Origin of the sequence: Streptomyces sp. AN091965 (assembly GCF_022698285.1) — a bacterium.
Lineage (GTDB): Bacteria > Actinomycetota > Actinomycetes > Streptomycetales > Streptomycetaceae > Streptomyces.
Genome location: NZ_JALDMY010000001.1, coordinates 2,097,672 through 2,153,685, shown reverse-complemented (window position 1 = coordinate 2,153,685; position 56,014 = coordinate 2,097,672). Strand labels below are relative to the sequence as shown.

Sequence of the window (56,014 nt, the reverse complement as noted above, 5' to 3'; positions counted from 1 at the left end):
GCGCCCCCGGCCTGTGGGAGCGGGCCAGCACGCACTGGTGGCACCAGCTCATCGGCGACCTGGGCGCCGCGTACGAGCGGGCCCGCGCGCTGGAGCGTGACTGCCGGGCCGGGGACGCGATCGGCCTCATGCCCGCCGCGCTGTTCCACCTCGCGCGGGCCCAGCTGCTCATGGGCCGCCTCCGGGACGCCACGGCGTCCGCCGCCGAGGGCGCCCGGATCGCGGAGGACACCGCGCAGGGCCTGTTCGCGGGGAATCTGCGCGGCGTCCTCGCGCACATCGCCGCGGCCGAGGGCGACGAGGACCGCTGCCGGGCGCTCACCAGGGAGCTCTCCGCGCAGGGCCTGCCCATCGCGGGCGCCTGGTCGGGCGGCGCGCTCGCCCTGCTCGACCTCGGCCACGGCCGCCACGACGAGGCCCTGCACCGTCTGGAGGACCTGTGGGCCGGGCCGCACGGGCACTCCGGCTTCGCCCTGTACGCCCTGCCCGACCTGGTGGAGAGCGCGGTGCGCGTGGGCAGGCCCGAGCGCGCCGAGGCGGCGGCCGCCGCGTTCGGGAAGTGGGCGGACGCCACCGGGCAGCCCTGGGCGCGGGCCGTCGCGCTGCGCTGCCGCGCGCTGCTCGCCACGGTGGGGGCCGCCGCCGGAGCCGTGGAGGGCGCGGAGGCCACCGGGGCTGCCGGGGTCACCGGGGCTGCCGGGGACGGCGGGGCCGCCGCGCGGACCGACCCCGCCGACGCCCTCTTCGCCGAGGCCGTCCGGGTCCATCTGCACGACCAGCGCCCCTTCGAGCGGGCCCGCACCGAGCTCCTGTACGGGGAGTGGCTGCGGCGCAGGCTGCGCAGGTCCGACGCCCGGCCCCGGCTGCGCGCCGCCCTGGAGCTGTTCGACGCGGTCGGCGCCCCGCTGTGGGCGGAGCGCGCCCGCGCCGAGCTGCGGGCCACCGGCGAGACCACGCCGGTCCGCGACCGCGAGCCGGGCCTGCTCGACCGGCTGACGCCGCAGGAGCTCCAGATCGTGCGGCTCGCGGCGACCGGCCTGAGCAACCGGGACATCGCGGCCCAGCTGTTCCTCAGCCCGCGCACCGTCGGCTACCACCTCTACAAGGCGTATCCGAAGCTGGGCGTCGCCTCGCGCGGCGAGCTGGCCCGCATGGATCTGGGGGAGTAGGGCCGTCGCACGGCCGGGGCGGGGCGGGCGCCGCGGGTGACGGGACCGGGCGCAGGACCGACGGCGGACGCACACCAGTCATGTGACTGATTCGCGCCCCGGCGCCGCTTCCTAGCGTGTTCCTCGCGGCCTTCACCCGCCGCGCACAGCCCCAAGCGAACCGCTCGGAACGGGAGTTCAGCCATGTCCGGCCCCAGCAAGTCAGCCACCTCCGCCACACCCGCCGCTCCCGTCGCCCCCACCACGCCCGCGCCGCCGCCGGACCGGGTCTCCGTCAAGACCTGGCTGGCCGTCGTGGCCATGGCGCTCGGCACCTTCGCCATGATCACCGTCGAGGCCCTCCCGGTCGGCCTGATGACCTCGATCAGCGGCGGGCTCGACGTCTCCGAGGGCGCGGTCGGCCTCCTGGTGACCGTGCCGGGGCTCGTGGCCGCGGTGACCGCGCCCGTCCTGCCCGTCCTCATCGGCCGCCTCGACCGGCGGCTCGTCCTGCTCGCCCTGCTCACGCTGATGGTCGCGGCCAACGCCCTCTCGGCCGCCGCGTCCGGCTTCGCCCTGCTGCTCGTCGCGCGGTTCGTCGCGGGTGTCAGCATCGGCGGGTTCTGGGCCCTCGCGGCAGGCATCGCCGTGCGGCTCGTGCCCGAGCGGCACATCCCGCGGGCCACCGCGCTCGTCTTCGGCGGCGCGACCGCGGCCAACGTGATCGGCGTGCCCGCGGCGACGTTCGTCGGTGAGCTCTCCGACTGGCGGGTCGCGTTCCTCGCCGTCGCCGGGCTCGGTCTGCTCGTGGTCGCGGGCCTGGTGTTCCTGCTCCCGAGCCTGCCCGCCACCGAGCCGGTGCGCCTGTCCGAGCTGCCCCGGCAGTTCCGCAACCGCACGGTCCGCGCGGGCGTCATCGCCACCGGCCTGCTCGTGGGCGGCCACTACGCGGCCTTCACCTTCATCAGCCCGATCCTCCAGGAGACCTCCGGCGTCAGCGAGAGCCTGATCGGTCCGCTGCTCCTCGTCTACGGCCTCGCGGGCATCGGCGGCACGGTCCTGGCGGGCATCACCGCGACCCGTGACGTGCGCGCCACCATCATCGCCATGAGCGTGCTGCTCGCCGCCGTGCTCGCGCTGTTCCCGCTGGTCGGCCGGAGCCCGGCGACCGGGATCGTGCTCCTGGTCCTGTGGGGCCTCGCCTTCGGCGGCATCCCGGTGGCCGTGCAGACCTGGGTGCTCAAGGCCGCGCCCGGCTCGACCGAGGCGGCGACCGCCCTGAACACCTCGATGTTCAACCTGGCCATCGCCTCGGGCGCGGCGCTCGGAGGCGTGGTGGTGAGCGCGGTGTCGCTCACCGCGGTGCTCGGATTCGGCGCGGCCTTGAGCGCACTCACCTCGCTGGCCGTGTGGCGCACCCGGAAGATCTAGACGCAGCGCAGGCCCGCGGCAGCGGACGGTGGCGCCCTTGGAGGATCTGACCAGGGGGTTCCCGCGCCGCCTGGGTGATCGTCCCAGGCGGCGCAATCGGTTGGGCATGGGACAATGAAGTACGTGCTTTTCCCCCGGCTGTCCGGTTCGGGGGCCACCTCTGATCGACTGGGATGAGCAGCACGTGCGTTTCCTCAATGACATCCAGCCTGCGTACGACCTGACGTACGACGACGTCTTCATGGTCCCGAGGCGCTCCGCCGTCGGTTCCCGCCAGGGTGTCGACCTCGCCTCGCCCGACGGCACCGGCACCACGATCCCGCTGGTCGTCGCCAACATGACGGCGATCGCGGGCCGCCGCATGGCCGAGACCGTCGCCCGTCGCGGCGGGCTCGTCGTCATCCCGCAGGACATCCCGATCGAGGTCGTCACCGAGGTCATCTCCTGGGTGAAGACGCGCCACCACGTCCTGGACACCCCGATCGTCCTCTCGCCGGCGCAGACCGTCGCGGACGCGCTGGCGCTGCTGCCCAAGCGCGCGCACAACGCGGGCGTCGTCGTGGACGCCGACCACCGTCCGGTCGGCGTGGTCACGGACGCGGACCTGAGCGGCGTCGACCGCTTCACGCAGCTCGCCGAGGTCATGTCCAAGGACCTGGTGCTGCTCGACGCGGACATCGACCCGCGCGACGCGTTCAACAAGCTGGACGGCGCCAACCGCCGCTACGCGCCCGCCGTCGACAAGGACGGCCGCCTCGCGGGCATCCTCACCCGCACCGGCGCCCTGCGCGCGACCCTCTACAAGCCCGCCCTGGACGCGGACGGCAAGCTGCGCATCGCCGCCGCCGTCGGCATCAACGGCGACGTGGCGGGCAAGGCCAAGCAGCTTCTCGACGCCGGTGTCGACACGCTCGTCGTGGACACCGCGCACGGCCACCAGGAGTCGATGATCGCCGCGGTCAAGGCCGTGCGCGCGCTCGACCCGCGGGTGCCGATCGTGGCGGGCAACATCGTCGCCGCCGAGGGCGTCCGCGACCTGATCGAGGCCGGCGCCGACATCATCAAGGTCGGCGTGGGCCCCGGCGCCATGTGCACCACGCGCATGATGACCGGCGTCGGCCGCCCGCAGTTCTCCGCCGTCCTGGAGTGCGCCGCCGAGGCCAAGAAGTTCGGCAAGCACGTCTGGGCCGACGGCGGTGTCCGCCACCCGCGCGACGTCGCCATGGCGCTCGCCGCGGGCGCGTCGAACGTCATGATCGGCTCCTGGTTCGCGGGTACGTACGAGTCCCCGGGCGACCTCCAGCAGGACGCGAACGGCCGTCTCTACAAGGAGTCGTTCGGCATGGCCTCGGCCCGCGCGGTGCGCAACCGCACGTCCGAGGAGTCCGCGTACGACCGCGCCCGCAAGGCGCTGTTCGAGGAGGGCATCTCGCACTCCCGCATGTTCCTCGACCCGGCGCGTCCGGGCGTCGAGGACCTGATCGACTCGATCATCGCGGGCGTCCGCTCGTCCTGCACCTACGCGGGCGCGGGCTCCCTGGAGGAGTTCGCCGACCGGGCCACCGTCGGCATCCAGAGCGCCGCCGGATACGCCGAGGGCAAGCCGCTGCACGCCAGCTGGAGCTGATCCACCGGCCCCTCGGGCCAACTCATCGACGGCCCCCGCGAGTTCGCTCGCGGGGGCCGTCGGCGTTTCACCAGCACTTCGGGAAGATCACAAACGGAATACGGATCGGTCGACGGGCGGGGTACGGGGGCCGATCCGGCGGCGGCCGGAGCGGAAACAAACGGAATCCCGATCGACGGACAAATCGGGCGTCACGCAACGGACGAAAGGGACGGCGCAATAAAGGTCCATACAATCGACGCTCACGCAACGATCTTGTGTGGGTGCGCAACGTTGCTGCATTTCGGCTGGGAAGCGGAACCGCTTAGAGTCTGGCGCTGTACGTGGCGTGGCGGGGACTGCCTGCTCGGTGGTTCCCGTGGTGATGCCCGGGCTGCCGTGGGTCCCGGCCATTTCGACCGGCAGCGATTAAGGAGCCACCCGTGCTCGACCAGGGCGCCCCCCCGAAGACCCGCCCACGCCCCCAGGGCGACAGCGGTTTCGGCAGCCGAATAACGCGGCGCAAGCCGGTGGACCGCCTGGTCGCCGAGGGCGGCCAGGGCGAGGGCGGCACGCTCCGCCGGACCCTCGGCATGTGGCAGCTGACCATGATCAGCATCGGCGCCACGCTCGGCACCGGCATCTTCGTGGTGCTCGGCGAGAGCGTGCCCAAGGCGGGCCCGGCCGTGACGGTCTCCTTCGTCATCGCCGGACTCACCGCCCTGTTCTCGGCCCTGTCCTACGCCGAGCTCGCGGGCACCATCCCGGTCGCCGGATCCTCGTACTCGTACGCCTACGCGACGATGGGCGAGCTCGTCGCCTGGGTCTGCGGCTGGTGCCTGGTCCTGGAGTACGGCGTGTCCGTCGCGGCCGTCGCCGTCGGCTGGGGCCAGTACCTGAACGAGCTGCTCGACGGCACCATCGGCGTCACCATCCCGGACGCGCTCTCCGCGGCGCCCGGCGAGGTCGACGGCGCGATCATCAACCTGCCCGGCCTGATCGTCGTGCTGCTCGCCATGGTGTTCCTGCTCGGCGGCGCCAAGGAGTCCGCCCGCGCGAACACGATCATGGTCATCGTGAAGATCGCGGCCCTCGTGCTGTTCTGCGCGGTCGGCTTCACGGGCTTCAAGTCCGGCAACTACGCCGACTTCATGCCGCTCGGCGTCGCCGGGGTCAGCGCGGCCGGAGCGAGCCTGTTCTTCTCCTACATCGGCTTCGACGCCGCCTCCACCGCCGGTGAGGAGGCCAAGAACCCGCAGCGCGACCTGCCCCGCGCGATCATGCTGTCGCTGATCATCGTGACCGCCCTGTACGTCCTGGTCGCCGCCGTCGCCGTCGGCGCCTGGAACTGGAAGGACTTCGAGGGCTCCGAGGCGTCGCTCACTGCGATCATGAACGACGTGACCGGCCAGACCGTCTGGGGCACCGTGCTCGCCGCCGGTGCCGTCATCTCGATCGCCAGCGTCGTCCTGACCGTCCTCTACGGCCAGACCCGCGTGCTGTTCGCGATGTCCCGCGACGGCCTCGTGCCGAAGACGTTCGCCAAGGTCAGCGGCAAGACCGGCACGCCCCGCGTGAACACCGTCATCGTGTCCCTGTTCTGCGGCGTCCTCGCCTCGGTGATCCCGCTCGGCAAGCTCGTCGACGCCACCAGCATCGGCACGCTCTTCGCCTTCGGCCTGGTCAACATCGCCGTGGTCATCCTGCGCCGCACCCGCCCCGACATGCCCCGCACCTTCCGGGTGCCGCTCGGCTGGCTCTTCCCGGTGCTCGGCTTCGGCTTCTGCGCGTACAACATGTACAACCTCGACGCGGCGACCTGGAAGGTCTTCGGTGTCTGGATGGTCGTCGGGCTCGTGTTCTACTTCCTGTACGGGATGCGCCGCTCCCGTCTGGAGACCGAGCCGCCCGCCGCGGAGGCCTCCGCAGTGAAGTGACACGCAGAGAAGTGAACGACCCCCAGTGCGACTGAACGATCTCGACGAACGCATCGTGCACGCCCTCGCCGAGGACGCCCGCCGCTCCTACGCCGACATCGGCCAGCTCGTCGGCCTGTCCGCGCCCGCCGTGAAGCGGCGCGTGGACCGGCTGCGGGCCACCGGAGCGATCACCGGGTTCACCGTCCGCGTCGACCCGGCCGCGCTCGGCTGGGAGACCGAGGGGTTCATCGAGATCTACTGTCGCCGCAACACCTCGCCGGAGGCGATCCAGCGCGGTCTGGAGCGCTATCCGGAGGTCGCGTCCGCCTCCACCGTCACGGGGGAGGCGGACGCGCTCGTGCAGGTCTTCGCCGCGGACATGCGCCACTTCGAGCGCGTGCTCGAGCGGATCGCGGGGGAGCCGTTCGTGGAGCGCACCAAGTCGGTGCTGGTGCTTTCGCCGCTGATGCGGCGCTTCTCCTCCGGGTCGCCTGCTTAGTCTTTCGGCTGCGGGCGCGTCGTGGCTGGTCGCGCCCACGCGGCGGAGCCGCATATCGAAACAGCCCCGCGCCCCTTCGGGACGCTGCCTCTGAGGGGCGCGGGCCGCCCGACCCCCGTGCGGGCTGCCCGCGCCCCGGCTCAGTTGCCCTCGGGGTACGGCGGGTTCCACGGGGTCACGTGGAAGTCACCCGTGCCCTTCTTGACGATCTCGAACGGGGCGGCGCTGTTGCACTTGGGCAGCTTCTTGTCGCCGGTGGGGCCCCCGGTCGCGCCCCAGCTGTAGCCGAGGCGGTCCAGCTTGCCCGGGCCCTTGTCGTGGACGCTGAAGCCGACGCGGCCGCCCTTGATCTCCTTGAGGTTGGTCTCGGTGATGATGCCGGTCGCCGTCGCCACCTTGCCGCCCGTCACCAGGCAGTCGATCCGGCCCTTGGCCCAGCCGCCCTTGCCGCCCGGCTTCTCCAGGTGCACGAACTTGAAGGTGCCGGTGGCCTTGTCCGGACGCTTGACGTTCTTGGTGGCCAGGTGCGCGTCGAAGGTGAAGGTGACGTCCTCCGTCGTCTTGCGGAACATCTTCGCCGAGCCGGTGAGCGCCGCCGCCTCACGGGGCTTCGCCTGCTTCTCGGCGGCCGGTGCGGGGCGCGTGACGTCCTCGCCGGACGCGGCGGCCACGCCCGCCGCCCCCGCGGTGACCAGGAGCGCCGCGCTCACGGCGAGAGCGCGGGTGCTGTTGCGGGTGAAGGTGATGCGGCTCACGGGAAGCCCTCCGTCGGTCGAAGTGACCCGGTCGTTCCGGGTGACTTCACGATCTCCCGGGGAGGGGTCCCGGCACGTCGGGCCCGAGGCTGCTCTCCGCTTCCCCCGCGCGGGGGAGCCCCCGGGCGGCCGGCTGCGCCCCAGGTCGGACCTCTCGTAGCCCCCGTAGCACACGGGCCGCCGTCCGTACGCGCTCCGTACGCCGTCCCTACGCCACCCGTACGCCGCCCCGCAACGAATCTCCGCCCCGGCCCCCGGACGCGCAACGGATCGCGGGGGCAGGCGCAACGGTCGTGTCTTGTCCCGTCACACCCGCGAAACGTACGGTCTATCCGACTCACCCCGCCCCCGCCCGTGCCCCTTCCGCTCCCCCGAGGTCCGCCATGCCGCCGCTGCGCACCGCCCTGCTCCAGAGCTCGGGGCGTCCCGGCTCCGTCGCCGCCAACCTCAAGGTCCTGGACGAGGCCGCCGCCCGCGCCGCGGCCGCCGGGGCGCGGCTCCTGGTGACGCCGGAGATGTTCCTGACGGGCTACGCCATCGGCGACGACGTGCCGCGCCTGGCCGAGCCCGCGGACGGCGAGGCGGCCGACGCCGTCGCCGAGACCGCGGTGCGCCACGGCGTGGCCATCGCCTACGCCTACCCCGAGCGGGACGGCGAGCGGGTCCACAACGCCGTCCAGCTCATCGGCGCCGACGGCACCCGGCTCGCCAACTACCGCAAGACCCACCTCTTCGGCTGCTTCGAGCGCGACCACTTCACACCCGGGGAGCAGCCGGTCGTCCAGGCCGAGCTCGACGGCGTCCGGATCGGCCTGATGATCTGCTACGACGTGGAGTTCCCCGAGAACGTCCGCGCGCACGCCCTCGCGGGCACCGACCTGCTGCTCGTGCCGACGGCCCAGATGCACCCCTTCCAGTTCGTCGCCGAGTCGGTCGTGCCCGTGCGCGCCTTCGAGAACCAGATGTACGTCGCGTACGTCAACCGCGTCGGCCACGAGGGCGAGTTCGAGTTCGTCGGCCTCTCGACGCTCGCGGGCCCCGACGGCGTGGCCCGCGCCCGTGCCGGGCGCGGCGACGAGCTGGTGTTCGCCGACGCCGACCCGGAGTTCCTGGCCGCCTCCCGCGAGGCCAACCCCTATCTGCGCGACCGCCGCCCCGGCCTGTACGCGTCCCTCGGCTGAGCCCGAGCCCCCACCCGCACCACCGTTCCGTACTGTGCAAGGAGTCCGTACCCCATGACGTCCACGGTGCCCACCGCCGTCCAGCACACCGACGCGCAGCCGCCCATCACCATGTTCGGGCCGGACTTCCCGTACGCGTACGACGACTTCCTCGCCCACCCGGCGGGGCTCGGGCAGATACCCGCGACCGAGCTCGGCACCGAGGTCGCCGTCATCGGCGGCGGTCTGTCCGGCATCGTGGCGGCGTACGAGCTGATGAAGATGGGCCTCAAGCCCGTCGTGTACGAGGCCGACCAGATCGGCGGACGGCTGCGCACCGTCGGCTTCGAGGGCTGCGACCCGTCGCTGACCGCCGAGATGGGCGCGATGCGCTTCCCGCCGTCCTCGACGGCGCTCCAGCACTACATCGACCTGGTGGGCCTTCAGACGCGGCCGTTCCCCAACCCCCTGGCGGAGACGACGCCCTCGACCGTCGTCGACCTCAAGGGCGAGTCGCACTACGCCGAGACCGTCGCCGACCTGCCGCAGGTCTACCGCGACGTGGCGAAGGCCTGGAACGACTGCCTGGAGGAGGGCGCGGACTTCTCCGACATGAACCGCGCGCTGCGCGAGCGCGACGTGCCGCGCATCCGCGAGATCTGGGCGAAGCTCGTCGAGAAGCTCGACAACCAGACCTTCTACGGCTTCCTCTGCGAGTCCGAGGCCTTCAAGTCCTTCCGCCACCGCGAGATCTTCGGCCAGGTCGGCTTCGGCACCGGCGGCTGGGACACCGACTTCCCCAACTCCATCCTGGAGATCCTGCGCGTCGTCTACACCGAGGCGGACGACCACCACCGCGGCATCGTCGGCGGCTCCCAGCAGCTGCCGCTGCGCCTGTGGGAGCGCGAGCCGCAGAAGATCACGCACTGGCCGCTCGGCACCTCCCTGGCCGAGCTGCACGAGGGCCGCGCGCCGAAGCCCGCCGTGACCCGCCTGCACCGCACCGCGGGCAACAACATCACGGTGACCGACGCGAACGGCGACATCCGCACCTACCGGGCGGCGATCTTCACCGCCCAGTCCTGGATGCTGCTCTCCAAGATCGAGTGCGACGACTCGCTGTTCCCCATCGACCACTGGACGGCGATGGAGCGCACCCACTACATGGAGTCGTCCAAGCTCTTCGTGCCCGTCGACCGGCCGTTCTGGCTGGACAAGGACGAGGAAACGGGCCGGGACGTCATGTCGATGACGCTCACCGACCGGATGACGCGCGGCACCTACCTGCTCGACGACGGCCCGGACAAGCCCGCCGTCATCTGCCTGTCCTACACCTGGTGCGACGACAGCCTGAAGTGGCTGCCCCTGTCGGCGAACGAGCGCATGGACGTCATGCTCAAGTCGCTCGGCGAGATCTACCCGAAGGTCGACATCCGCAAGCACATCATCGGCAACCCGGTGACCGTGTCCTGGGAGAACGAGCCCTACTTCATGGGCGCGTTCAAGGCCAACCTGCCGGGCCACTACCGCTACCAGCGGCGCCTGTTCACGCACTTCATGCAGGACGGCCTCCCCGAGGACAAGCGCGGCATCTTCCTCGCGGGCGACGACATCTCCTGGACGGCGGGCTGGGCCGAGGGCGCCGTGACGACCGCCCTGAACGCCGTGTGGGGCGTCATGCACCACCTCGGCGGCACCACGGACGCGACGAACCCCGGCCCCGGCGACCTCTACGAGGACATCGCGCCGGTCGAGCTGCCGGAGGACTGAGGCCGACCGGGGCCCCGCGCCCGAGCGCGGGGCCCCGGGGTCGCGCTACACCCCCGCGGCCCGCGCCGCCGCGTACAGCTCGGCGGCGACGTCCTTGAGCTCCTGCGCGTCGCGCACACTGGTCTGGACGTCGATGAAGATCTCGTCGAGGCCCACCGCGGCGTGCGCGGCCAGGTCCTCGGCGATCTGCTCGACGCTGCCCCGGAACGGCGCGCGGTCGTCGCCGTCGTAGGCCTTGGGCGTGTACCGGGGGTTCACGCGCAGGACGGACCGGACGGGCTCGGCGCGGCCGCGCTCGGCGGCCGCCTCGCGGACCCGTCGCCACTGCCCGGCGAGCTTGTCGGCGCCCGCGCCGATCGGCATCCAGCCGTCCGCCCGGTCCACCAGGCGGCGCAGCGCGCGCGGGCTGTTCGCGGGCAGCAGGATCGGGATGGGCCGCGCGGGCTTCGGGCCCACCTCCGACGGCACGATCCGCGACAGCGCGCCCTCGTGTGCCACCGGGTCGGGGCCCCACACCGCGCGGCACACGTCGATGACCTCGTCGAGGACCGCGCCGCGCCGCTCGAAGGGCGCGACCGCGGCGGCCGCGTACTCGTCCACGGACCAGCCGGTGCCGAGGCCCGCGACGACCCGGCCGCCGCTGGCCGCGTCGAGCGAGGCCAGCGAGCGGGCCAGCTGGAGGGGAACGTGCAGCGGGGCCACCAGGACGCTGGTGCCGAGCCGGGCCCGCTCGGTGGCCGTCGCCGCGAGGGCCAGCGTGACCAGCGGGTCGGCGACCGAGCGGTAGTCGTCGGGCCAGGCCAGGCCCGGGACGCCGTACAGGCCGTGCGACGGGGGGTCGGGGAACAGGACGCGCTCGAAGACCCACAGGCTGTCGAAGCCGGTCCGCTCGGCGAAGCGCGCCACGTCGGGGACGTCGCGCCCGAGGTCCGCCCACTTCAGCTGCGGCAGGCCGAGGCCGAGTCGGGTCGTCATCGTTGTCCTCCTGCGGGGGAGAGCGCCGTGGCCGGTTCAACGTACAACGAGCGCACGGGAGTTCCGGCGTGCCCGCTCAGGGCCTGGCCGGAACGGCCCGGCGTCAGTCGGGCAGCGGCGTGAGCAGCATCCGCCCCACCAGGCCGACCGCCCCGTCGAGGCGCTCGCGCAACTCTCCGGCGACGGCGGGGAGTTGGCGCAGGGCCCACAGGGCGCGCGCCGTCGACCAGGCGCTGTCCCGGGCCCGCTCCAGGCTCCAGGAGCCCAGCAGATGGGTCAGCGGGTCGGCGACCTGGAACACGTCGGGGCCCGGCATCAGCTCTTCGCGGACGCGCTCCTCCAGCGACACGAGGATGTCGCCCACGCGGTCGAACTCGTCCTCCAGGTCGGCTGGTTCGCAGCCGAGGGCACGGCAGGTGTCGACGACGGCGAGCGCCAGGTCGTGCCCGATGTGCGCGTTGACGCCCGCGAGGGCGAACTGCAGCGGCCGTACGCCCGGATGCCGCCGGAGCTGGAACAGCGGACGCCAGCAGGCGGGCGGGCACCGGTCGGCGGCCACCGCGTCCACGGCCGCCAGATAGCGCTCGGCGAAGCGGACGTCCAGCGTGACGGCGGCCTCGACGTCCGGGAACGCGCCCGCGCCGACGTGCCGGCCGACCTCCTGGGTGACGGCGAGGTACACGCGGTTGAAGACCGCGACGCCGTCCCGGCGCGGCCACGTCCTGTCAAGGGCGCGCATGCGCGCCACCACCGCGTCCACGTCGCGCGCCACCACGTCCACTCCGTGCGCCGGGTGAGTGCACTCGGCCAACCGCTCCAACCGCGCCATGGGGGCAGGGTCCCAGCCCTAGCCTTGCGCACGGGTCCGCCGGGCGGGCGCTTCCCCAGAACGGGGGAACGGCCCGCGACGGACCCCGGGGGAGCGGTACGAGGGGGGAGCGGGACGTGGGGGAGACACGTGCGCGCGGCCGGGGCGGGCGGTGGCGCGGGCTCGGCGGGATCGCGACGGCGGCAGCCCTGGTGGTGGCGGCCACCGGGGTGCTGGCCGGGGCGGTGACCGTGGCCGGGGACGACGGGCCGGGCCGGACCGAGGCCGTGGAGGGGCCGCGGTCGGGTCCGGCGCCGTCGGGGCACGCGGTGTCGGCGCGGCCGGCGCGCCCGGGAGGGGGCGCGGCGGCCGGTGCCGGGCGTCTGTACCGGGACGAGGGCGCGCAGGTCGTCGCGTGGGTGCGGGCGCACCGGGACGACCCGAGAAGCCCGCTGATCGCGTCCCGGATCGCCGCCCGGCCCGCCGCCGTCTGGTTCACCGACCCCCGGCCGTGGGCCGTCACGGCGCAGGTGCGGGCGGTGACGGACCGGGCGGGCGACCGGGTGCCGGTCCTCGTCGCGTACGCGATCCCGAACCGCGACTGCGGCGGCCCCTCGCGGGGCGGCGCGCCGCGCCTCGCCGCGTACGCCCGGTGGATCGAGCGGTTCGCGGCGGGCCTCGGCTCCGGTGAGGTCGTCGTCATCCTGGAGCCGGACGCCGTCGCGCTCGCGGACTGCCTGTCTCCGGGCGAGCGGTCGCGGCGGTTCGCGGCGCTGGCCCGCGCGGGTGCCGTCCTGAAGCGGGCGAACCCCGCGGCGCGCGTCTACTACGACGGCGGACACTCGGGCTGGCACCGGGCCGAGCGGCAGGCGGCCGCGCTGCGCCGGGCGGGCGCGGCGTCCCCCGCCTCGTCGGACGGCGTGTTCACGAACGTGTCCAACTTCCACCGCACCGCCGCCGAAGTGGCGTACGCGCGCCGGGTCCTCACCGCCCTGGGCGGGCCGCGCGGCCTCGGCGCCGTCATCGACACCAGCCGCAACGGCAACGGCGCCCCGGCGGACGGCCGGTGGTGCGACCCCGCCGGGCGCCGCGTCGGCCGCCCGCCCACGCTGCGCACCGGCGCGGCCCGCATCGACGCCTATCTCTGGGTCAAGCTGCCCGGGGAGTCGGACGGCTGCCGGGGCAGGCCCGGCACCTTCTCGCCCGGGTACGCCTACGACTTGGCGCGCGGCTGACCGGTGGCGCCGCCGGTGCCCCGCTCGTCCTCCTGCTCGTCGTACGACGACGTCCCCGAGTCGAGCAGCGGCTCCTGGGACTTGAGGTGGGCGGGGGCGAAGGCGCGCAGCACGTGGTAGCCGGTGATCACCACGATGGTGCCGAGGGCGATGCCGCTCAGGGAGAAGGTGTCGGTGAACTTCAGCGAGACGTTGCCGACGCCGATGATGATGCCCGCGGCGGCCGGGACCAGGTTCAGCGGATTGCGCAGGTCGACGTCGGCGTTGATCCAGATCTGGGCACCGAGCAGGCCGATCATGCCGTACAGGATGACGGTGATGCCGCCGAGCACCCCGCCGGGGATCGCGGCGACGACCGCGCCGAACTTCGGGCACAGGCCGAAGAGCAGCGCGAACGCGGCGGCCGCCCAGTACGCGGCCGTGGAGTAGACGCGGGTCGCGGCCATCACGCCGATGTTCTCGGAGTACGTGGTGTTGGGCGGGCCGCCGACCGCCGTGGACAGCATCGACGCCGCGCCGTCCGCGGAGATCGCGGTGCCGAGCTTGTCGTCGAGGGAGTCGCCGGTCATCTCGCCGACCGCCTTGACGTGGCCCGCGTTCTCGGCGACCAGGGCGATCACGACGGGCAGCGCGACGAGGATCGCCGACCACTCGAAGCTCGGGCCGTGGAAGGTGGGCAGGCCGATCCAGTCCGCGTTGCCGACCGCCGACAGGTCAAGGCGCCAGTGGTCGGTGACCTTGCCGGACCCGTCCGCCGAGTGGATCTTGCCGAAGACCGAGTCGAGGGCCCAGGACAGCGCGTAGCCGAAGAGCAGACCGAGGAAGATCGCGACCCGGGACCAGAAACCCCGCAGGCACACCACGGCCAATCCGGTGAACAGCATGACGCACAGGGCCGTCCACTGGTCCTGCGGCCAGTAGGTCGCGGCCGTCACCGGGGCGAGGTTGAAGCCGATCAGCATGACGACCGCGCCGGTGACGATCGGGGGCATCGCCGTGTGGATGATCCGCGCGCCGAACCGCTGCACCGCGAGCCCCACCACGAACAGCGCCGCGCCCACGACGAACACCGCGCCCGTCACCGTGGCGCTGGAGCCGCCCTGGGCGCGGATCACGGCCGCCACGCCCACGAAGGACAGCGAGCAGCCGAGGTAGCTGGGCACCCGGCCGCGCGTGGCGAGCAGGAAGATGACGGTCGCGACGCCCGACATCATGATGGCGAGGTTCGGGTCGAGGCCCATGAGGACCGGGGCGACGAACGACGCCCCGAACATCGCCACCACGTGCTGGGCGCCGAGCCCGAACGTCCGGGGCCACGAGAGCCGTTCGTCGGGTCGGACGACGGCCCCGGGCGCGGGGGTGCGCCCGTCGCCGTGCAGCCGCCAGCGCACGCCGAGATCCATGGTGAGTTCGCTTTCTGTGCGCGGGACGAGCTGTGCCGTCGCGGGGGACGGGCCGGGTCGTCGCGGGGGGACGAGCTGTGTCGTCATGTCGACGATCAGCGTCGACATGTTAGTGCGACGTAAGTGCGACTTCTTTCCGGTGGCTTCCGGTGCGGCTTCTGTTGCGGTCGGCGAGGCCCGGCGGGTGGGGCTCCCCGGCTCCTTCCGGTACGGTGGCGCGGCCAGGTCGGTGAACTCTGTTCATGTATCTGATTGGAGTGCCATGGCAGCCCGCTCCTTCACAGGTGCCCTGCTCGCGGCGGTGGTCCTCGCCGCAGTGCCCCTGACCGCTCCCGCCCCCGCCACGGCCGCCCCGCGGCCCGAGGTCCCCGACACCGTCGTCCTCGACGGTCACCGGCTCGCCGAGGCCAAGCGCCGCCTCGACCGGGGCGACCCGCGGCTGCGCCGCGCCCTGCGGGACCTCACGGCCCGCGCGGACCGCTGGCTGGGCCAGGGCCCCTGGACCGTCGTCGACAAGCCGAGGCCCGCGCCCGGCGGCGACCCGCACGACTATCTGAGCCAGGCCCCCTACTGGTGGCCGACCGCGCCGAGGACCCCCGAGAACCCCTGGGGCTGCCCGTACGAGCAGCGCGACGGCGAGCGCAACCCCGAGGTCGACACCGGCACCGACCGCCGGGACGCGGAGAACGTCTTCGACTCCGGTTACGAGCTGTCCCTCGCCTGGTACTACACGGGCGAGCGCAAGTACGCCGAGCACGCCGCGACCGTCCTGCGCACCTGGTTCCTCGACCCGGCGACCCGGATGAACCCGCGCCTCGACCACGGGCAGTTCATCCCCTGCAAGTACGACGGCCGGGCCATCGGCATCATCGACTTCTCGCAGTCGTACACGAGCGTCCTGGACGCCCAGGCGATCCTTGCCGCCGGTGCCCCCGGCTGGACCCGGGCCGACCGGGCGCGGATGACGGCCTGGAACAAGGACTTCCGCGACTGGCTGGCGCACAGCGACTTCGGCAAGCAGGAGGGTGCCGCGAAGAACAACCACGGCACCTTCTACGACCTGCAGCTCGCCGCCCTCGCCCGGGCCACCGGCGACGACGCCCTCGCCCGCAGGACCGTCCGCGAGGCGCGGGCCCGGCGCGTCGACCCGCAGATCGCCGCCGACGGCAGCCAGCCGCAGGAGCTCACCCGCACCCGCAGCTGGCACTACTCGACCTTCGACCTGGTCGCCTACGCGCGCCTCGCCGACATCGGCCGGCACGTGGGCGTGGACCTCTGGGCGCACCGGGGCCCCGCCGGGCAGAGCCTGGGCGGGGCCGTCCGCTATCTGCTGCCCGCCGCCACCGGCGAGCGGCCGTGGCCGCACCCCGAGCTGGACTTCCGCCGGTACGCGGCGGCCGACGTCGTGCACGCGGCCGCCGACGCGGGCGAGAAGGCGGCGCGGGCTGCGGTGCCGAAGCTCCAGGCCCCGCCCGGCGGCGACCTGTGGGAGCTGCGGCCTGCGGCGGAGCAGCTGGACTCCCTCACCGGGTGAGGGCGCCTCAGCCCTTGCGGTCCACCGCCTCGGTCTGCGGGGCGGGCGCTTGCACGGGCGTCCGCCCGGCCGTGCGCAGCACCCCGGCGAACACCATCAGCCCGCACGCGAGCACGGTGACCAGGGTGAAGGAAGCGACCAGGCTCGTCGCGTCGGCGAGCGTGCCGATCGCCGACGGCGCGATCAGGCTGGAGGTGTAGGTGATGGTGGCGACGCCCGCGATGGCCTGGCTGGGGTTCGGGCCGCTGCGCCCGGCCGCGGCGAACGCCAGCGGCACGACGACGGCGATGCCGAGGCCCATCAGCGCGAAGCCGGTCATGGCGAGGGCCGCGTGCGGCGCCGTCACCACGCACAGGCCGCCGACCGCGGCGAGCAGCCCGCCGACCCGCACCGTGCGCACCGAGCCGTACCGGTCGACCACCTTGTCGCCCACGAGGCGGGCGACGGCCATCGTCAGCGTGAAGCCGGTCGTGCACGCGGCGGCGAGCCCGGCCGACGAGTCGAGCACGTCCTTGAGGTACACCGCCGACCAGTCGAGGCTGGCGCCCTCGGCGAACACCGCACAGAACCCGACCGCGCCGATGAGCAGCGCCGACTTCGGCGGCAGGGCGAAGCGCGGCGGCGGATCGTCGTCCGGGGCCGCGCCCAGTTCGAGCACGCCCTGACAGGCGATCAGGCCGGCCGTGGTGAGCACGGCCGCCGCGAGGGCGTGGTGCACCCGGGCGTCCGCGCCCAGGTGCGCCGCGACCGTGCCGCCCGCCGAGCCGATCAGGGCGCCGACGCTCCACATGCCGTGCAGGCCCGACATGATGGACTTCTCCATGCGGTTCTCGATCTCGACGCCGAGCGCGTTCATCGCGACGTCCGCCATGCCCGACGTCGCGCCGTACACGAAGAGCGCCGCGCACAGCGTGGGCAGGTTCGGCGCGAGCGCGGGGAGCGTGAGCGCCAGCGTCCACAGCGCGAGCAGCGCGCGCAGTGCCGTCCGCACGCCGAAGCGATGGCTCAGCCAGCCCGCGAGGGGCATCGCGAGGGACGCGCCGATCGCCGGGAAGGCCAGCGCGAGGCCGAGCATGCCCGCGCTGACGTCCGCGTGGTCCTGGATCCACGGCACCCGGGTCGCGAACGACCCGGCGACCGAGCCGTGCACACAGAAGATGACCGCGACCGCGAGCCGCGCCCGGCTCAACTGGCGCTTGCTGTAAACCACTTGGCCCTGCCCCTCACTCATCCGCTCCACCCCTCCACGGTCCCCTCCGGGACCGCCGCAGTAAACTATCAGGAACCCTGCCTGATAGAAGAGGGCCAGGGAACCGAATATCGCGCGCATCGCGGCCGCCGCCCCGGCGGACCGGCGCGGGCGCTGTGGAAGGATCCGGCCATGCCCGCATCACCGAGCACCGCTCGGGCCATCAACGACCGGCTCGCGCTGCGCCTCCTGCAAAGCGAAGGCCCCTTGACGGCAGGGCAGTTGAAGCAGCTCACGGGGTTGTCCCGGCCCTCCGTCGCCGACCTCGTGGAGCGGCTCCGCGACTCCGGCCTGATCGCGGTCGTCGGCGAGGCGGGGGAGCGGCGCCGGGGCCCGAACGCGCGGCTGTACGGCATCGTCGCCGACCGCGCCCAGCTGGCCGCGCTGGACGTCCGTACCGAGAGCGTCACCGTCGTCGTCGCCGATCTGCTCGGCACCTCGCTCGCCGAAGCCTCGCTCCCCATGGACGGCGGCACGGACACCGGGCCCGCCGTCGAGCGGGCCGTCGCCCTCGTCGAGCGCACCGCGGCCACGGCAGGAGCCACCCGGCTGCACACCGTCGGCGTGGGCGCCCCGGGCCTGATCGACCCGGCGACCGGCGACCTGCGCGACTCGGCGGGCCTGCCCGCCTGGCACCGCCGCCTGGTGACGGCCCTGACGGACCGGCTCCCCGCGCGCGTCCTGGTGGAGAACGAGACCAACCTCGCCGCCCGCGCCGAGCAGCGCGACGGCGCCGCGCACGACCGGGACACCTTCGTGCTCCTGTGGCTCGGCGCGGGCACGGGCGCGGCCGTCGTCCTGGACGGGGCGCTGCGCAGGGGCGCGTCCGGCGGCACCGGGGAGATCGGCTTCCTGCCGGTGCCCGGCACCGGCGGGCTGCCCTCGGCGACCGCCTGCGACGGCGGCTTCCACACGCTCGCCGGGTCCGGGGCGGTGGCGGACCTGGCGGCGGACCACGGTCTGAAGGCGGAGCCGGAGCCGGGCGAACTGCCCGCCGCCGCGCTCGTGCGGCACGCCGTGGAGACGGACCACGCGCCGTTCCTCACCGCGCTCGCCGACCGCGTGGCCATCGGCGCGGCCTCCGTCGCGGCCGTGCTCGACCCGGGCTGCGTGGTGCTCGGCGGGGAGCTGGGGCGGGCGGGCGGCCCGGCGCTCGCCGACCGCGTCGCGCGGCGCGTGGCGGCGATGTCGCCGCTGCGCACGGAGGTCAGGGCGAGCGCCCTCGGCGGTGCCGCGGTGCTGCGCGGCGCGCTGCTGACCGCCCGGGACGCCGCGCAGGACGAGCTGTTCTCGACCGGGGCGTGACGCAGGGCACCCCGGCCCGCGGGGAGGCGTGCGGGCCGGGGTGAGGTGGTGGCCCGGCGGCGGGGCAAGGGCGTTTCTTCCCGCCGCCGGGCGTCAGGGGTGGGGCACCGGGTGCCCCGGTCGGGCCGTCAGCAGGCTCCCAGGTCCTGCCAGACGCCCCACTGGCCGGTGGTGCCGGGCTCCTCGCCCTTCGTCCACCACTTGGCCTTCCAGGTGTGCGACTTGTGGGACACGGTGGTCCCGGAGCCGTAGTCCGACGTCGCGCTCCACGCGGGCGGGGTGCACTTGCCGGGCGGGTCCGTCGGCCCGGGCGGGTCCGTCGGGCCCGGGCCCGTGCCGGGCTCGACCACCGTCGTGCCGCGCGCCAGGTCACCGGCGAGCGCGTAGGTCGTACCGCCGATGTTCACGGTCCAGTTCGACGGCGTCGACACCGGCAGGTAGTAGTTGAACGACAGGTCCACGGACGCGCCGGGCGCCAGGGTCTGCCAGGCGGGCAGCTTCAGCGAGACGCGGTGGAAGTCGCCCTTCAGGCCGCCCACGTTGTTCCCGGAGTGGCCGGTGCTGATCACCTTCGTGCCGAAGCCGGACTGGTCGGAGGCGTTGGCGGGGGCCGAGGTGGAGTAGTCGAACTGGAACTCCGTGCCGCCGGGCAGGGTCGTCTTCGTGTTGTTGGTGATCTTCAGCTTGGGCGTGATCGGGTAGTTGGAGTCGCCGAGCTTGAAGTCGCCGAACTCCACGCCGATGTCCACGGCCTTGGCGGGCAGGTCCTTGCCCGCGACCTTCGCGCCGTAGGGGGCCGCCGACTTGAACTTGTCGTACATCGCCGTGGTGAGCGTGTCGCCGATCTCGTACTGGCCCTTGGCGGCGTTGTACGCGTAGTCGCCCGCGAGCTCCCACACCATGGTGCCGCCGATGCCCTTGTCGACCACGTAGTCGGCCTTGGCCTTCACGGACTGCTCGTCCTCGGTGGACAGGAACACCTTCTTGTCGGCGTTCCACAGCCAGGGCGCGACCAGCTTCGCGTCGTACTTGCGGGCGTAGGTGCCGGTGAGCTTGGTGTCGGCGGAGAAGCCGTACTTGGTCACGTAGTCCCCGACGACGCCCTTCTCCAGGTTCTTGGCGTGCCACATCGGGTTCGACCCGGCCGGGGACTCCTTGCCGTTGTCGTCCTTGTCGTGCCACAGGTTGTCGATGCCGACCGCGCCGTCACCGCACTTGGTGAGCCCGGAGCCGGCCGGGCAGTTCGTCGTGGCCGCCTTGCCCCACAGACCGTCCGTGCCGCCCTGCACGTTCTTGAAGCCGCGCGTGTAGTACGGGAGGCCGATGTTGATGCGCCCCGCGGGCATCGAGCCGCGGAAGTAGTGGTACGCCCAGTCGGTGTTGAGGTAGCCGATGCCGCCGTACTGCTGGCTGCCGTACACGCCCGCCGCGGCCAGTTCGCTGTCCTTGCCGTCGTCGTAGAGCGAGGCGTTCGGACCGACGTGCTCGTTCCAGGCGCCGTGCAGGTCGTACGACATGATGTTGACGTAGTCCAGGTACTTCTGGACCTGGAAGGTCTCCATGCCGCGCAGCAGATAGCCGGAGGAGGGCGCGGCGACGGTCAGCAGGTAGTGCTTGCCGTCGCCGGCCCCGGCCTTGTCGAGCTTCTCGCGCAGCGTCTTCATGAGCACCGCGTAGCCCTTGACCAGGCCCGCGCGGCGGCCGTTGGCGAGCTGCCAGTCGAGCGGGTTGCCCGCGTCCTTCATCGTCGTCGGGTACTCGTAGTCGATGTCGACGCCGTTGAAGCCGTACTTCCGGATGAAGTCGACGGTCGACTCGGCGAAGGTGTTGATGCCCGCCTGGTTCACCGAGCCGTCGGCGTTGGTGGCCATCGAGTAGAAGCCGCCGGAGTTCACGCGCTTGCCGTCGTCGCCGAAGTAGCCGCCGGTCTCGGCCCAACCGCCCACGGAGACGAGGGTCTTGACGTTCGGGTGCTTCTTCTTGAACTTGTTCAAGAGGTTGAAGTGGCCCTTGTAGGAGAACCCGGGGTCCATCTCGGCGCCCGCGACGCCCGGCCACGTCATGCCGGTGGCGGCGTTCTTCTCGCCGTCGGAGCCGACGGAGATCTTGTTGTCCTTGTCGACGTGCGCGAAGGCGTAGTTGAGGTGGGTGACCTTGTCCCAGGGGATGTCGGAGGCGAGATAGGCGGGCTCGCCGTTCTTGCCGGTGCGCCAGCCGGTGAAGTAGCCGATGACGCGGCGCTGGTGGTCGGCGCCCATCTTCTCGCGGCCGTCGGCGTCGTAGACGGAACAGTAGGGGACGTCGACGCCGGGGGTCTTGTAGAGGCCGTCGGGTCTGCACGACTCGTTGGCCACGGGGTCCGCGGCCTGGGACGTCGTCGCGGCGAGCGTGCTCAGGAGGAGACCGGCGACGGCGGCGCCGGTGGCCAGGAGCGTGGTTCTCGCGCGAGTGGGGGTGGGCACGTTGTTCCTCCTGGGGAGGCTCGGTGTCGCACAACGGACGGGGACGTCGGCCCACGATGTGCGCACACCGGGCGGGCCTTTCCGCAGAGTGACGCAGACGTTAAAAGGACTAGACCAGAGCGTCAATAGGTATGGACCAACCCCGTTGCGGAGGGGGATTCGCCATTTCCGGACCGGCGGTCGGCGGAATCCGGTCAGAACGGGGCGACATGATCCGGCCGGGCCGGATCGCGGCCACCGCGGCGTCCGCTGTGAGCCAGCCCACAGAAGGCGGCCCGCACGGTCGCTACCGGGCGTGGCACACTGGCTGCGTACCAAAAGCAGCGCACTCCGGGGTCGGTGTAATTCCGAACCGGCGGTTACAGTCCGCGACCCGGTCACCTCCAGTGGCCGGTTGACCAGGTGAAACTCCTGGACCGACGGTGAAAGTCCGGATGGGAGGCAGTGCGCGGCGAGCAGGCACACCCTGGTGTGCCGTGCCGCCGTAGTGGCTTGTTCCTGACAGGGGACAGGTCTCTTCCGGCGTCCGCGGCCCCGTGCGTTCCCGGTGTTCCCGCTCGTTCGTTGTCGTCGTCATCGACGCGCCCCGGAGTCCGTGCCCGAAGAGGCAGGAGGACCCGGTGGCCACCCAGGCCGAAGCAGCCGCCATGCGGCACGCGCTCGCACTCGCCGTGCGCGGACTCGGCTTCACCAGCCCCAACCCGGTCGTCGGCTGCGTCATCATCGACGCCGCGGGACGCACCGTCGGCGAGGGCTACCACCAGCGCGCGGGCGGACCGCACGCCGAGGTCCACGCCCTGCGCGCGGCGGGTGAGAAGGCCCGCGGCGCCACCGCCGTCGTCACCCTCGAACCCTGTAACCACACCGGCCGCACCGGCCCCTGCGCCCAGGCCCTCGTCGACGCCGGGATCACCCGCGTCGTCTACGCGGTCGGCGACCCGAACCCGCAGGCCACCGGCGGCGCCACCACCCTGCGCGCGGCCGGGGTGGACGTCGAGGCGGGCCTGCTCACCGCCGAGGGCGAGGCCGCCAACGCCGCCTGGCTCACCTCCGTGCGCCGCGGCCGCCCCCACGTCACCTGGAAGTACGCCGCCACGCTCGACGGCCGCACCGCCGCCGCCGACGGCACCAGCCGCTGGCTCACCTCCGCCGCGTCCCGCGCCGACGTGCACCGCCTGCGCGCCGAGTGCGACGCCGTCGTGGTCGGCGCGGGCACCCAGCGCGCCGACGACCCGCACCTCGCCGTCCGCGGCATCGAGGGCGCCCGGCAGCCCCTGCGGGTCGTCGTCGACACCCACGGCACCGCCGTGCGCCCCGGCGCCCGCGTCCTGGACGACGCGGCCCCCACCCTGATCGCGATGGCCGACGACACCGACGCCGCGCGCCACCCGTCCGGCGCCGACACGGTGCGCCTGCCGCGCGCCGAGGGCGGCCTGGACATCACGGCGCTGCTCGCCGCGCTGCACGCCCGCGACGTGCGCTCCGTCCTGCTCGAAGGCGGCGCGACGCTCGCGGGCGCCTTCGTCGCCGCGGGCGCCGTCGACCGCGTCATCGGCTATCTCGCGCCCGCCCTGCTCGGCGCGGGCCCCGCCGCCCTCACCGGCGGCGGAATCACCACCGTCACCGAAGCGTTGCGGCTCGACATGAGCGAGGCCGTCCGTATCGGACCCGATCTGCGGATCACCGCCACCCCCGCACCGAAGGAGCGCTGAGCGTGTTCACCGGAATCGTCGAAGAGCTGGGCGAAGTCACCGCCGTCGAGACCCTGGCCGACGCGTCCCGCTTCCGCCTGCGCGGTCCCGTCGTCACCGACGGCGCGAAGCACGGCGACTCCATCGCCGTCAACGGCGTGTGTCTGACCGTCGTCGACCACGACGGCGACGAGTTCACCGCCGACGTGATGGCCGAGACGCTGAACCGCTCCAGCCTCGGCGCCCTCGCGCCCGGTTCGAAGGTCAACCTGGAGCGCCCCACCGCCGTGGGCGCCCGCCTCGGCGGCCACATCGTGCAGGGCCACGTGGACGGCACGGGCACCGTCCTCGACCGCGAGGCCTCCGAGAACTGGGAGATCGTCAAGGTCTCCCTGCCCGCGGACCTCGCCCGCTACGTGGTCGAGAAGGGCTCCATCACCGTCGACGGCGTCAGCCTGACCGTCGTCGACGCCGGACCCGACTACTTCACCGTCAGCCTCATCCCCACGACGCTCGCGCTCACCACGCTCGGCGTCAAGCAGCCCGGCGACCCCGTCAACCTCGAGGTCGACGTCATCGCCAAGTACGTGGAGCGCCTGCTCGGCACCCGCTCCCAGAGTGAGGAGCCCACGCGATGAACCGCTTCGACTGGCTCAACGCGGAGGCCTTCACCGCCTTCGGCCAGCACATCATGTGGTCCGACATGGTCGGCAACAGCGTCGGCCTGATCGCCCTCGCCCTCGGCTGGCGCCGCTCGATATGGACCTGGCCCGCCCAGTTCCTGTCCGGCGTGATCCTCGTCGCCGCGTACGCCTCCGCCCAGCTGTCCGGCGGCGTCGGCAAGCAGCTCCTGGTCATCGGCGTCGCGGTGTGGGGCTGGCGGCAGTGGACCCGCGGCAGCCAGAAGGCGCAGGACGGCTCCATCGCCGTCCGCTTCGCCACCTGGAAGGAGCGCGGACTGCTCCTCGGCGGCACCGCCGTCGGCACCCTCGCGGTCGGCGCGCTGTTCTCCGCCGTGCCCGACCTCTCCTGGAACCCCTGGCCGGACGCCTACATCTTCGTCGGCACGCTCGCCGCGATGGTCGCCCAGGCGCGCGGCCTGGTCGAGTTCTGGTTCGCGTGGCTGCTCGTCGACGTCGTCGGGGTGCCGCTCGCGTTCTCCAGCGGGCTCGCCTTCTCCGGCCTCGTGTACGTCGTCTACCTCGCCCTCGTGCTGTGGGGCCTGCGCGACTGGTGGCTGCGCTCCCGCCGCGCCACCGCCGCTCCGCAGCCGCAGCCCGTCATCGAAGGAGTCCCGGCATGACCACCCACACGCCTCCCGCCGCCCCTGATGACGCCGGGCCGGTGCACCCCTTCTACTACACGACCGACAACTCCGAGGACCTCTGCCTCGACCCCGTCGAGCTGGCCGTCCGGGACATCGCCGCGGGCCGCCCCGTCGTGGTCGTCGACGACGAGAACAGGGAGAACGAGGGCGACCTCGTCGTCGCCGCCGAAAAGGCGACCCCCGAGATCGTCGCCTTCATGATGACCGAGTGCCGCGGCCTGATCTGCGCCCCCATGGAGGGCGACGAGCTCGACCGGCTCGCGCTGCCGCAGATGGTCACGGAGAACACCGAGTCGATGAGCACGGCCTTCACCGTGACCGTCGACGCCGGTCCCGCGCACGGCGTGACCACCGGCATCTCCGCCGCCGACCGCGCCACCACCCTGCAGATGCTCGCCAGTGGCAAGGCCAAGGCCGACGACTTCGTCCGCCCCGGCCACATCTTCCCGCTGCGCGCCAAGGAGGGCGGCGTCCTCGCCCGCAACGGCCACACCGAGGCCGCCATCGACCTGGCCCGGCTCGCGGGCCTGCGCCCGGCCGGAGCGATCTGCGAGATCGCCGGCGAGGACGGGCGCATGCTGCGCCTGCCTCAGCTGATCCCCTTCGCACGGAAGCACGGACTGACCATCATCTCCATCGAGGACCTGATCGACTACCGGCGCTCCGCGGAGCCCACCGTGCGCCGCGAGGCCGAGGTCCACCTGCCCACGGCCTTCGGCGAGTTCACCGCGTACGGCTACCGCTCCACGGCCGACGGCGTCGAGCACGTGGCGCTCGTCCACGGCGACATCCAGGACGGCGAGGACGTTCTGGTGCGCGTCCACTCCGAGTGCCTGACCGGCGACGTCTTCCACTCGCTGCGCTGCGACTGCGGCCCGCAGCTCCAGGAGTCCATGCGGCGCATCGCCACCGCGGGGCGCGGTGTCGTGGTCTATCTGCGCGGCCACGAGGGCCGCGGCATCGGCCTGATGTCCAAGCTGCGCGCGTACGAGCTCCAGGAGCGCGGCAGCGACACCCTGGACGCCAACCTGGAACTGGGCCTGCCCGCCGACGCCCGGGACTACGGCGCGGGCGCGCAGATCCTCGACGACCTCGGCGTGCGCAGCCTGCGCCTGCTCACCAACAACCCCGACAAGACCGAGGCGCTCGCCCGCCACGGCCTCAAGGTCATCGCCCGCGAGCCCATGCCGGTCACCGCGGGCGAGCACAACCTGCGCTATCTGCGCACCAAGCGCGACCGCATGGGCCACGACCTGCCCTGGCTCGACGCCACGGACATGTCCGCCTGCGGCAACCAGTGACCTACCTCCACCACCGTCCACCCCACCACCCCTAGGAGAAGCGCGTGAGCGGCAAGGGTGCCCCCGAACTGAGCGTGAAGAACTGCGGTGACCTGCGCGTCGCCGTCATCGCCGCCCTCTGGCACGAGAAGGTCATGGACGGCCTCGTCGACGGCGCGCTGCGCGCCCTGCACGAGCTCGGCATCGACGAGCCGACCCTGCTGCGCGTGCCCGGCAGCTTCGAGCTGCCCGTCGTCGCCAAGGTCCTCGCGGGCCGCGGCTACGACGCGATCGTGGCCCTCGGCGTCGTGATCCGCGGGGGCACCCCGCACTTCGACTACGTGTGCCAGGGCGTCACCCAGGGCCTCACCCAGGTGTCCGTCGACACCGGTGTGCCGATCGGCTTCGGCGTACTGACCTGTGACACCGAGGAGCAGGCGCTGGACCGCGCGGGCATCGAGGGCTCCAGCGAGGACAAGGGCCACGAGGCGGTCACGGCGGCCGTCGCGACGGCCGCCACCCTGCGCACGGTCTCCGAGCCCTGGCGCTGAGCGGGCCACCGCGGGCGCGTAGAGTAAGCGACATCATGTCCAAGAAGACTTTCGAGGAGCTCTTCACCGAGCTCCAGCACAAGGCAGCCCACGGCGACCCCGCCACCTCCCGCACCGCGGAACTGGTGGACAAGGGCGTCCATGCCATCGGCAAGAAGGTCGTCGAGGAGGCCGCCGAGGTGTGGATGGCCGCCGAGTACGAGGGCAAGGAAGCCGCCGCCGAGGAGATCTCGCAGCTCCTGTACCACGTGCAGGTGATGATGGTCGCCCGCGGGATCTCCCTCAGCGACGTGTACGCCCACCTCTAGGACGAACGTTCTATCCGGTGCGCGGTCAGTACGCCGCCCGCACCTCCGTACCCGCACCTTCACGCAAAGGAATCCGACCTCATGCTGCGCATCGCCGTCCCCAACAAGGGTTCACTGTCCGGACCTGCGTCGGCGATGCTGCATGAGGCCGGATACCAGCAGCGCCGCGAGTCCAAGGAACTCGTCATCGTCGACCCCGACAACGAGGTCGAGTTCTTCTACCTGCGCCCGCGCGACATCGCCATCTACGTCTCCTCGGGCAAGCTCGACATCGGCATCACCGGCCGCGACCTGCTGATCGACTCCGGTGCCGGCGCCGAGGAGATCCTTCCGCTCGGCTTCGCCCGCTCCACCTTCCGCTTCGCCGCCAAGCCGGGCACCGCCCACGGCCTCGCGGACCTCGCGGGCCGCACCGTCGCCACCTCCTACGAGGGCATCGTCGGCAAGCACCTGGCCGACAGCGGCGTCGACGCCTCCGTCATCCACCTCGACGGCGCCGTCGAGACCGCCATCGAGCTGGGCGTCGCCCAGGTGATCGCGGACGTCGTGGAGACCGGCACCAGCCTGCGCAACGCGGGCCTCGAAGTGTTCGGCGAGCCGATCATGAAGTCCGAGGCCGTGGTCATCCGGCGCACCGGCGCCGAGGCCGACGACCCCAAGGTGCAGCAGTTCCTGCGCCGCCTCCAGGGCGTCCTGGTCGCCCGTACGTACGTGATGATGGACTACGACTGCCGCGCCGAGCACCTGGAGCAGGCCGTGGCCCTCACGCCGGGCCTGGAGTCGCCGACCATCTCCCCGCTGCACAACGAGGGCTGGGTCGCCGTCCGCTCCATGGTGCCCACCAAGGACGCCCAGCGGGTCATGGACGACCTGTACGCCATCGGCGCGCGCGCCATCCTGACCACGGCGATCCACGCCTGCCGCCTGTGACCGGACAGGAAAGCACCGTCATGACTGAGTCCTCCGCCCCGCCCGCGCTCCCGGTCACCTTCCGGCCCGGGCGCACCCGGGCCGTGCTGCTCACCGCCGCCGCCGCGATCTTCGCGGTCCTGGTGGTGATCGCGGTGATCCTGCCCGACCTCAACCCGGGCGAGCGCATCAGCTTCGTCTTCACCGGAGCGCTGCTCTCCGGCGCTCTCGTGCTGCTCAGCAGGCCCAAGGTGATCGCCGACGAGTCCGGCGTCACCGTGGTCAACATCGCCACCCGGCGCCGGCTCGCCTGGGCCGAGATCGTCCAGGTCAACCTGCGCCCCGGCGACCCGTGGGTGTTCCTCAACCTCACCGACGGCACCAGCCTGCCCGCCCTCGGCATCCAGCCGGGCATCGCCAAGCAGCAGGCCATCAGCGACGCCCGGGCACTGCGTTCCCTGGCCGACGCGCGTTCGGGCAGCGAGCACGGCTGACCTCAGCGGGGGGTCCCGATTAACCTGGTGGCGGGGTAGGCCCGGTGTGCCGCCCCGCCCCTGCCGGGCCCGCGGCCCCCAGGGGCTCCTGCTATCCGAGGAGTGACTCCCTCCGGCGATGGACGGATCGTCCTGTAGTACCTGCGCCGCCCCCTCCCGACATACCGGGACCCGCGCACCGGGCGAGGCGGCGGCATCATGACCATCCCCCTGCTGCTCCTCGGAGCGGCCTTCCTGTTGATCCTCGCCAACGGCTTCTTCGTGGCGGCCGAGTTCGGCCTCGTCACCGTCGAGCGGCCCGACGCCGAGCAGGCGGCGGCCGACGGCGACCGCCGCGCCCGCAGGGTCGTGAGCTCCCTCAAGGAGCTGTCCTTCCAGCTGTCGGGCACCCAGCTCGGCATCACCCTCACCTCCCTCGTCGTCGGCATGCTCGCCGAACCGGCCCTCGCGCACCTGCTCGCGGGCCCGTTCACCGCCGCGGGCCTGCCCGAAGCGGCGGTTCCGGGGGTCTCCGTGGCCGTCGGCATGCTCCTGGCGTCCGCCGTGCAGATGGTGATCGGCGAGCTCGTGCCGAAGAACTGGGCGGTGTCCAAGCCGCTCCAGGTGGCCCGGTTCGTCGCGGGCCCGCAGCACGCCTTCGCGCGCCTGTTCCGCCCGGTGATCGCCGCGCTGAACGCCGTCGCCAACCGGCTCGTGCGCGCCCTCGGGGTCGAGCCCACCGAGGAGCTGGCCTCCGCCCGCACCCCCGGCGAACTGGTGTCGCTCGCCCGGCACTCGGCCCGCGCCGGTGCCCTGGAGCAGGACACCGCCGACCTGTTCGTCCGCACCCTGTCCCTCGGCGAGCTGACCGCGCAGCACGTGCTGACGCCGCGCGTGAAGGTCAGCGCGCTCCAGTCGTCCGCCACCGCCGAGGACGTGGTCAACCTGACCCGCGCCACCGGCCTGTCCCGCTTCCCGGTCTACCGCGAGCGGATCGACGAGGTCGTCGGCGTGGTCCACCTCAAGGACGCCCTGGCCGTGCCCGGCCACGCGCGGCTGCGCACACCCGTCAGCCGCATCGCCAAGCCGCCGCTGCTCGTCCCCGAGACGCTGCCCGTGCAGCCCCTCCTGGAGCGGCTGCGCAGCGAGCAGCCCATGGCCGTCGTCGTCGACGAGTACGGCGGCACGGCGGGCGTCGTCACCTTGGAGGACATCGTCGAGGAACTCGTCGGCGAGGTCCGCGACGAGCACGACCGCCAGGACCTGCCCGAACTCGCCGCGGCCCCGCCCGAGGACGGCCGCCCCGCCTGGGACGCCGACGGCGGCTGCCGCGTCGACACGCTCCAGCGCATAGGCCTCGACGTCCCCGAGGGCCCGTACGAGACGGTGGCCGGGCTCGTCGCCGACCTCCTCGGGCGCATCCCCGCGCCCGGCGACCGGGCCGAACTACCGGGCTGGCGGCTCGCGGTGCGCCAGGTCGGGCACTACCGTGCCGAGCGCGTGCGGCTCGTGCGGACCGCGGGGGCGCGGCCCGCCGGGGACAGGGCCGTCGCGGAGGCGGTGCGATGAGCGCCCTCCAACTCCTCCTGGCCCTCCTGCTCGTGCTCGCCAACGGCTTCTTCGTGGGGGCCGAGTTCGCGCTCGTCTCCGTGCGCCGCAGCCAGATCGAGCCGCTCGGCACGTCCCGGGCCCGGCAGGTCCTGTACGGTCTCGAGCACCTGCCGCAGATGATGGCCGCCGCCCAGTTCGGCATCACCGTCTGCTCGTTGACGCTCGGCGCGGTCGCCGAGCCGACCGTGGCGCACCTCCTGGAGCCGCTGTTCGAGGCGGCCCACCTGCCGGACGGCGTGATCCACCCCCTCGGGTACGTGATCGCGCTCGCGGTGGTCGTCTTCCTGCACCTCGTCATCGGCGAGATGGTCCCCAAGAACCTCGCGATGGCGGCGCCGGAGCGGACCGCGCTCTGGCTCAGCCCGGGTCTGGTCGCCTTCGCCCGGCTCTGCCGCCCGGTCACGGCCGCGCTCGGGGCCTGCGCCCGGGTGATCCTGCGGCTGTTCGGGGTCGAGCCCAAGGACGAGGTCGAGGCGGTCTTCACCAGCGTGCAGCTGGGCCGCCTGGTCGAGGACGCGGGCCAGGCCGGGCTGCTCGACCCGCAGGAGCAGGAGCGCCTGGAGGACGCCCTGGAGCTGGGCTCGCGCCCGGTCACCGACGTTCTGCTCGACAGCGCGTCCCTGGTCACCGTCGGCCCGTCGGTCACCCCCGACCAGGTGGTCGACCTCACCGCCCGCACCGGCTACTCCCGCTTCCCGGTCCGCGCGGAGAGCGGCGCCTTCATGGGCTATCTGCACGTCAAGGACGTCCTCGACCTGGAGGACACCGACCGTGCGGTGCCCCAGCACGTCTGGCACCAGATGACGACGCTGCGGGCCGAACTGCCCCTGGACGACGCCCTGTCGGTGATGCGACACGCCGCGACCCATCTGGCGCAGGTCGCCGACCCCTGCGGCCGGATCCTCGGCCTCGTGGCCCTGGAGGACGTCCTGGAACTCCTGGTGGGCGAGGTCAGGGACCCGGCCCACCGGGTGACGGTGCCACGGGCGACGAGAGGGACGGCACTGGTGGGCTGACCGACGCGCGGGCCGCACTCCTCAAGCGCCGGACGAGCGGCAACCAGCCCGTCCGGCGTTCGAGGACGAGCGCGCAGCGCGAAAACCCGTTCAGGCACCCTGCCCAAGGCCCGCGTCGCGGGCCCGCACGATGGCCGTGGCGCGGTCGGCGACCTGGAGCTTCACGAAGATCGCCGAGACGTGGTTGCTGATGGTCTTCGGCGCCAGCTGGAGCCTGCGGGCGATCGCCGGATTGGCCATGCCCGCGGCGATCAGGTCGAGGACCTCCAGCTCGCGCGCCGTCAGCTCCGGGAACGGCGAGCGCGCCGCGGCGTCCCGCGGCCGGGCCATCCACTCGGCCACGCGGCGGGCGATGCGCGGCCCGAAGATGGCCTCCCCGGCGGCCACGCAGCGGACCGCGCGGACGATCTCGTCCTGCGCCGCGCCCTTGAGGATGTAGCCGCGGGCGCCCGCCCGCATCGCCGCGAACACCGACTCGTCGTCCTCGAACATCGTCAGGACCAGCACCGCCGTGTCCGGCGCGGACGCGAGCACCTCCCGGGTCGCGCCGACCCCGTCGAGGTCCGGCATCTCCAGGTCGATGACGAGCACCCGGGGCCGGTGGAGGAGCGTCTCGCGCACGGCGTCGCGGCCGCCCGCCGCCTCGCCGACCACTCTGATGCCGTCGATGGACCCGAGCAGCGCCCGCAGGCCCCCGCGGACCACGGGGTGGTCGTCGGCCAGGACCACGGTCAGCTCACTGGACTCGGCGGGCGTCGTCAAGGCGCGGCTCCCAACGGCGGCGGTGCGTCCTGCCATGTCTACCCATCGTTCCGGACGCCGGACCCTCTGTCCTGGGCGCGGGCACCCGAATCGGCCGGGAGGACTTCCCGGTACGGCAAGGAGCACGGGCCCTGACCCGAAGGACCCGCACCGGACCATGCTGAGCCTGGAAACGGGGGGCTGTGCCGGGCCCGTGCCAGCGGGCCCGGCCGGCAAACGAAGCCCCGCAAAGCCGATGACCAGGCCCCGGAACGGAGGCACACCCGATGCGCCGGACACCTCCTCGCGGGGCACCGCCCTTGAGCCCGCCGGTCTGCATGTGCGCGGCCCGGCACGTGCTCGTTCCCACGAGCCCGCACCCCAAGGACAAGGAGAACGGCAATGCGCGACACACTCAAGGCAGTTGGCGTGGCGACCCTTGCCGCGGCGGCCCTCTGCGCCGGTTTCGCCGGGACAGCGGCGGCCGCGACGGGGGGAGGTGGTGCGGTCACGAGGGTGGTGGCCGCGGGTGAGTACGTCCACCACGCGTGGACACGGATCCTGTACGGCTGACGGAATCAGGGGCCTCAGCCGCACAGTGCCGCGCTGGTGCTAGCGGGACCGCAACGGCAGGACGGCGCTCACCTCCCCGCCCTCCGGACCGGACCGGCACCGGCACCAGCCGGCGAGCTCGGCGGCCCGCTCCGCCATCGTGGACATGCCCACCCCGGGCTGCCACGGCAGGGCGGACGGGCCGCCGTTGTCGGTGACCCGGATGCGCAGCGCGTCGTCGACGCGCAGCCGGACCAGGGCGTGGTCGGCCCGCGAGTGCCGGGCGGCGTTCGTCAGCGCCTCGGTCGCGATCCGGTAGGCCGCCACCTCGACCGCGGCCGGCAGCCGGGGGAGCCTGCCGGGCGCGTCGATGGTGATGGCGAGCGGCGCGCCGCCGACGCGGTGGCTGAGCCGCTCGGCCTGCCGGGCGAGGGCGGCCACCAGGCCCAGCTCGTCCAGGGCGGGCGGCCGCAGCCCCTCGACGAGACGGCGGATCTCGTCGATGGCGCCGCTCGCGTGCCCGCGCAACTGGTCGAGCAGGAGCTCGGCCGTGGCGGGGTCGGAGCGGATCAGATTGCGCACCGCGTCGGCGGTGAAGGCGAGTCCGGTGAGGGTGGGGCCGAGCCCGTCGTGCAGATCGCGGCGCAGCCGCCGGCGCTCCTCCTCGCGGGCCGACACCAGGCGTTCGCGCGAGGACTGGAGCTCCTCGGACAGGACGGTGGCCCGCACCGCCACCCCCAGCGGCACCACCAGGACCTGGAGGGTGCGCAGGTCCTCCGCGTCGAGCCGGGCCTGCCCCCGGCGGGTGCCCACGACCAGCTCGGCCTCCTTGGTGCCGGGCGCGGGCAGCGGCACCATCGCGCAGCCGGGCGGCGGGGTGCCGGAGGCCGCCACCGGGCGCCCTTCGAGGTGGAAGGCGGCGTACGGCAGGCGCAGCGCGTCGCGGACCGCGAGGAGCAGTCCGTCCAGGCCGGTCTCGGCGGTCAGCCGGGCGCCCAGCCGGTTGAGCGCGCGCACGGGGTCGGCCCGGTCGCCGTAGAGGAGCCGGTCGATGCCGTGCTGGAGCACGCCGCGCACGGGGTGGAAGGCGATCGCGACGGCGATGGCGACCAGCGCGGCCCCGCCGATGTGGAAGGTCTCGCGCAGCACCCGGTCTAGGAACAGGACCGCTGCCGTGTACACGCCGAGCACCCCGAGGGACAGCGCCATGTACAGCAGGGCGCGGGAGACCACCCACTGGATGTCCAGGACCTGCGGGCACAGGATCGCGACGGCGATCGCGATGGGCTGGGCGGTGATGAGGACCTGGAGCGCCTCCGCGTTCATGCCGAGCGGCCACCAGGGCACGGCGCAGAGCACGGCGAGCATCAGCCACAGCATCTGGCGGCGCAGCCGCTCGTCGCCCCAGCGGTAGCGCACTATCAGGGCGGCGAGGTCGATGAGCATGGGCACGAAGATGCCCAGGAGGTCGGTCTGCGCCCGGTACGGCTCCAGCGGCGGCCAGCTCAGGACCCGCAGATAGCCGGAGGGGCCGCCGAGCGCGTACGGCTCCGGCGTCGTCACGCTCCACAGCCAGAACAGGCCCCCGAGGGCGGCGGTGCCCCAGAGCACCGGCCGCCAGCGCGGGCCCGGGAGCTCCCCGGTGGGGAACAGCAGGAGCGCGAGCGGCACGAAGAGCCGCAGGCCCAGCGGCCAGGCGGCGAGGGCGAGGGTCACCAGGAGGCGGAGCGTCGCCGGGGCCCAGTCCTCGCGCAGGCCGAGGGCGAGGAGGCCGAGGCTCAGGACGGTCACGGCGTGCGCCGCGCCGCCGCCGAGCAGGAGCCAGCCGATGGGGTTGCGGGGGCGGCGCCAGGCCACGGCGACCCCGCAGGCGGCGAAGACGAGGGACAGCGTGGTGTCCGTGACGACGAAGCTGTCGGCGGCGAGCTGGAAGCTGAGCCCGCAGGCGATCCACAGGGCCACACCGGTTCCGGTGGCCGTCGTGACGGCGGCGAAGGATCCCCATGCCAGCCAGGTGGTCATCGTCGCGCACCCCCACCGTGTCCGCGCCCTTGTGGTCAGGGTCGCGGACTTCTGGCCAGGACCTGGACGCTTGGGCGGCAAATGCCCCTAAGGGGTGACAGGCGGGGCCGTTCCGCCCGGGTGCGCTCAGCCCGCTGTGGAGGGTCCCGTGGGGCCCCGGCCCGAGAGGACCTCGCCGTACGCCTGCATCAGGTCGGGCAGCCGCAGCGTCGCCAGGTCGGTGCGGGTCGGCTCGCCCGGATAGCCGGAGAGTCGCAGGTCGCGATAGGCGCAGCTCTTCTCGTAGAGGGTGCGCAGGAACCTTCCGTTGCCCAGTTCGTCGATCCAGGCCTGGTCGACGACGTGGCCGCTGATGGACCGCAGCTCGTCGAGGGCCTCCTCGTCCCACACGTCGCCGTTCTCACCGGCGAGCACCTCGCCGATCGCGGTGAGTTCGAGCGGGCGGTACGAGGGGAAGTCGACGCGGGTGGTGAAGCGCGAGGACAGGCCGGGGTTCGCGGCGAGCAGGCGGTCCATGCCCTCCGGGTAGCCGGCGAGGATCACCACGAGGTGGTCGCGGTTGTCCTCGGCCCGCTTCAGGAGCACTTGGAGCGCCTCGTCGCCGTACGCGTCGCCCTTGCCGTAGCCGGAGTTGGACAGGGCGTAGGCCTCGTCGACGAAGAGGACGCCGCCGATGGCGGAGTCGATGAGCTCGTTGGCCTTGACGGCGGTCTGTCCCAGGTACTCGCCGACCAGGTCGGCGCGCTGGGCCTCCACCAGGTGGTCGCCGCCGAGCAGGCCGAGCGCGTAGAAGACCCGGCCGAGGATGCGGGCCACGGTGGTCTTGCCGGTGCCGGAGGGGCCGGAGAAGACGAAGTGTCGTTTCGGCGGTTGCACGGGCAGGCCCTGGGCCGCCCGGAGCCGGGCCATGTTGAGCTGTGCCGACAGCGCCTTGACCTGCCGCTTGACGGGTTCGAGTCCGACCATGCGCTCCAGCTCGGCGATGGCCTGGGCGAGCAGTGCCGGGTCCGTGGGGCCGGGCGGCAGCTGCGGCGGCGGGGGCTTGACGGGGATGATCGCCTTCTCCCGCACGGTGTCGGCGGCGGGCGGGTCGGCGGGACCGGTGCCCGGCGGCAGATCGGGCTCGGTGACCTTCAGGTCGCGGCCCTCGGCGCCGAACAGGGCGTCCACGCCGTCGGGCGCGTCGAGCACGTCCTGGCCGAGGCCGGTGAGGGGGACGGCGGCGAGGTCGGTGCCGTCGTCGAAGCCGTCGCCCTCGGCGATGGCCGCGAGCCGCGCGGAGGTGTCCATGAAGGCGGGGTCGACGCGGTGCACCGCGCGGTACAGCGGCAGGGCGGCGGCGGACCTGCCGGTGCCCTCGTGCGCACGGGCCAGCCAGTAGCGCAGCTCCTTGCGCTGCGGCTGCTCGCTGCGGCAGCGCATCAGGGCGGCGGAGAGCAGCGGCTCCGCCTGGCCGTACATGTCGAGCCGGACCCGGGCCATGCCGCCGAACAGGCCCGCCTCGATGCCGAGCATCGGGTCGTCGATCAGCGGGTCGGTGTGTCGCACCAGCTGCTCCCAGTCCTTGACCAGGTAGGCGCGGCAGGCGTGCAGGAAGCGCACCTGGCTGTCGGTGTCGACGGGCGGCAGGCCCGCGAGCGCCCGGTCGAGCTCCGGGACGTGGCGGCCGTCCAGCCAGTGCGAGGCGTGCGCGAGCAGCAGGTCGCGGACGGACTCCAGGACGGGCTGGACCCACCAGCCGAGCCAGTACCAGGAGTTGAGGGTGCGGCCGTGCCGGGCGCGCTGCTCGCCGAAGCGGTCCCGGTGCTGGTACATGCGCAGGAGCGCCGTCGTCGTGTCGACGCGCAGCGCGTGCAGCCCGAGCCAGCCGTCCGCCATGCCCGGGTCGATGCGCACCGCGGCCCGGAACTCCTCCTCCGCCTGCGGATAGGCGCCCATCGTGTAGGCGTCGACCCCCCGCAGCCAGGCGAGGTCGGCCGGGGCGGCCCGGCCCTGCGTGCCGAAGTCCATCACGTCCCCCACAAGCCGTGCCCCCGTGTGTGTGCCACCGGGCCGCTGCCCGTCGGCGACCGATCTGAACCGCCTTGCTGCGGACGGGAGTTGACTCGGTGCGCGAAGCCGCCGTCCGTTTGGTCGCACCGAGAGGCATCGTACCTGCGGAGAGGTGCCCGGCCGTAGGGTGCGGGGGGCGCGGGATCGGGCGCGGAGGGAGCGGCAGCCGCCCTGGTGGGAGCGGGCGCGATGGTCACCCAGGGTGAGCGAATGGCGGCTCGTGGCGCCCGGCGGACGGGGTGTGCGGGCAGAACGAAGCCCCCGATCACGGGGGAACAACCGGGGGCTTCGCGTAGAGGGGCGACCCGAAAGGGCGCTCCTTGAGAACGTAAGTCCTGTAAGGCCCCCGGGTCAAGCAGAGTTGAGCCACTCACGGAAACTGGCCATGTGGTCGGAAACGGACTTCCCGAAGTTTCAGCGCGCTGCCGACGGGCCTTCACTCTGAGTCACTATTTTGGCGTCCGCTGCCGTCCCGGCGGGCCCCGTCAGCACCTCGTACCCCTGGGGCAACTGGCGTACCAGAAGCTCCGCGTACGGCCGCGACGGGTCTTCGGCGAAATGACGCCGCTCGGCGCCTTCCCAGCCGTCCCAGAAGTCGCGTTGTTCCGGTCCGTCCCGGTGGCGCCCGCGGGCCCAGGACTCGGCGTGCGGCAGCTCCATCCACAGCAGCCGCGCCAGGAACGGGCGTAGCACGCGGCGGCCCGCGCCGACACCCTCGACGAGGACGACGGGGGCGGCCGGCAGGGGGCGACTTGCAGGGCCGAAGCGGCGCGCGTGCCAGTCGTACGCCTCGTAATGCGCTGTTTCGCCCCGGGACAGCGGGTCGATGACCTGCTCCCGCAGCCGGTCCGTCCAGCCGAACAGGGCCTCGTGGCTCGCGATGTCGTCGAGCCGGAGCACCGGCGCGCCCCCGAGGGCGTCGGCGAGCCGCGAGGCGAACGTCGACTTGCCGGAGCCCGCGTGCCCGTCGACGGCGACGAGACGGACGGGACCGCAGGACGGGGGGAGCGCGCACAGCACACGGGCGAGGCGCGGGAGGGGGGTGGGGCGCCGGGTCATGGTCATCACCCGCCAGCCTAGGCCCCCGCCCCGATTTCCGAACAGTTGCGCGGTTCGGCGCGGCGTCGCAGGTCATACCAGTGGTGGAGGCCAATGTCGGTGGGTTTCGCCGCGGTTCGCTCCCTGGTGGAACCCGCCGTCGAGCGGCCATAGTTGGCGCACTGTCGTGCACCTGACGAGTCTGGTCCGGGCCGCGTCCCGGCGGGCCTCGTCCCCACGGGCTCCGCTCCGGGGCCCGTCACCGAAGCGTCCGGCTGGTGCCGGAACCCAATGCCGACTGGGGGCCCGATCATGGACAGCATGTCCCGCAGAACCATCCTCGTCGCCACGGCGGGCGCCGTGGCCGCGGCGGCGGCGGACCCCGCCGCCGCCCGCCCCCGTCCCCCGCGCGCCGACCGTCCGGTGGACAACCGCTTCTGGACCTCCCGCAAGGACTGGTCCGCCGGGGCGGCGGACGGCGTGCGCACCGTCGCCAAGCCCCGCGCCGGTGTCGAGCTGGCCAGGCCGGTCGGTACCGTCGCCTACGCCGACCCGCACACCGGCAGGACCACCACCTGGGAGTACGCCCGCTGGACCGGCCCCGTGCACCGCTCCGCCGTGCCCGGCACGGAGGTCATCGCCTCCTGGAACGCCCGCACGCCCCGCGGCACCTGGATCCAGGTCGAGGTGGAGGCCACCTACTCCGACGGCGCGAGGACGCCCTGGTACGTCCTCGGCCGCTGGACCTCCGGCGACGACCGGCAGGACCCGGCGGCCCCGGTCATCCGGCGCACCTCGGTCGACGGCCAGGAGGACGGCAGGTCGACCGTGTGGACGGACACCCTGTCCCTCGACGACACCACGACCGGCCTGCGCCTCGTCTCGTACCGGCTGCGCCTGACCCTGTACCGCGAGCCCGGGACCACGCTCACCCCCACGGTGTGGCGGCTCGGCGCGATGACGTCGGACGTGCCCGACCGCTTCACGGTGCCCGCGTCCGAGCCGGGCCACGCCGGGGAGCTCGCGGTGCCGCGCTACTCGCAGGAGATCCACAAGGGCCAGTACCCGGAGTACGACAACGGCGGCGAGGCCTGGTGCAGCCCCACCTCGTCCCAGATGATCCTGGAGTACTGGGGCCGCGGGCCCACGGCCGCGGACCTCGCCTGGGTCGACCCCTCCCTCGCCGACCCGCAGGTGTGCCACGCGGCCCGCTTCACCTACGACTACCAGTACGGCGGCTGCGGCAACTGGCCGTTCAACGCCGCCTACGCCGCGACGTACCGGGACATGCAGGGCGTCGTGACCCGGCTCGGGTCGCTCACCGACCTGGAGACGCTGATCGCCGCGGGCATCCCCGCCATCACGTCGCAGTCGTTCCTGAAGGAGGAGCTGACCGGCGCGGGCTACGGCACGGCGGGCCATCTGATGACGGTCGTCGGCTTCACCGCCGCCGGTGACGTGATCGCCAACGACCCGGCGTCGCCGAGCAACGCCGCGGTGCGGCGCGTGTACCGGCGGCGCGAGTGGGAGACGATCTGGCTGCGGACCAAGCGCAAGAACGCGCAGGGCAAGGTCGTCTCCGGCACCGGCGGCGTGTGCTACCTGTACTTCCCGCTGCGTCCTTCCAAGGCCCAGCTGGCCGCGCTCGCCGCGGTCGGCGTGCGCTGACGCGAAGGGCCCCGCCTCCGGGTACGTCCCGGAGGCGGGGCCCGCGGTCACGGCGCTCAGGTCGCCGGATCCACCACCCAGTCCGGGTGCCCGGGCATCGGCGGCGTCTTCGCCCCGTACAGCCACGGCTTGAGGAAGCCCTCCAGGTCCTCGCCCGCGACCCGCGAGGCCAGGTCGACGTAGTCCTGCGTGCTCGCGGCCTTTCCGCGGTACTGCGTGACCCAGGCCCGCTCGATCTTCTGGAAGGTCCGCTCGCCCACCTGCTCGCGCAGCGCGTACAGGACGAGCGCCGAGCCGTCGTAGCGCATGCGCTTGAAGAGGTTGGGCTCGGTGGGCTCGGCGGGCGCGCCGTAGTCCTTGCGCCACTGGTCGTGCGCCTTGTACGCGGCCTTCATGGCTTCCTCGAAGCTGGTGCCCCCGTGCTGCTCGGAGTACAGGCGCTCGTAGAAGCGGGCGTGGCCCTCGCTGACCCACAGATCGGACCAGCCCTTGAGCGCGACGCTGTCGCCGAACCACTGGTGGGTCAGCTCGTGGACCAGATTGCGCTCCGCGTCCACCTGGGTGCCGAGCAGATCGGCCTTGGGGACGAGCGAGAGGGTCTGGGTCTCCAGGGCGACGCCGAGGTCGGTGTCGCCGACGAGGATCCCGTAGCGGTTGAAGGGGTAGGGGCCGAGCTTCTCCTGGAGCCAGGCCAGGTGGTCCTCGGTGAGCTTGCGGTACTTCGCGGTCGGCTCGACGAGGGCGTCCGGCACCACGTCGCGGATCGGCAGCCCGCCCGGGCCCGTCCGCTCGTCGAGGGTGAACCTGCCGACGGCCAGCTGCACCAGCTGCGTGGACAGCGGCTGCTCGGAGTCGTACGTCCACTGCACCCGGTCGCCCGGCTTGGCGGTCTTGCCGACCAGCTTGCCGTTGGCGACGGCTGTCAGGTCCTTCGGCGTGGTGATGCGGAAGGTGATGGGGGCGTGCCGGCTGGGGTGGTCGTTGGCGGGGAAGATCAGCCGGGCGCCGTTGGGCTGGGGGTAGACCACCGTGCCGTCGGGCGTGGGGATCCAGCCGTAGTCCTCGATGGCGTCGTCGCGGTGGCGGACCTGGGTGGGGTCGGCGGTGTAGGTCACCTTCACGGTGAAGGAGCGGCCCTTGGCCAGCGGCGCCTTGGGCGTGACGGTCAGCTCGTCGCCCGCGCGCGAGGTGCCCGCGGCCCTGCCGTCGACGGTGACCGCGTGCAGGGTGTTGCCGCCGAAGTCGAGGTTGAAGCGGGAAAGGGACTGGGTGGCGGTGGCCTTGATGGTCGCGGTCGCCGCGAACGGCGTCTTGGGCGCCTGCCAGTCGAAGTCAAGGAGGTAGCGGTCGACCTGGTAGCCGCCGTTGCCGTCGAGCGGGAACATCGGGTCGCCGAGGCCCGGGGCGCCGGGCGACGGCTTGGCCTCGGGGGCCGAGGCGGAGGTGGCGTACGAGACCGGTCCGGTGAGGGCGGCCGCCACGGTCACGGCCGCCGCCAGGGCGAGCCGCGCTCTGCGGCGGGGCGTCGGGAACGTACTCATCGGAAACCCTTCGGTCGATGGTGCGTGGACGTACGAGTACGACCGGTGGCGCGCGGACGTACGCCGACTTAGACGCACGGCGCGGGGTCCGAGTTGTGGGGTGACCAACGTCTCGCCCGATACGAGTGATTTCGCTGGCATGGTGGAGGGGGCAGTGGGAGGGGCCACTGTCGGCCAGTGGGGGGACACCACTGCCGGACGACGTATCGAGAGTTGCCATGACCGCGAGCTCCGCCACCGCCACCGTTCTCCAGGCCCACGAGGGGCTCCAGGCCCGTGCGGGGCTCAGGGCCCGCACCGGCGGCCCCAAGGAGGACGGGCCCAAGCTCCTGGAGCACCTCCTCGGCTGGACGCTCGTCGTCGTGCTCGCGATGCTCGTCACCCGGACCGGTCTGATGTGACCCCGGCCACGCCCGTGGCGGCGCTCGCGTCGAGGTCCGCCCGCCAGTGCCGGTGGACCACGCCCACCAGGCCGTAGAGCCGCCGTACGGGCGAACGCCGCGGCAGCAGGACGACGCCCGCGAGCACCGCGAACAGCGGCAGGCCCAGGAGGGCCCCGAGCAGCCGCACCAGCGCGCTCGCGGCCACGGCGCCGAGGAACGGCAGGCCGTGGACCCCCGCCGCCGCGATCGCCACGGCCAGGACGCGGTGCACCTTGCGGTCCTCGTCCGCGCCGGGCAGCGACCAGCCTTCGAGCAGCCAGCCGATCTCAGTGAGCAGCATGGTGCCGATGACGGCCGCGCCGAAGACGAGCAGGGCGAGGAACGTGCCGGAGGTCAGGAAGTCCAGGGCGTTGTTCACCACGCTGTCCTGCGGCCAGTCGGCCCAGTCGCGGGCCCCGGGGGAGAGGAACCGCTCGTACCCGGTGCCGTCCCAGCCGTGCACCAGCGTGCCGAACAGCAGGAAGTAGCCGCCCACGCACTGGAGGTAGGCCCAGTAGCCCGCGCCCACCAGGACCAGGACCTGCGCCGCGAGGAACCCGAGGACCGCCGCCACCGGGATGCCGCCCGCGTAGAGCAGGACGAAGCCCGCCCACACCCCGCCGTGCCCGTCGGCGACGTGCATGGTCGCCCAGGACGGGTTCTGCCACAGCACGAAGAGCCCCGTCGGCACCATGAGCACGGCCGCGAAGAGCAGGGTGAGCGCCAGATAGGGGTTGGCGGCACGGCTGCGGGTGCGCGGGCCCTCGCCGGCGTTGAGCCGCTCCCACACCTGGAGCTGGCGCCCCGCGGCGAGCGCGAAGGTCGCGCCCACCGCGTACGCCCAGAACAGCGCTGCCTGGATCTGGATCACGATGACCTCCCAGGTGGCCTCTCAGGGGTGCGCCCGCAGGCTGAGCCCGCCCGCGGTGATCACGTCCGAGGTGACCAGGGCCTGCTCGGCGCTCACGTCGGTCATGAAGACGAACGGCGGCACCAGCGGCGGCACCGGAAGCCGGTCGGGCGTGAACGTCAGGCAGAGCAGGCCCTCGATGCAGCCCTTGAACTTGGTCAGATACAGGGTGACCTTGCCGCTCAGGTCCAAGGTGTCGGCGCCCAGCGCGAGTTCGCGGCCGCCGTCGCGGGTGCGCAGCCGGTAGTCGGTGAGGGAGGCCGCGTTCATGTGCAGCACCATCACCTTCAACGGCCCGTCGGCGGTGGGGATGTCGCGCACGCCCGCGACGATGAAGCCCTTCGGCGCGAAGAGCGTCGTCGTGATGGTCGGCGGCGTCCGCGCCGCCACCACGGGCCCGTCGCCGGGCGCCCGCGGGGCCGCCTGCGCCCCGCCCGCGGCCCCGCTGACGGGGACGGCCTTCGCCGGGGCGGCGCCCCACAACGCCGCCCCGGCGAGGACCACCGGAAGCAGCACGGCGAGGGTCCGCGTGCCCTGCCCGTCACGGAGCCCGGGGCGCCGCGCCTCCTCCTGGCCGTCCTCGGGCACCGGCGTCCACCCGAAGCCCATCGCGCTGCCCACGATGCCGAGCAGCATGCCGACCAGGAAGCCGCCGAGGTTGGTCGCCGCGAACGACAGGACCGACAGGATCAGCGCGTTGACGGACACGTAGTGGTGCGCCTGCGGCAGCAGCCACAGGAAAAGACCGGCGACCATCAGCGCGATCCCGATGCCGATCGCGGCGATCCCGCCGAGCCCGAGGCTCACCAGGACCGTCAGCGGCGACAGCGGCACGACCAGGAGCTCCGCGCCGCCCAGGACGAGCAGCAGGCCGCCCCAGAACGGGCGGGTGCGCCGCCATCCGCGGACCGCCCGGCGCACCTCCCGCAGCGGCAGCCGTTCGTCGAGCCAGCCGCCCTCGCGCGGCGCGCCCGGCCCGCTCAGAAGCACTTCTTGCCGTCCAGGCTGACGTCCACGCGCATGCCCTTGAGGCGGAAGTTGCCGCCGGTGGCCGACCAGGCGTGCGACCTGACCCCGGACACCTCGATGTCCCCCGCCTGGAGGCCGAACTTGCCCTTGTCGCCCTTGACCCCGGGCACCTCGTCGAGCGTGGAGGCGTCCCGGCCGATCTGGGCGGTGCCGAAGCGGGCGTCGCCGACGAGGTCCTCGGCGTCGATGATCAGATTGCTCGCGGTGACCTTGCCCGCGTCGCCGCCCGCCGTCAGTTTGAACACCACCGTGCCCAGCGGCGTCTTGACCGAGGCGGACTGACAGATGTCGGACAGGGTGGCGTCGCCGATGCCGAGCAGCGCCACCGGGTGGCCCTTGCCGTCGACGCTCCGGTCGGTCTCCACATAGCTGGCCAGGCCCTGGCTCGACAGCTTGCCGGACGAGACCTGGAAGCTGGTGCCGGAGACCGCGAAGGACGCGGCGAGCGCGCCCTCCGCCATGATCGACGCCATCGCGCCGACCGCGACGAACGCGGGCAGCGCGATGACGGCCGTCTTCTTCCAGTTGGTTCTGCCCTCGGGGGCGGCCCCCGCTGTGGGCCGCTTGGATGCGCTCACTGTCTTCCTCCCGTACGAGTCAGCCGTACCGCGGGTGCGTCAGGGGGAGTGCGTTACAGGGCGCCGTCGGGAGGGCCGCGCCGTTCCGGGCAGGCGGCGAGGGTCTGCCATACTGCGGCCCATCCCAAGGCAGTTGGAGACTAGGGCCGAAATTGAATAATAGTCAACAGCGCGGTAGCGACCGTTCCACCGACGCTGACCGCCCGCAGGCACGCGGCACCGACCGCTCCATGGCGCGCCGCGCCGAACTCATCACCATCGGCCGGAAGCTGTTCGCCGACACGTCCTACGACGCGCTCTCGATGGACGACATCGCGAGACAGGCGCGGGTCGCCAAGGGGCTGATCTACTACTACTTCAAGTCCAAACGCGGGTACTACCTGGCGATCATCGAGGACTCGGTGGCCGACCTCGTGCAGCGGGCGGCCGGGGACACCGAACTCCCGCCCGTGGAGCGGGTGCACCGCACCATCGACGGCTATCTGCGCTACGCCGAGCACCACCAGGCGGCCTACCGCACGATCGTCAGCGGCGGCGTGGGCTTCGACGCCGAGGTGCACGCCATCCGCGACGGTGTGCGCGAGGCGATGGTCGGCACGATCGCCGAGGGCGCGTACGGCCGCAGCGCGGTCCCGGCGCTCGCGCGCACGGCGCTGCTCGGCTGGCTGTGCAGCGTCGAGGGAATCACCCTCGACTGGATCGGCCGCGGCGGCGGGGCGGACGAGCGGGAGCTGCCCCGGGACACGGTGCGCGAGCTGCTGGTGCGCACGCTCCGTGAAACCCTGAACGTCATCGAGGAGTTCGAGCCCGAGTGCCCGGCACCGCCGCCGTGAGATGAGGTCCGCGACCCTGTCGCCGTGACACGACGAAGGGGCGGGAGCCCGCCGGCTCCCGCCCCGATCACCCGCTGTGGACGGCTAGTTGATGGCCTTGATCAGCTCGCCGTTCGAGGTGTCACCGCTGAGCTCCCAGAAGAAGGTGCCTCCCAGGCCCTGCTGGTTCTTGTAGCTCATCTTCCCGGCGATGGTGGCCGGGGTGTCGTAGCTCCACCAGTTGGTGCCGCAGTGCGCGTACGCGGTCCCGCCGACCGTGCCGTTGGCCGGGCACTTGGTCTTGAGCACCTTGTAGTCGTCGATGCCCTGCTCGTACGTGCCCTGCGCGGGCCCCGTCGCGGTGCCGCCCGGCGCCTTCTGGGTGACGCCGGTCCAGCCGCGGCCGTAGAAGCCGATGCCGAGCAGCAGCTTGTCCGCCGGGATGCCGAGGCCCTTGAGCTTGGCGATCGTCGCCTGAGAGTTCCAGTCGGCCTTGGGGATGCCGGGGTAGGAGGTCAGCGGCGAGTGGGGTGCCGTCGGCCCCTTGGCCTCCCAGGCGCCGAAGAAGTCGTACGTCATCGGGTTGTACCAGTCGACGTACTGAGCGGCGCCCGCGTAGTCCGCGGCGTCGATCTTGCCGCCGGACGAGGCGTCGGCCGGGATGGCGGCCGTGACCAGGTTCTTCGAGCCGAACTTGGCGCGCACCGCGGACATCAGGTTCTTGTACGCGGCCCGGCCGCTGGTGTCACAGCTCAGACCGCAGGCGTTGGGGTACTCCCAGTCGATGTCGATGCCGTCGAAGACATCGGCCCACTTGGAGTTCTCGACCAGGTCGTAGCAGGACTGGGCGAAGGCCTGCGGGTTCTTGGCGGCCTCGGTGAAGCCGCCGGACCAGGTCCAGCCGCCGAAGGACCACAGGATCTTGAGGTCGGGATGCTTCTTCTTCAGCTTGCGCAGCTGGTTGAAGTTGCCGCGCAGCGGCTGGTCCCAGGTGTCGGCCACGCCGTCGACGCTCTGGTCGGCGGAGTAGGCCTTGTCGGTCGCGGCGTAGGCGTCGCCCATCGTGCACTTGCCGCCCTGGACGTTGCCGAAGGCGTAGTTGATGTGCGTGAGCTTGTTGGCGGAGCCCGACGTCTCGACGTTCTTGACGTGGTAGTTCCGGCCGTAGACGCCCCATTCGGTGAAGTAGCCGACGACGCGTGAGCCCGCCTGGGCCTCGGCGGCCCTGGGGGCGGAGCTCTGGTCGGCCGTGGCGGTGCCCGCACCGGCGAGCAGGCCCGCGCCCAGGACGGCGGTACAGGCGGTGGCCACGAGCGCCCTGAGGCGGGCGCGGGGACGGTGTGGTCTTGGCATCGCTGTCTCCTCGTGGGGGAAGAGGGGAGCTAGGGGGATGGTGCTGTTGACCAAAGAACAGTCGCGCTTTGAATTGGCATGAACGCGAAGGATTCCGTGCCGCTGGACTCTAGGGAGGACTAGACCATTGCGTCAATGGTTCGGACCAATTCCCGTTCTCCTCGGCCCTCGTGGCGGGTGCCCGCGCGCCCCGTGGCGTGGCTGATTCGAAGATCGGAAAGCGGCCGGGAGAACCCGTGACGCCATGCCGCCGATCGGGCATACTCGACGCGCCACAGTCGCTGGTCAGCAGCTTCCGCGATCCGGAAGGGCAGCATCGGCGTGGCAGTGTCCCGGCGGCGTCGTCACACCCTGTGCGTGCGCCCGTTGCAAGCCCCCGACAGGGGAACAGGGGAGAGGAGAGCGGGATGCCCGACGGAGCCGTGCAGCCGGTGGAGCGCCAACTGCCCACGGAGGAGGCCCAGGACCTGCTGGCACTGGTCCGCGAGCTGGTCCAGCGGGAGATCGCCCCGCACGCGGCCGACGAGGAGGCCGCGGGACGCTTCCCGCGCGAACTCTTCGCGCTGCTCTCGGAGTCGGGCCTGCTCGGACTCCCCTACGACTCCGCGTTCGGCGGCGGCGACCAGCCCTACGAGGTGTACCTCCAGGTCCTCGAGGAACTGGCCGCGGCCCGCCTCACGGTCGGCCTCGGCGTCAGCGTGCACTCCCTGTCCTGCCACGCCCTCGCGGGCTACGGCACCAAGGAGCAGCGGGCCGAGCACCTGCCGCGGATGCTGGGCGGCAAACTCCTCGGCGCCTACTGCCTGTCGGAGCCGTCCTCCGGCTCCGACGCGGCCTCGCTGCGCACCAAGGCGGTGCGCGACGGCGACGACTGGGTCCTCACCGGCACGAAGGCCTGGATCACGCACGGCGGCGTCGCCGACTTCTACACCGTGCTCGCCCGCACCGGCGGCGAGGGCGCCAAGGGCGTCACGGCCTTCCTGGTGCCCGGCGACGCGCCGGGCCTCTCGGCGGCCGTCCCGGAGAAGAAGATGGGCATGAACGGCTCGCCCACGGCGCAGCTCCACTTCGACGGGGTCCGCGTGCCCGACGCCCGCCGCCTCGGCGACGAGGGGCAGGGCTTCGCGATCGCGCTGTCCGCGCTGGACTCGGGGCGGCTCGGGATCGCGGCGTGCGCGATCGGCGTGGCCCAGGCGGCGCTGGACGAGGCCCTGACGTACGCGACCGAGCGCCGGCAGTTCGGGCGGCCCATCGCCGACTTCCAGGGCCTGCGCTTCATGCTCGCCGACATGGCGACGCAGATCGAGGCGGGCCGGGCGCTGTATCTGGCCGCGGCCCGGCTGCGGGACGCGGGCAAGCCGTTCTCCAAGCAGGCCGCGATGGCCAAACTCCTGTGCACCGACGCCGCGATGAAGGTCACGACGGACGCCGTGCAGGTCCTGGGCGGCTACGGCTACACCGCCGACTTCCCGGTCGAGCGCTATATGCGCGAGGCCAAGGTGCTCCAGATCGTGGAGGGCACCAACCAGATCCAGCGCATGGTCATCGCCCGCCACCTCGCGGGCCCCGACTCACGCTGATCCGGGCCGCAGGCCGAAGGAGCTCTGCGGGGCGGGACTGATCAGCAGCCGGGGGTCCGGCCCTGCCGGGCGGGCGTCCCGCTCCGCGTCCGGCTCCGGGCCGGGATCCGGGGGGACCGGCGGGACCTGCGGGCGCCGGGCCCGGCCGTAGGGCTCGTGGCCACCGATGGGCAGGGTGTCGTCACCGGCGCCGCGCGCGCCGTACGGGGAGCCCCGGCCCGTCTCGTAGCGCGTGCCGGGCGCCAGGTCGTAGGAGGAGCCGAAGGCCGTGTCCTGGCCCGTCCCGAAGTGGTCCGTGAACTGGCCGCTCGGCGCGGGCGGGGCCGCGAGCCGCACCCACTCGGGGTCGTGGCGCCCCGGCAGCGTCCGGCCGCGGTCGGCCCACTGGCGGAGCAGCGTCCGGTAGATCGGCGGGTCCTGGGGCGGCGCGGGCTGCGGCGGGGGAGGGGACGGCTGGTGCTGCGGGGAGTAGCCGGATGGTGCGTACGAGGTCTGGGGGGAGTACGGGGCCTGGTGTGAGTACGGCTGCTGCTGTGCGTAGGGGGATCGGTGAGGAACCGATTCTGCGATGGGGGGATGCGACGCCGGCGTGCGGCGGTGCTGGCCTGCCGGAGCATGTGTGGGGGTCATGTCCGGCCAACGCGCGGCCCCGTGGCCAGGTCACCATCGGGTCGAATCGAGAGTGCGTTCAGGGTCCGCCGCCGCGCGGCGCGCGCGTCGCACCGCACCAGCGCCGCCGTACGCGGCGGCACGCCGTCGCAGTCGCACGCGCCGACGGCGCCTCGCACGCCCGCCACCCGGGTCGCGCGCGCCCGGTGCTGACACGTGTATGGCCCCCGCACGGCATCTGACGTACCGTCAACTCCGGTCCGGGCGCGCGCCGCCCGCGCCTTCCGAGCACCCTGTCCCCCAGGGAGGCACTCCGTGCCGGACGACCGTCCCGTGCCCCTCGACGAGTACCCCGTCCACCAGGTCCCGCTGTCCATGAAGCACGTGGCCACCGGCGACCGCAACGCCTATGACCGGTGCATCTTCCACCTCTTCGACCACCGGGGCCGGGCCCTGCTGATCCTCGGCCTCGGCGTCTATCCGAACACGGGCGTCATCGACGCGTACGCCACCCTGCGCACCGGAGATACGCTGCACGCCGTACGCGCCTCCGACGCGCTCGGCGACGACCGTATGGAACTCTCCGTCGGTCCCCTCCGCATCGTGGTCGAGGAGCCCTTGCGCAGGCTCCGTCTGACGTGCGCCGCCGACCCCGACGACGCGGGCTCGCTCGGCTACGACCTCACCTGGCACGCCGACTTCCCGGCCCTGTGGGAGCCGCACCACCTCCAGCGGCGCGGCGACCGGCTCACCCTCGAAGGCCGCAGGTTCGTCCAGGCGGGCCACTGTGCCGGAACGATACGCCTCGGCGGCGAGGAGATCCCGGTGACGGCCGGGGAGTGGACGGCGACCCGGGACCGCAGCTGGGGCGTGCGGCCCATCCCCGGCGAGGAGGGCGGCCGCCTCGCCGAGGAGCACCCCACGGACGGCTTCCACTGGATCTGGTGCCCGGTGCGCTTCGACGACCGCTTCCTGATGGTCGTCACCCAGGAGGACGCCGACGGCTACCGCACCCTCAACGACGCGACCCTGGTCCGCCCCGGCGACCGGGACCGCCAGCTCGGCTGGCCCCGGGCCGACGTCGCCTACCGCTCCGGCACCCGGCATCCGGAGTCCGCGGTCATCCACCTGACCGACCCGCTGACCCACAAGCCGCTGGAGCTCGGCGTCGAGGTCCTCACCTCGCTGCCGCTCGCCGTCGGCGCGGGATACCCGCCCGCCGACGACTGGCAGCACGGCACCTGGCGCGGCCGCTCCTGGTGCGAGCGCCGCTCCTACGACCTGTCGGACCCCGCGGCCCACCCCCTCGCCGCGTACGGCGTCATCGACCACGCGGCCCGCTGCACCCTCGACGGCCGGGTCGGCCACGGGATCTTCGAGCACGGCACCTTCGGCCGCCACGACCCCAGCGGCTTCACCGGCTTCGGCTCCGTCGCGCCCTGAACGGCGCCCACGGGCCGCCCCCTGAGAGGAGCGCCGACATGGCCACGGCACCCCGGCCCCGCACCAGCACGCGCGACCCCGAGGCGCTCGCCCGCCGTCTGACCGACTGGCTCGGGGCGCGGCTGCCCGGCGCCAGGGCCGTCGACGTGAGCGTGCCCGAGTCCAACGGCATGTCGAGCGAGACGCTCCTGTTCACCCTCGACCACTCCCAGCCGCCCGTGCGCGCCTGCGCGGCCCGGCTCGCGGCGGACCCGGCCGCGTACACGGTCTTCCCGGTGTACGACATGCCGCGCCAGTACCGCACCCTGCGGCTCGTGGCCGAGCGCACCGACGTGCCGGTGCCGCGGGTGCTGTGGCTGGAGGAGGACCCGGCTCCGCTCGGCGCGCCGTTCTTCGTGATGGAGCGCGTCACGGGCCGGGTGCCGCCCGACGTCATGCCGTACACGTACGAGGGCAACTGGCTGCACGCGGCGAGCGACGCCGAGCGCGCGCACCTGGAAGACGCCACGATCCGCGTCCTGGCCCGGCTGCACGACCAGGCCCCGGCCGGGGAAGCGGCGTTCCTCGCGCTGCCCGGCGACGGCGATCCGCTGCGCCGCCACGTGCGGGCGCAGCGCGCGTACTACGCGTGGGTGGTGCGGGGCCTGCCCCGCTCGCCCCTCGTCGAAAGCGCCTTCGCGCGCCTGGAGGAGCTGTGGCCGGCCGACCCCGGCGAGACGGTCCTCAACTGGGGCGACGCCCGCATCGGCAACATCGTCTACGAGGGCTTCGACCCGGCCGCTGTGCTCGACTGGGAGATGGCCTGCCTGGGTCCGCGCGAGGTCGACCTCGGCTGGACCGTGTATCTGCACCGGTTCTTCCAGGACCTGACGGTCGGCTTCGGGCAGCCCGGACTGCCCGGCTTCCTGCGCCGCGACCGCGTCGAGGACCGCTATGCGGAGCTGACCGGCCACCGGCCGCGCGACATGGACTTCTACACGCTGTACGCGGCGCTGCGGCACGCCGTCGTCATGCTGCGCGTCGCCCACCGGCAGGTGCACTTCGGGGAGGCGGTGGTGCCGGACGACCCCGACAAGCTGATCCTGCACCACGAGAGCCTCGCGGCGATGGTGCGCGGCGACTACTGGTGACGGCCCGCCGGTGGTCGACGGGCCGTCACGGGTGTCCGCCGGAGCGGCCGGTCAGGCCGCGCGGCCGAGCTGCCGCTGCCGGGGCACCCGGATCGGGCGCGAGCCGGGCCCGCCCACGTGCGAGAACGGCTGCGTGCGCCAGTCCAGGCCCTGGGGGAGCGTCAGGAGCCGGGCGGTGTCCTGCTCCTGGGGCTCGGGCGACTCGTCCGCGGACTCGGCCTCGGCCGCGGGACGGCCCGTGCCCGCGCAGACGGTGAGCCCGAAGGGGTTCCACGGCGTGGGGCACAGGGCGTGCTCGGGCAGGACGTCCTCGTCCGCCAGGAGCGCGATGGGCTGCCCGCAGTCCGGGCAGGTCACGTGGTACATCTCCAGGGTGTCGTAGGCGTCGAACTCCTCGTCCTCGGCGTCGGCGGGTTCGACGCCCTCCGGTGCGGGTTCGAGCAGTTCTACGGTCTGCTGCTTACGGCGCGCGGTACGACCGGGGCGCTTCAGGTTATGCATGGGAATCTCCCCCTCGGGTGGGCCGACAAGGCACTGCGGCCTCGACCACAGCAAGCACTTCCCGTCCCGTCCTGGCGGTAATCGCGGCACTTCCGCGGACCCGCCCCCTGATGTGTGGTGTTCGTCACATGCCGGATGAAGATGCCGCTGTGCGCGGGGCGGCTCCCGAGGCGTGCGCAGGTATGCGGACGTGCGAGGAGTCATGCGGAGCGATCCCCTCCCGCGGCCCTGCCCGCCGCCGCGTGCGTGGCACCGGGAGCCAGGGCCGCGGGCGCCCTGCTCGCGCCGCCCCGGCGCCCGCGCGGGCGGCGCCCGGGGCCCGTCCCGGTGTCGTTCGGGTGTCCCTCAGGTATCGGCGGGGATCAAGGGCACTGTAGGTTCGGCGCATGGAGGAGCTGGACCGACAGATCGTGCAGCTGCTCGTCAAGGACGGGCGGATGAGCTACACCGACCTGGGCAAGGCCACGGGCCTGTCCACGTCTGCCGTGCACCAGCGGGTGCGCCGGCTCGAACAGCGCGGGGTGATCCGCGGGTACGCCGCGGTCGTCGACCCCGAGGCCGTCGGCCTGCCGCTCACGGCCTTCATCGCGGTGAAGCCGTTCGACCCCAGCGCGCCCGACGACATCGCCGAACGCCTGGCCGGAGTGCCCGAGATCGAGGCCTGCCACAGCGTGGCGGGCGCGGAGAACTACCTCCTGAAGGTCCGGGTCGCGACCCCGCACGAGCTGGAGAACCTGCTGGCCAGGCTGCGCTCGCTCGCCGGGGTCTCCACCCATACGACGGTGGTCCTCTCCACGCCCTACGAGGCGCGGCCGCCGCGGATCTGAGGCCCCCGCCGGGCCCGCCCGCCCCGCGCCCGGCCGGTGGTCCGGGCGACGCTCCACCCCGGCGGCACGGCGCCCCCGCGCAGGCGCGAGACTGTCCCCATGAGCGAGCGCACCACCTCCACGAGCGGGCACCGCACCGTCCTGCTGCGCGGCGGAGAAGTCCACAGCCCCGCCGACCCCTTCGCGACCGCGATGGTCGTCGAGCGCGGCCATGTCGCCTGGGTCGGCTCCGAGGGCGCGGCCGACGCCTTCGCGGACGGCGTCGACGAGGTCGTCCACCTCGACGGCGCCCTCGTCACCCCCGCGTTCACCGACGCCCATGTGCACACCACGGGCGCCGGCATCGCGCTCACGGGCCTGGACCTCTCCCGGGCCGGGAGCCCGGCCGAAGCACTCGTTCTCGTCCGCGAACACGCCGCCGCGCGCCCGGACGACCGCGTGCTGCTCGGCCACGGCTGGGACGCCGCCCGCTGGCCCGACGGCCGCCCGCCCACGCGCGCGGAGCTCGACGAGGCCACCGGCGGCCGCCCGCTGTACCTGTCGCGCATCGACGTGCACTCCGCCGTCGTCACCACCGCCCTCCTGGACCTGGTGCCCGGCGTCGCCGACGCGGCCGGGTACCGCGCCGACGCGCCGCTGACCGCCGCCGCCCACCACGCGGTGCGCGAGGCCGCCCACGGGGCCCTCACGCCGCTCCAGCGCGCCGAGGCCCAGCGCGCCGCGCTCCGCCGCGCCGCGTCGCTCGGCATCGGCTCCGTGCACGAGTGCGCGGGCCCCACCATCTCCAGCGAGGACGACTTCACCGGGCTGCTGCGCCTGGCCGACGAGGAGTCCGGGCCGCGCGTCGTCGGCTACTGGGGCGAGCTGGGCGCCGAAGGCGTCGCCCGCGCGCGCGAGCTCGGCGCCCGGGGCGCGGCCGGTGACCTCTTCGTGGACGGCTCGCTCGGCTCGCACACGGCCTGGCTGCACGAGCCGTACGCGGACGCCGCCGACCACACCGGCAACGCCTACCTGAGCGCCGCCGATGTCGCGGACCACGTCGTCGCCTGCGCCGAAGCGGGCCTCCAGGCGGGCTTCCACGCCATCGGGGACGCCGCCGTGACCGCCGTGACCGACGGCGTGCGGGCCGCCGCCGACAAGGTCGGCCTCGCCCGCGTCCGCGCCGCCCGGCACCGCGTCGAGCACGCCGAGATGCTCACCCCGGAGACCATCGCCGCCTTCGCCGAGTTCGGCCTGACCGCCTCCGTGCAGCCCGCGTTCGACGCGCTGTGGGGCGGCGACGGCATGTACGCCCGGCGGCTCGGCGCCGAGCGCGCCCGCGCCCTCAACCCGTACGCGGCCCTGCTGCGCGCCGGTGTGCCGCTCGCCTTCGGCTCCGACAGCCCGGTGACCCCGCTCGACCCGTGGGGCACCGTGCGCGCCGCCGCCTTCCACCACACCGCCGAGCAGCGGGTGTCCGTGCGCGCCGCCTTCACCGCCCACACCCGAGGCGGCTGGCGGGCCACCGGCCGCGACGACGCGGGCGTCCTGGTGCCCGGCGCCCCCGCCGACTACGCCGTGTGGCGCACCGGCGAGCTCGTGGTCCAGGCCCCCGACGACCGGGTCGCCCGCTGGTCCACCGACCCGCGCTCCGGCACCCCGGGCCTGCCCGACCTGACGCCCGGCACCGAGCTGCCCGTCTGCCTGCGCACGGTGGTCGCCGGAGAGACGGTGTTCGTACGGCCGGGCGAGTGACGCCGGTGCGGCCGCGCGGCTCCGAACGGGGCCACGCGGCGCGTCGCGCGCGGCCGGGTCCCTCGCCACTGACCTGCTGATCTACGGAAACCGCGCAGGTCACACGGCTATTGACAGACGGCCGATGTGCACGGGTAGTTTCGGCGCGTCCACCACAGGACGTCCGACCGGTGAACCTGCACGCAGTCGTCGAACGCCGCTGGGTCACGGGTGGCGCGCCGCACCGGCGCACCGCCACAGGGAGCCAGGTCCAGCGCCCGCGACGCCCGGGCGCGGGAACGCGATCACCGGAGCAAGGGCGTCCCTCCCGCTCCCTGGGAGTCAGGGGGAGGTGCGACCCGGGTGGGGCCCGGACGCTCAGTAGACAACGGCTCTCGGTCGATCCGCAGCCAGCGGGTCCCAGGCCGGCCCGAAGGGCACCGGGCCCCTACCCGCAGGATCGCTTCCGCACCGGCGGCGCCCCGGCGCGGGGGCCGGACCCGTGGCGTCGCGAGAGCCCCAGGCACGGGCCACTATGGTGGTCCCCTGCGTACGAACGAAGGGGCAGTAGTGAGCAACGGCGGCGGGATCAGCAAAGCAGCGGACGCGGGGCGGCAGTTCGGCCCGCTCGGCCAGGCCTTGGTGATCATCCCGACCTACAACGAGGCGGAGAACATCCAGGCGATCGTGGGCCGGGTGCGCACCGCTGTGCCCGAGGCGCACGTGCTCGTCGCCGACGACAACAGCCCCGACGGCACCGGGAAGATCGCGGACGAGCTGGCGGCCGAGGACGACCACGTCCAGGTGCTGCACCGCAAGGGCAAGGAGGGCCTCGGCGCCGCCTACCTCGCGGGCTTCTCCTGGGGCCTTGAGCACGGCTACGGCGTCCTGGTCGAGATGGACGCCGACGGCTCGCACCAGCCCGAGGAGCTGCCGCGCCTGCTCACCGCCCTCAAGGGCGCCGACCTGGTGCTCGGCTCGCGCTGGGTACCGGGCGGACGGGTCGTCAACTGGCCCAGGTCGCGCGAGTTCCTCTCCCGCGGCGGCAGCACGTACTCCCGGCTGCTCCTCGACGTGCCGATCCGCGACGTCACCGGCGGCTACCGCGCCTTCCGCCGCGAGACCCTGGAAGGGCTCGGGCTCGCCGACGTGGCCTCCCAGGGCTACTGCTTCCAGGTCGACCTGGCCCGGCGGGCCGTCAAGGCGGGGTACCACGTCGTGGAGGTGCCCATCACCTTCGTGGAGCGGGAGCTCGGCGACAGCAAGATGAGCCGCGACATCGTCGCGGAGGCGCTGTGGCGGGTCACCGCCTGGGGCGTGGGGGAGCGGGTCGGCAAGGCCCTGGGCCGCAAGCCGTCCGACCCCCGCTCCTGATCACCCCGCTTATCCCGGTCTGAGCCGGGGCCAGGCACACTGGGAGCATGACGACTGGCGCACCGCCTCCCCTCAAGCCCGCACGGCCCCGGCGCTCCCGCGTCCTCAGGTTCCTGCCCCTTGGCATCGCCGCGTGGCTGGTCCTGGAGATCTGGCTGCTCACCGTGGTGGCGGGCGCGTCGAGCGGGCTGACCGTGTTCCTGCTGCTCGTGGGCGGCCTGGTGCTCGGCTCCTTCGTCATCAAGCGGGCCGGGCGCCGTGCCTTCAAGAACCTGAGCGAGGGGCTGCGCCAGCAGCAGCAGGGTCTGGCGCCCGCGCCGGACCAGGGCGGCGGCAGCGCCCTCACCATGCTCGGCGGTCTCCTCATCATCCTGCCCGGCCTGATCTCGGACGTCCTGGGTCTGCTGCTGCTCGTGCCGCCGCTCCAGAAGGTCCTCAGCCGCAGCGCCGAGCGCGCCTTCGAGCGCAAGCTCACCGCGGCCGCGGCAGCCGCCCCCGGTGGCCTCGGCGACGCCTTCCAGCAGGCGCGCATGCACCGCCCCGACGGCAAGGTCGTCCAGGGCGAGGTGATCCGCGAGGACCAGCCCCCGACGCGTCCGAGCGGCCGTCCGGACGGCCCCCAGCTACCCCGCTCCTGAGCCCTCTGCCCAGACAGGCCCTCTGCCCCGCGCGGGACAGAGGGCCTTGGCTTGCCCTTGCGCGAGGGGCCACGACGCCTCGCCCGGGGTGGATGCGCACCTCGCGCGGGGGTGGGTGGATACGCGACGAGGGCCGGGCCCGCTGCAGAGCAGCGGGCCCGGCCCTCGTCGTTACTGCTGAACCGCCGCGCGCCTATGCGGACTTGCGGCTGTCACGCGGGTGCACCGCGATGTTCATCGCGCCGGACCTGAGGACCGCAAGGCGCTCCTCCAGGACCTCCTCGAGCTCTTCTCGAGTACGGCGCTCCATGAGCATGTCCCAGTGCGTACGCGCGGGCTTGCCCTTCTTCTCCTCCGGTCCGTCGCCGTCCACGAGAAGTGCCTGGGCCCCGCAGACCTTGCACTCCCACTCCGGCGGGATCTCCGCCTCGACCGAGAACGGCATCTCAAATCGATGTCCGTTCTGGCATGCGTACTCCACGGCCTGGCGCGGGGCCAGGTCGATGCCGCGGTCGGTCTCGTAGCTGGTCACCACGAGGCGCGTGCCGCGAAGAGCTCGCTCACTCATGAATCGTGCCTCCCGGGCTTGTCGCCCACAGGACAGGTGTCGCTGTCGTCGTCATCCGGACAACGTCCGGTCGGCGGTAAAGATTCCCGTACCGGGTCATGCGTCGCCGTCGTATGCCGCCCCTTGTTGTACCCACCGACGCCCGGTTTGTCACATCTGACAACAGATGTCACCCAGCGTTGCCATAAACTCAGCACGCAGTAACGGTCCGCCTGGCAGGCCAAAGGCGTACACTACCGGCCTTCGCCCCTCGTTGCTAAATCAGGCCCGGAATCGGCTGGTCCGCGCCCTGGGCCGGGGGCGGTCAGACCCAGGTGCCGCGGTCCTTGAGGACGTCGCGCAGCGTCTGGGTCTCGTCCGTCATGATGCCGTCGACCCCAAGATCGAGCAGCGCGTGCATCCGGGCCGGGTCATTGACCGTCCACACGTGGACCTGGAGCCCGCGCGCGTGGGCGGTGCGCACGAAGCGGTGATCGACCACCCGGACC

Annotated in this window: 50 protein-coding genes and 1 riboswitch (2 of these 51 only partly in view); of the genes, 31 read left to right on the top strand and 19 right to left on the bottom strand. The window is 73.1% G+C overall.

Annotated elements, in window-relative coordinates:
* The 5 genes from MQV74_RS08605 to MQV74_RS08585 all read left to right on the top strand — a co-directional run.
* Positions 1–1,169, top strand: the final stretch of a protein-coding gene (locus MQV74_RS08605) for a helix-turn-helix transcriptional regulator (protein ID WP_242715477.1). Its footprint begins 1,903 nt before the window's first position; 1,169 of the gene's 3,072 nt are visible here — the last part of the coding sequence; its start codon lies beyond the left edge, outside the window; it ends in the stop codon at positions 1,167–1,169.
* A 183-nt stretch (positions 1,170–1,352) separates the two neighbouring features.
* Positions 1,353–2,579: an MFS transporter gene (locus MQV74_RS08600; protein ID WP_242715475.1), complete on the top strand. Its 1,227-nt coding sequence runs from the start codon at positions 1,353–1,355 to the stop codon at positions 2,577–2,579.
* A 184-nt stretch (positions 2,580–2,763) separates the two neighbouring features.
* On the top strand, positions 2,764–4,206 hold the full coding sequence (locus MQV74_RS08595; protein ID WP_171075669.1) for a GuaB1 family IMP dehydrogenase-related protein: 1,443 nt from the start codon (positions 2,764–2,766) through the stop codon (positions 4,204–4,206).
* Positions 4,207–4,628: 422 nt separating this feature from the next.
* A complete protein-coding gene (locus MQV74_RS08590) occupies positions 4,629–6,122 on the top strand; it encodes an amino acid permease (protein WP_242715473.1) in 1,494 nt (497 codons plus the stop codon).
* 25 nt (positions 6,123–6,147) lie between these two features.
* Positions 6,148–6,603 carry an Lrp/AsnC family transcriptional regulator gene (locus tag MQV74_RS08585; RefSeq protein ID WP_030674789.1) on the top strand — a complete coding sequence of 152 codons (456 nt, stop codon included), beginning with the start codon at positions 6,148–6,150 and terminating at the stop codon, positions 6,601–6,603.
* Between the two features lie 140 nt (positions 6,604–6,743).
* Here the strand turns inward: MQV74_RS08585 and MQV74_RS08580 are convergent, their stop codons facing one another.
* Positions 6,744–7,358 carry a Repetin gene (locus tag MQV74_RS08580; RefSeq protein ID WP_242715471.1) on the bottom strand — a complete coding sequence of 205 codons (615 nt, stop codon included), beginning with the start codon at positions 7,356–7,358 and terminating at the stop codon, positions 6,744–6,746.
* A 383-nt stretch (positions 7,359–7,741) separates the two neighbouring features.
* On the opposite strand from MQV74_RS08580, the gene MQV74_RS08575 reads away from it, so the two are divergent.
* Both MQV74_RS08575 and MQV74_RS08570 read left to right on the top strand, forming a co-directional pair.
* A complete protein-coding gene (locus tag MQV74_RS08575) occupies positions 7,742–8,539 on the top strand; it encodes a carbon-nitrogen hydrolase family protein (RefSeq protein WP_242715469.1) in 798 nt (265 codons plus the stop codon).
* 54 nt (positions 8,540–8,593) lie between these two features.
* Positions 8,594–10,288 carry a flavin monoamine oxidase family protein gene (locus MQV74_RS08570; RefSeq protein ID WP_242715467.1) on the top strand — a complete coding sequence of 565 codons (1,695 nt, stop codon included), beginning with the start codon at positions 8,594–8,596 and terminating at the stop codon, positions 10,286–10,288.
* A 45-nt stretch (positions 10,289–10,333) separates the two neighbouring features.
* On the opposite strand, the gene MQV74_RS08565 is transcribed toward MQV74_RS08570, so the two are convergent.
* Complete coding sequence (locus MQV74_RS08565; protein ID WP_242715464.1) at positions 10,334–11,263, bottom strand: LLM class F420-dependent oxidoreductase; 930 nt, start codon at positions 11,261–11,263, stop codon at positions 10,334–10,336.
* Between the two features lie 103 nt (positions 11,264–11,366).
* A complete protein-coding gene (locus MQV74_RS08560) occupies positions 11,367–12,092 on the bottom strand; it encodes a DUF5995 family protein (protein WP_278194107.1) in 726 nt (241 codons plus the stop codon).
* Positions 12,093–12,208: 116 nt separating this feature from the next.
* On the opposite strand from MQV74_RS08560, the gene MQV74_RS08555 reads away from it, so the two are divergent.
* Positions 12,209–13,306: a glycoside hydrolase family 6 protein gene (locus tag MQV74_RS08555; protein ID WP_441349341.1), complete on the top strand. Its 1,098-nt coding sequence runs from the start codon at positions 12,209–12,211 to the stop codon at positions 13,304–13,306.
* Here the strand turns inward: MQV74_RS08555 and MQV74_RS08550 are convergent.
* Positions 13,285–14,709: a uracil-xanthine permease family protein gene (locus MQV74_RS08550; protein ID WP_242728547.1), complete on the bottom strand. Its 1,425-nt coding sequence runs from the start codon at positions 14,707–14,709 to the stop codon at positions 13,285–13,287. The two genes, MQV74_RS08555 and MQV74_RS08550, sit on opposite strands and share 22 nt — an antisense overlap.
* A gap of 262 nt (positions 14,710–14,971) precedes the next feature.
* On the opposite strand from MQV74_RS08550, the gene MQV74_RS08545 reads away from it, so the two are divergent.
* Positions 14,972–16,243 (top strand): alginate lyase family protein, encoded by a 1,272-nt coding sequence (locus MQV74_RS08545; RefSeq protein WP_242715462.1) that lies wholly within the window; start codon positions 14,972–14,974, stop codon positions 16,241–16,243.
* 7 nt (positions 16,244–16,250) lie between these two features.
* Here the strand turns inward: MQV74_RS08545 and MQV74_RS08540 are convergent, their stop codons facing one another.
* Entirely contained in the window at positions 16,251–17,474 is a 1,224-nt protein-coding gene (locus MQV74_RS08540; protein WP_242715460.1) for an MFS transporter, read from the bottom strand.
* Between the two features lie 150 nt (positions 17,475–17,624).
* Between MQV74_RS08540 and MQV74_RS08535 the strand changes: the two genes are divergently transcribed.
* Entirely contained in the window at positions 17,625–18,797 is a 1,173-nt protein-coding gene (locus MQV74_RS08535; RefSeq protein WP_242715453.1) for an ROK family transcriptional regulator, read from the top strand.
* Positions 18,798–18,925: 128 nt separating this feature from the next.
* On the opposite strand, the gene MQV74_RS08530 is transcribed toward MQV74_RS08535, so the two are convergent.
* Positions 18,926–21,259 (bottom strand): chitinase C-terminal domain-containing protein, encoded by a 2,334-nt coding sequence (locus tag MQV74_RS08530; protein WP_242715451.1) that lies wholly within the window; start codon positions 21,257–21,259, stop codon positions 18,926–18,928.
* A gap of 321 nt (positions 21,260–21,580) precedes the next feature.
* Positions 21,581–21,711: riboswitch (FMN riboswitch) on the top strand.
* 195 nt (positions 21,712–21,906) lie between these two features.
* On the opposite strand from MQV74_RS08530, the gene ribD reads away from it, so the two are divergent.
* From ribD to MQV74_RS08480, 10 genes are all read left to right on the top strand, one after another.
* Positions 21,907–22,971 carry a bifunctional diaminohydroxyphosphoribosylaminopyrimidine deaminase/5-amino-6-(5-phosphoribosylamino)uracil reductase RibD gene (gene ribD, locus MQV74_RS08525; RefSeq protein ID WP_278194572.1) on the top strand — a complete coding sequence of 355 codons (1,065 nt, stop codon included), beginning with the start codon at positions 21,907–21,909 and terminating at the stop codon, positions 22,969–22,971.
* Positions 22,972–22,973: 2 nt separating this feature from the next.
* Positions 22,974–23,588 carry a riboflavin synthase gene (locus MQV74_RS08520; RefSeq protein WP_242715447.1) on the top strand — a complete coding sequence of 205 codons (615 nt, stop codon included), beginning with the start codon at positions 22,974–22,976 and terminating at the stop codon, positions 23,586–23,588.
* Positions 23,585–24,253, top strand: a complete 669-nt coding sequence (locus MQV74_RS08515) for a nicotinamide mononucleotide transporter family protein (protein ID WP_242715445.1) — start codon at positions 23,585–23,587, stop codon at positions 24,251–24,253. The genes MQV74_RS08520 and MQV74_RS08515 overlap by 4 nt, the downstream gene beginning before the upstream one ends.
* Positions 24,250–25,578 (top strand): bifunctional 3,4-dihydroxy-2-butanone-4-phosphate synthase/GTP cyclohydrolase II, encoded by a 1,329-nt coding sequence (locus MQV74_RS08510; protein ID WP_242715443.1) that lies wholly within the window; start codon positions 24,250–24,252, stop codon positions 25,576–25,578. The genes MQV74_RS08515 and MQV74_RS08510 overlap by 4 nt, the downstream gene beginning before the upstream one ends.
* 44 nt (positions 25,579–25,622) lie before the next feature.
* Positions 25,623–26,108: a 6,7-dimethyl-8-ribityllumazine synthase gene (gene ribH / locus MQV74_RS08505; protein ID WP_138958531.1), complete on the top strand. Its 486-nt coding sequence runs from the start codon at positions 25,623–25,625 to the stop codon at positions 26,106–26,108.
* 35 nt (positions 26,109–26,143) lie between these two features.
* The gene (locus tag MQV74_RS08500) at positions 26,144–26,416 is read left to right on the top strand and encodes a phosphoribosyl-ATP diphosphatase (RefSeq protein ID WP_030674739.1); all 273 of its coding nucleotides are present in this window, start codon (positions 26,144–26,146) and stop codon (positions 26,414–26,416) included.
* A gap of 81 nt (positions 26,417–26,497) precedes the next feature.
* On the top strand, positions 26,498–27,346 hold the full coding sequence (hisG, locus tag MQV74_RS08495; RefSeq protein ID WP_242715441.1) for an ATP phosphoribosyltransferase: 849 nt from the start codon (positions 26,498–26,500) through the stop codon (positions 27,344–27,346).
* Between the two features lie 20 nt (positions 27,347–27,366).
* On the top strand, positions 27,367–27,819 hold the full coding sequence (locus MQV74_RS08490; protein ID WP_242715439.1) for a PH domain-containing protein: 453 nt from the start codon (positions 27,367–27,369) through the stop codon (positions 27,817–27,819).
* A 198-nt stretch (positions 27,820–28,017) separates the two neighbouring features.
* Positions 28,018–29,367, top strand: a complete 1,350-nt coding sequence (locus tag MQV74_RS08485) for a hemolysin family protein (protein WP_242715431.1) — start codon at positions 28,018–28,020, stop codon at positions 29,365–29,367.
* Positions 29,364–30,425, top strand: coding sequence for a hemolysin family protein (locus tag MQV74_RS08480; RefSeq protein ID WP_242715429.1), 1,062 nt, complete (start codon positions 29,364–29,366; stop codon positions 30,423–30,425). Before MQV74_RS08485 ends, MQV74_RS08480 begins: the two co-directional genes overlap by 4 nt.
* Before the next feature lie 90 nt (positions 30,426–30,515).
* Here the strand turns inward: MQV74_RS08480 and MQV74_RS08475 are convergent, their stop codons facing one another.
* Positions 30,516–31,223 carry a response regulator gene (locus MQV74_RS08475; protein WP_242715427.1) on the bottom strand — a complete coding sequence of 236 codons (708 nt, stop codon included), beginning with the start codon at positions 31,221–31,223 and terminating at the stop codon, positions 30,516–30,518.
* Between the two features lie 345 nt (positions 31,224–31,568).
* On the opposite strand from MQV74_RS08475, the gene MQV74_RS08470 reads away from it, so the two are divergent.
* Positions 31,569–31,739 (top strand): hypothetical protein, encoded by a 171-nt coding sequence (locus MQV74_RS08470; RefSeq protein ID WP_242715425.1) that lies wholly within the window; start codon positions 31,569–31,571, stop codon positions 31,737–31,739.
* 39 nt (positions 31,740–31,778) lie between these two features.
* Here MQV74_RS08470 and MQV74_RS08465 read toward each other — a convergent pair whose 3' ends face one another.
* The 3 genes from MQV74_RS08465 to MQV74_RS08455 all read right to left on the bottom strand — a co-directional run bounded on the left by MQV74_RS08465 (position 31,779) and on the right by MQV74_RS08455 (position 36,857).
* Entirely contained in the window at positions 31,779–33,740 is a 1,962-nt protein-coding gene (locus tag MQV74_RS08465) for a sensor histidine kinase (RefSeq protein ID WP_242715423.1), read from the bottom strand.
* A gap of 126 nt (positions 33,741–33,866) precedes the next feature.
* On the bottom strand, positions 33,867–35,750 hold the full coding sequence (locus MQV74_RS08460; protein ID WP_242715421.1) for an AAA family ATPase: 1,884 nt from the start codon (positions 35,748–35,750) through the stop codon (positions 33,867–33,869).
* A 456-nt stretch (positions 35,751–36,206) separates the two neighbouring features.
* Positions 36,207–36,857 carry a uridine kinase family protein gene (locus MQV74_RS08455; RefSeq protein ID WP_242715418.1) on the bottom strand — a complete coding sequence of 217 codons (651 nt, stop codon included), beginning with the start codon at positions 36,855–36,857 and terminating at the stop codon, positions 36,207–36,209.
* A 294-nt stretch (positions 36,858–37,151) separates the two neighbouring features.
* Here MQV74_RS08455 and MQV74_RS08450 point away from each other — a divergent pair, with 294 nt between their 5' ends.
* Positions 37,152–38,498: a peptidase C39 family protein gene (locus MQV74_RS08450; protein ID WP_374120598.1), complete on the top strand. Its 1,347-nt coding sequence runs from the start codon at positions 37,152–37,154 to the stop codon at positions 38,496–38,498.
* A 56-nt stretch (positions 38,499–38,554) separates the two neighbouring features.
* Here MQV74_RS08450 and MQV74_RS08445 read toward each other — a convergent pair whose 3' ends face one another.
* Positions 38,555–40,039, bottom strand: coding sequence for a M1 family metallopeptidase (locus MQV74_RS08445; RefSeq protein WP_242715414.1), 1,485 nt, complete (start codon positions 40,037–40,039; stop codon positions 38,555–38,557).
* Positions 40,040–40,257: 218 nt separating this feature from the next.
* Here MQV74_RS08445 and MQV74_RS08440 point away from each other — a divergent pair, with 218 nt between their 5' ends.
* On the top strand, positions 40,258–40,440 hold the full coding sequence (locus MQV74_RS08440; RefSeq protein ID WP_242715412.1) for an SCO1431 family membrane protein: 183 nt from the start codon (positions 40,258–40,260) through the stop codon (positions 40,438–40,440).
* Here the strand turns inward: MQV74_RS08440 and MQV74_RS08435 are convergent.
* Genes MQV74_RS08435 through MQV74_RS08425 form a run of 3 tightly spaced genes read right to left on the bottom strand, consistent with a single transcriptional unit; the run spans position 40,418 to position 42,873 of the window.
* A complete protein-coding gene (locus MQV74_RS08435; RefSeq protein WP_242715410.1) occupies positions 40,418–41,332 on the bottom strand; it encodes a hypothetical protein in 915 nt (304 codons plus the stop codon). The genes MQV74_RS08440 and MQV74_RS08435 overlap by 23 nt on opposite strands.
* Before the next feature lie 21 nt (positions 41,333–41,353).
* Complete coding sequence (locus tag MQV74_RS08430) at positions 41,354–42,361, bottom strand: DUF6114 domain-containing protein (RefSeq protein WP_242715408.1); 1,008 nt, start codon at positions 42,359–42,361, stop codon at positions 41,354–41,356.
* Positions 42,352–42,873, bottom strand: coding sequence for a DUF6230 family protein (locus tag MQV74_RS08425; RefSeq protein WP_242728546.1), 522 nt, complete (start codon positions 42,871–42,873; stop codon positions 42,352–42,354). The genes MQV74_RS08430 and MQV74_RS08425 overlap by 10 nt, the downstream gene beginning before the upstream one ends.
* Positions 42,874–43,130: 257 nt before the next feature.
* On the opposite strand from MQV74_RS08425, the gene MQV74_RS08420 reads away from it, so the two are divergent.
* The gene (locus MQV74_RS08420; protein WP_374120597.1) at positions 43,131–43,811 is read left to right on the top strand and encodes a TetR/AcrR family transcriptional regulator; all 681 of its coding nucleotides are present in this window, start codon (positions 43,131–43,133) and stop codon (positions 43,809–43,811) included.
* An 84-nt stretch (positions 43,812–43,895) separates the two neighbouring features.
* Here the strand turns inward: MQV74_RS08420 and MQV74_RS08415 are convergent, their stop codons facing one another.
* A complete protein-coding gene (locus MQV74_RS08415) occupies positions 43,896–45,143 on the bottom strand; it encodes a glycoside hydrolase family 18 protein (RefSeq protein WP_242715404.1) in 1,248 nt (415 codons plus the stop codon).
* Positions 45,144–45,550: 407 nt separating this feature from the next.
* Here MQV74_RS08415 and MQV74_RS08410 point away from each other — a divergent pair, with 407 nt between their 5' ends.
* Positions 45,551–46,723: an acyl-CoA dehydrogenase family protein gene (locus MQV74_RS08410; protein WP_242715402.1), complete on the top strand. Its 1,173-nt coding sequence runs from the start codon at positions 45,551–45,553 to the stop codon at positions 46,721–46,723.
* Here the strand turns inward: MQV74_RS08410 and MQV74_RS08405 are convergent.
* A complete protein-coding gene (locus tag MQV74_RS08405) occupies positions 46,715–47,353 on the bottom strand; it encodes a hypothetical protein (protein ID WP_242729395.1) in 639 nt (212 codons plus the stop codon). The genes MQV74_RS08410 and MQV74_RS08405 overlap by 9 nt on opposite strands.
* A gap of 294 nt (positions 47,354–47,647) precedes the next feature.
* Here MQV74_RS08405 and MQV74_RS08400 point away from each other — a divergent pair, with 294 nt between their 5' ends.
* Together MQV74_RS08400 and MQV74_RS08395 are read left to right on the top strand one after the other, a co-directional pair.
* Positions 47,648–48,775, top strand: a complete 1,128-nt coding sequence (locus MQV74_RS08400) for a hypothetical protein (protein ID WP_242715396.1) — start codon at positions 47,648–47,650, stop codon at positions 48,773–48,775.
* Positions 48,776–48,813: 38 nt separating this feature from the next.
* On the top strand, positions 48,814–49,905 hold the full coding sequence (locus MQV74_RS08395; RefSeq protein WP_242715395.1) for a phosphotransferase family protein: 1,092 nt from the start codon (positions 48,814–48,816) through the stop codon (positions 49,903–49,905).
* Between the two features lie 51 nt (positions 49,906–49,956).
* Here MQV74_RS08395 and MQV74_RS08390 read toward each other — a convergent pair whose 3' ends face one another.
* Positions 49,957–50,406, bottom strand: coding sequence for a hypothetical protein (locus MQV74_RS08390; RefSeq protein WP_242715394.1), 450 nt, complete (start codon positions 50,404–50,406; stop codon positions 49,957–49,959).
* A 386-nt stretch (positions 50,407–50,792) separates the two neighbouring features.
* On the opposite strand from MQV74_RS08390, the gene MQV74_RS08385 reads away from it, so the two are divergent.
* From MQV74_RS08385 to fxsA, 4 genes are all read left to right on the top strand, one after another.
* Positions 50,793–51,233 (top strand): Lrp/AsnC family transcriptional regulator, encoded by a 441-nt coding sequence (locus MQV74_RS08385; protein WP_030674680.1) that lies wholly within the window; start codon positions 50,793–50,795, stop codon positions 51,231–51,233.
* A gap of 99 nt (positions 51,234–51,332) precedes the next feature.
* Entirely contained in the window at positions 51,333–52,967 is a 1,635-nt protein-coding gene (locus MQV74_RS08380) for an amidohydrolase (protein ID WP_242715393.1), read from the top strand.
* 549 nt (positions 52,968–53,516) lie between these two features.
* Entirely contained in the window at positions 53,517–54,320 is an 804-nt protein-coding gene (locus MQV74_RS08375) for a polyprenol monophosphomannose synthase (RefSeq protein ID WP_242715392.1), read from the top strand.
* A gap of 47 nt (positions 54,321–54,367) precedes the next feature.
* Entirely contained in the window at positions 54,368–54,958 is a 591-nt protein-coding gene (gene fxsA, locus MQV74_RS08370; RefSeq protein ID WP_242715391.1) for an FxsA family membrane protein, read from the top strand.
* 193 nt (positions 54,959–55,151) lie between these two features.
* Here the strand turns inward: fxsA and MQV74_RS08365 are convergent, their stop codons facing one another.
* Both MQV74_RS08365 and MQV74_RS08360 read right to left on the bottom strand, forming a co-directional pair.
* The gene (locus MQV74_RS08365) at positions 55,152–55,526 is read right to left on the bottom strand and encodes an RNA polymerase-binding protein RbpA (RefSeq protein WP_030360404.1); all 375 of its coding nucleotides are present in this window, start codon (positions 55,524–55,526) and stop codon (positions 55,152–55,154) included.
* 304 nt (positions 55,527–55,830) lie between these two features.
* A protein-coding gene (locus tag MQV74_RS08360; protein WP_242715390.1) for a glycerophosphodiester phosphodiesterase crosses the window boundary here: on the bottom strand, positions 55,831–56,014 show its final stretch. 584 nt of this gene lie beyond the right edge of the window; 184 of the gene's 768 nt are visible here — the last part of the coding sequence; its start codon lies beyond the right edge, outside the window; it ends in the stop codon at positions 55,831–55,833.

What these genes read in the sequence shown, in the direction of transcription:
- MQV74_RS08385 (WP_030674680.1), top strand. Translation starts at nt 50,793, where the DNA reads ATGGAGGAGCTGGACCGACAGATCGTGCAGCTGCTCGTCAAGGACGGG.
- MQV74_RS08545 (WP_242715462.1), top strand. Translation starts at nt 14,972, where the DNA reads ATGGCAGCCCGCTCCTTCACAGGTGCCCTGCTCGCGGCGGTGGTCCTC.
- fxsA (WP_242715391.1), top strand. Translation starts at nt 54,368, where the DNA reads ATGACGACTGGCGCACCGCCTCCCCTCAAGCCCGCACGGCCCCGGCGC.
- MQV74_RS08440 (WP_242715412.1), top strand. Translation starts at nt 40,258, where the DNA reads ATGACCGCGAGCTCCGCCACCGCCACCGTTCTCCAGGCCCACGAGGGG.
- MQV74_RS08450 (WP_374120598.1), top strand. Translation starts at nt 37,152, where the DNA reads ATGTCCCGCAGAACCATCCTCGTCGCCACGGCGGGCGCCGTGGCCGCG.
- MQV74_RS08575 (WP_242715469.1), top strand. Translation starts at nt 7,742, where the DNA reads ATGCCGCCGCTGCGCACCGCCCTGCTCCAGAGCTCGGGGCGTCCCGGC.
- MQV74_RS08560 (WP_278194107.1), bottom strand. Translation starts at nt 12,092, where the DNA reads ATGGCGCGGTTGGAGCGGTTGGCCGAGTGCACTCACCCGGCGCACGGA.
- MQV74_RS08470 (WP_242715425.1), top strand. Translation starts at nt 31,569, where the DNA reads ATGCGCGACACACTCAAGGCAGTTGGCGTGGCGACCCTTGCCGCGGCG.
- MQV74_RS08465 (WP_242715423.1), bottom strand. Translation starts at nt 33,740, where the DNA reads ATGACCACCTGGCTGGCATGGGGATCCTTCGCCGCCGTCACGACGGCC.
- MQV74_RS08510 (WP_242715443.1), top strand. Translation starts at nt 24,250, where the DNA reads ATGACCACCCACACGCCTCCCGCCGCCCCTGATGACGCCGGGCCGGTG.
- MQV74_RS08600 (WP_242715475.1), top strand. Translation starts at nt 1,353, where the DNA reads ATGTCCGGCCCCAGCAAGTCAGCCACCTCCGCCACACCCGCCGCTCCC.
- MQV74_RS08540 (WP_242715460.1), bottom strand. Translation starts at nt 17,474, where the DNA reads ATGAGTGAGGGGCAGGGCCAAGTGGTTTACAGCAAGCGCCAGTTGAGC.
- MQV74_RS08365 (WP_030360404.1), bottom strand. Translation starts at nt 55,526, where the DNA reads ATGAGTGAGCGAGCTCTTCGCGGCACGCGCCTCGTGGTGACCAGCTAC.
- MQV74_RS08515 (WP_242715445.1), top strand. Translation starts at nt 23,585, where the DNA reads ATGAACCGCTTCGACTGGCTCAACGCGGAGGCCTTCACCGCCTTCGGC.
- MQV74_RS08405 (WP_242729395.1), bottom strand. Translation starts at nt 47,353, where the DNA reads ATGACCCCCACACATGCTCCGGCAGGCCAGCACCGCCGCACGCCGGCG.
- MQV74_RS08390 (WP_242715394.1), bottom strand. Translation starts at nt 50,406, where the DNA reads ATGCATAACCTGAAGCGCCCCGGTCGTACCGCGCGCCGTAAGCAGCAG.
- MQV74_RS08565 (WP_242715464.1), bottom strand. Translation starts at nt 11,263, where the DNA reads ATGACGACCCGACTCGGCCTCGGCCTGCCGCAGCTGAAGTGGGCGGAC.
- MQV74_RS08410 (WP_242715402.1), top strand. Translation starts at nt 45,551, where the DNA reads ATGCCCGACGGAGCCGTGCAGCCGGTGGAGCGCCAACTGCCCACGGAG.
- MQV74_RS08535 (WP_242715453.1), top strand. Translation starts at nt 17,625, where the DNA reads ATGCCCGCATCACCGAGCACCGCTCGGGCCATCAACGACCGGCTCGCG.
- MQV74_RS08490 (WP_242715439.1), top strand. Translation starts at nt 27,367, where the DNA reads ATGACTGAGTCCTCCGCCCCGCCCGCGCTCCCGGTCACCTTCCGGCCC.
- MQV74_RS08425 (WP_242728546.1), bottom strand. Translation starts at nt 42,873, where the DNA reads ATGGCGTCGATCATGGCGGAGGGCGCGCTCGCCGCGTCCTTCGCGGTC.
- ribD (WP_278194572.1), top strand. Translation starts at nt 21,907, where the DNA reads ATGCGGCACGCGCTCGCACTCGCCGTGCGCGGACTCGGCTTCACCAGC.
- MQV74_RS08500 (WP_030674739.1), top strand. Translation starts at nt 26,144, where the DNA reads ATGTCCAAGAAGACTTTCGAGGAGCTCTTCACCGAGCTCCAGCACAAG.
- MQV74_RS08485 (WP_242715431.1), top strand. Translation starts at nt 28,018, where the DNA reads ATGACCATCCCCCTGCTGCTCCTCGGAGCGGCCTTCCTGTTGATCCTC.
- hisG (WP_242715441.1), top strand. Translation starts at nt 26,498, where the DNA reads ATGCTGCGCATCGCCGTCCCCAACAAGGGTTCACTGTCCGGACCTGCG.
- MQV74_RS08480 (WP_242715429.1), top strand. Translation starts at nt 29,364, where the DNA reads ATGAGCGCCCTCCAACTCCTCCTGGCCCTCCTGCTCGTGCTCGCCAAC.
- MQV74_RS08445 (WP_242715414.1), bottom strand. Translation starts at nt 40,039, where the DNA reads ATGAGTACGTTCCCGACGCCCCGCCGCAGAGCGCGGCTCGCCCTGGCG.
- MQV74_RS08455 (WP_242715418.1), bottom strand. Translation starts at nt 36,857, where the DNA reads ATGACCATGACCCGGCGCCCCACCCCCCTCCCGCGCCTCGCCCGTGTG.
- MQV74_RS08395 (WP_242715395.1), top strand. Translation starts at nt 48,814, where the DNA reads ATGGCCACGGCACCCCGGCCCCGCACCAGCACGCGCGACCCCGAGGCG.
- MQV74_RS08570 (WP_242715467.1), top strand. Translation starts at nt 8,594, where the DNA reads ATGACGTCCACGGTGCCCACCGCCGTCCAGCACACCGACGCGCAGCCG.
- MQV74_RS08380 (WP_242715393.1), top strand. Translation starts at nt 51,333, where the DNA reads ATGAGCGAGCGCACCACCTCCACGAGCGGGCACCGCACCGTCCTGCTG.
- MQV74_RS08550 (WP_242728547.1), bottom strand. Translation starts at nt 14,709, where the DNA reads ATGGATCTCGGCGTGCGCTGGCGGCTGCACGGCGACGGGCGCACCCCC.
- MQV74_RS08460 (WP_242715421.1), bottom strand. Translation starts at nt 35,750, where the DNA reads ATGGACTTCGGCACGCAGGGCCGGGCCGCCCCGGCCGACCTCGCCTGG.
- MQV74_RS08475 (WP_242715427.1), bottom strand. Translation starts at nt 31,223, where the DNA reads ATGGCAGGACGCACCGCCGCCGTTGGGAGCCGCGCCTTGACGACGCCC.
- MQV74_RS08415 (WP_242715404.1), bottom strand. Translation starts at nt 45,143, where the DNA reads ATGCCAAGACCACACCGTCCCCGCGCCCGCCTCAGGGCGCTCGTGGCC.